General features: G+C 41.9%; 31 protein-coding genes and 1 tRNA gene. 15 read left to right on the forward strand and 17 right to left on the reverse strand.

The genetic code is table 11. The features are described 5' to 3' along the window. Nucleotides 1–63: 63 nt before the first annotated feature. The 3 genes from F9K23_15310 (at nt 64) to F9K23_15320 (ending at nt 2,235) form a co-directional block, all read left to right on the forward strand. Nucleotides 64–519, forward strand: a complete 456-nt coding sequence (locus tag F9K23_15310) for a DUF4920 domain-containing protein (protein ID KAB2914078.1) — start codon at nt 64–66, stop codon at nt 517–519. 122 nt (nt 520–641) lie between these two features. Continuing rightward, nucleotides 642–1,376: a hypothetical protein gene (locus F9K23_15315; protein KAB2914079.1), complete on the forward strand. Its 735-nt coding sequence runs from the start codon at nt 642–644 to the stop codon at nt 1,374–1,376. Further along, nucleotides 1,318–2,235, forward strand: a complete 918-nt coding sequence (locus tag F9K23_15320; GenBank protein KAB2914080.1) for a DUF3298 and DUF4163 domain-containing protein — start codon at nt 1,318–1,320, stop codon at nt 2,233–2,235. The genes F9K23_15315 and F9K23_15320 overlap by 59 nt, the downstream gene beginning before the upstream one ends. Before the next feature lie 82 nt (nt 2,236–2,317). On the opposite strand, the gene F9K23_15325 is transcribed toward F9K23_15320, so the two are convergent. After that, entirely contained in the window at nt 2,318–3,259 is a 942-nt protein-coding gene (locus F9K23_15325) for a T9SS type A sorting domain-containing protein (GenBank protein KAB2914081.1), read from the reverse strand. Between the two features lie 96 nt (nt 3,260–3,355). Between F9K23_15325 and F9K23_15330 the strand changes: the two genes are divergently transcribed. Both F9K23_15330 and F9K23_15335 read left to right on the forward strand, forming a co-directional pair. Beyond that, on the forward strand, nt 3,356–4,846 hold the full coding sequence (locus tag F9K23_15330) for a HAMP domain-containing histidine kinase (protein ID KAB2914082.1): 1,491 nt from the start codon (nt 3,356–3,358) through the stop codon (nt 4,844–4,846). Further along, nucleotides 4,839–5,537, forward strand: coding sequence for a response regulator transcription factor (locus F9K23_15335; protein ID KAB2914083.1), 699 nt, complete (start codon nt 4,839–4,841; stop codon nt 5,535–5,537). The genes F9K23_15330 and F9K23_15335 overlap by 8 nt, the downstream gene beginning before the upstream one ends. Before the next feature lie 26 nt (nt 5,538–5,563). On the opposite strand, the gene F9K23_15340 is transcribed toward F9K23_15335, so the two are convergent. Then, on the reverse strand, nt 5,564–6,832 hold the full coding sequence (locus tag F9K23_15340; protein KAB2914084.1) for a replication-associated recombination protein A: 1,269 nt from the start codon (nt 6,830–6,832) through the stop codon (nt 5,564–5,566). A 190-nt stretch (nt 6,833–7,022) separates the two neighbouring features. Here F9K23_15340 and F9K23_15345 point away from each other — a divergent pair, with 190 nt between their 5' ends. Together F9K23_15345 and F9K23_15350 are read left to right on the forward strand one after the other, a co-directional pair. After that, complete coding sequence (locus tag F9K23_15345; protein ID KAB2914085.1) at nt 7,023–7,490, forward strand: hypothetical protein; 468 nt, start codon at nt 7,023–7,025, stop codon at nt 7,488–7,490. 44 nt (nt 7,491–7,534) lie between these two features. Beyond that, nucleotides 7,535–8,305, forward strand: coding sequence for an AMP nucleosidase (locus tag F9K23_15350; protein ID KAB2914086.1), 771 nt, complete (start codon nt 7,535–7,537; stop codon nt 8,303–8,305). 7 nt (nt 8,306–8,312) lie between these two features. Here the strand turns inward: F9K23_15350 and F9K23_15355 are convergent, their stop codons facing one another. Together F9K23_15355 and F9K23_15360 are read right to left on the reverse strand one after the other, a co-directional pair. After that, nucleotides 8,313–8,726: a hypothetical protein gene (locus F9K23_15355; protein KAB2914087.1), complete on the reverse strand. Its 414-nt coding sequence runs from the start codon at nt 8,724–8,726 to the stop codon at nt 8,313–8,315. 53 nt (nt 8,727–8,779) lie between these two features. Continuing rightward, nucleotides 8,780–12,175 carry a hypothetical protein gene (locus tag F9K23_15360; protein KAB2914088.1) on the reverse strand — a complete coding sequence of 1,132 codons (3,396 nt, stop codon included), beginning with the start codon at nt 12,173–12,175 and terminating at the stop codon, nt 8,780–8,782. Between the two features lie 120 nt (nt 12,176–12,295). Between F9K23_15360 and F9K23_15365 the strand changes: the two genes are divergently transcribed. Next, a complete protein-coding gene (locus F9K23_15365; protein ID KAB2914089.1) occupies nt 12,296–12,937 on the forward strand; it encodes an MBL fold metallo-hydrolase in 642 nt (213 codons plus the stop codon). A 71-nt stretch (nt 12,938–13,008) separates the two neighbouring features. Here F9K23_15365 and porV read toward each other — a convergent pair whose 3' ends face one another. After that, on the reverse strand, nt 13,009–14,211 hold the full coding sequence (porV, locus tag F9K23_15370; protein ID KAB2914090.1) for a type IX secretion system outer membrane channel protein PorV: 1,203 nt from the start codon (nt 14,209–14,211) through the stop codon (nt 13,009–13,011). A gap of 47 nt (nt 14,212–14,258) precedes the next feature. Continuing rightward, a complete protein-coding gene (gene porU, locus F9K23_15375) occupies nt 14,259–18,203 on the reverse strand; it encodes a type IX secretion system sortase PorU (GenBank protein ID KAB2914091.1) in 3,945 nt (1,314 codons plus the stop codon). Between the two features lie 9 nt (nt 18,204–18,212). On the opposite strand from porU, the gene F9K23_15380 reads away from it, so the two are divergent. The 3 genes from F9K23_15380 (at nt 18,213) to F9K23_15390 (ending at nt 22,070) form a co-directional block, all read left to right on the forward strand. After that, a complete protein-coding gene (locus tag F9K23_15380) occupies nt 18,213–19,256 on the forward strand; it encodes a type IX secretion system membrane protein PorP/SprF (protein ID KAB2914092.1) in 1,044 nt (347 codons plus the stop codon). Nucleotides 19,257–19,370: 114 nt separating this feature from the next. Next, complete coding sequence (locus F9K23_15385) at nt 19,371–20,759, forward strand: SUMF1/EgtB/PvdO family nonheme iron enzyme (protein KAB2914110.1); 1,389 nt, start codon at nt 19,371–19,373, stop codon at nt 20,757–20,759. A gap of 108 nt (nt 20,760–20,867) precedes the next feature. Continuing rightward, nucleotides 20,868–22,070 (forward strand): DUF763 domain-containing protein, encoded by a 1,203-nt coding sequence (locus tag F9K23_15390; protein KAB2914093.1) that lies wholly within the window; start codon nt 20,868–20,870, stop codon nt 22,068–22,070. A 7-nt stretch (nt 22,071–22,077) separates the two neighbouring features. Here the strand turns inward: F9K23_15390 and F9K23_15395 are convergent, their stop codons facing one another. From F9K23_15395 to F9K23_15415, 5 genes are all read right to left on the reverse strand, one after another. Further along, nucleotides 22,078–22,926 (reverse strand): outer membrane beta-barrel protein, encoded by an 849-nt coding sequence (locus F9K23_15395; protein KAB2914094.1) that lies wholly within the window; start codon nt 22,924–22,926, stop codon nt 22,078–22,080. Between the two features lie 316 nt (nt 22,927–23,242). Next, nucleotides 23,243–24,121, reverse strand: coding sequence for a prohibitin family protein (locus F9K23_15400; GenBank protein ID KAB2914095.1), 879 nt, complete (start codon nt 24,119–24,121; stop codon nt 23,243–23,245). 108 nt (nt 24,122–24,229) lie between these two features. Then, the gene (locus tag F9K23_15405; GenBank protein KAB2914096.1) at nt 24,230–25,687 is read right to left on the reverse strand and encodes a DASS family sodium-coupled anion symporter; all 1,458 of its coding nucleotides are present in this window, start codon (nt 25,685–25,687) and stop codon (nt 24,230–24,232) included. A gap of 121 nt (nt 25,688–25,808) precedes the next feature. Further along, a complete protein-coding gene (gene sucC, locus F9K23_15410; GenBank protein KAB2914097.1) occupies nt 25,809–27,029 on the reverse strand; it encodes an ADP-forming succinate--CoA ligase subunit beta in 1,221 nt (406 codons plus the stop codon). Between the two features lie 84 nt (nt 27,030–27,113). After that, nucleotides 27,114–28,376 carry a glycosyltransferase gene (locus F9K23_15415; protein KAB2914098.1) on the reverse strand — a complete coding sequence of 421 codons (1,263 nt, stop codon included), beginning with the start codon at nt 28,374–28,376 and terminating at the stop codon, nt 27,114–27,116. 146 nt (nt 28,377–28,522) lie between these two features. Between F9K23_15415 and F9K23_15420 the strand changes: the two genes are divergently transcribed. Beyond that, nucleotides 28,523–29,407 (forward strand): hypothetical protein, encoded by an 885-nt coding sequence (locus F9K23_15420; GenBank protein KAB2914099.1) that lies wholly within the window; start codon nt 28,523–28,525, stop codon nt 29,405–29,407. A 17-nt stretch (nt 29,408–29,424) separates the two neighbouring features. Further along, nucleotides 29,425–30,405 carry a hypothetical protein gene (locus F9K23_15425; GenBank protein ID KAB2914100.1) on the forward strand — a complete coding sequence of 327 codons (981 nt, stop codon included), beginning with the start codon at nt 29,425–29,427 and terminating at the stop codon, nt 30,403–30,405. A gap of 265 nt (nt 30,406–30,670) precedes the next feature. Here the strand turns inward: F9K23_15425 and F9K23_15430 are convergent, their stop codons facing one another. From F9K23_15430 to F9K23_15455, 6 genes are all read right to left on the reverse strand, one after another. Next, complete coding sequence (locus F9K23_15430) at nt 30,671–33,748, reverse strand: PKD domain-containing protein (GenBank protein ID KAB2914101.1); 3,078 nt, start codon at nt 33,746–33,748, stop codon at nt 30,671–30,673. A 399-nt stretch (nt 33,749–34,147) separates the two neighbouring features. After that, nucleotides 34,148–34,942 carry a cation transporter gene (locus F9K23_15435; protein ID KAB2914102.1) on the reverse strand — a complete coding sequence of 265 codons (795 nt, stop codon included), beginning with the start codon at nt 34,940–34,942 and terminating at the stop codon, nt 34,148–34,150. A 1-nt stretch (nt 34,943) separates the two neighbouring features. Next, a complete protein-coding gene (locus F9K23_15440; protein ID KAB2914103.1) occupies nt 34,944–37,118 on the reverse strand; it encodes a TonB-dependent receptor in 2,175 nt (724 codons plus the stop codon). A gap of 569 nt (nt 37,119–37,687) precedes the next feature. Beyond that, nucleotides 37,688–37,777, reverse strand: a tRNA-Ser gene (locus F9K23_15445). 109 nt (nt 37,778–37,886) lie between these two features. Continuing rightward, nucleotides 37,887–38,609: a DNA repair protein RecO gene (gene recO / locus F9K23_15450; protein ID KAB2914104.1), complete on the reverse strand. Its 723-nt coding sequence runs from the start codon at nt 38,607–38,609 to the stop codon at nt 37,887–37,889. Between the two features lie 12 nt (nt 38,610–38,621). Beyond that, nucleotides 38,622–40,877: a hypothetical protein gene (locus tag F9K23_15455; GenBank protein ID KAB2914105.1), complete on the reverse strand. Its 2,256-nt coding sequence runs from the start codon at nt 40,875–40,877 to the stop codon at nt 38,622–38,624. 180 nt (nt 40,878–41,057) lie between these two features. Here F9K23_15455 and F9K23_15460 point away from each other — a divergent pair, with 180 nt between their 5' ends. Together F9K23_15460 and F9K23_15465 are read left to right on the forward strand one after the other, a co-directional pair. Continuing rightward, nucleotides 41,058–43,421 (forward strand): MMPL family transporter, encoded by a 2,364-nt coding sequence (locus F9K23_15460; protein ID KAB2914106.1) that lies wholly within the window; start codon nt 41,058–41,060, stop codon nt 43,419–43,421. 54 nt (nt 43,422–43,475) lie between these two features. After that, nucleotides 43,476–45,854, forward strand: a 2,379-nt coding sequence (locus F9K23_15465; protein KAB2914107.1) for an isoleucine--tRNA ligase, incomplete at its 3' end; no start/stop codon positions are given.

Here is a 45,854-nt window from a genome sequence, read left to right on the forward strand (position 1 = left end):
TTAACCAAAAATGGCGTGGAGGTACTATCTTGTACCTTTGCGCCATTTAATTTTTTAACCCATATGAAAAAGATATTGATATTGTTTGCTGCACTTGCTGCATTTACCGCTTGCGAAAAGAAACTACCCAGTACAGGTACTTTTGGCGACCAAAGCGTTACTGCCGATGCTGCTACCCCTATTGCTGAGTTTATGGCTACAGCAACAGAAGCTGAGAAAACAGGAAAAGTAACAGGTACTATTACTAAAGTGTGCCAAAGTAAAGGCTGCTGGTTTAACCTTGATTTGGGAAGCGATAAATATGTACGCATTATTACCAAAGACCACTCTTTTTCTATTCCTAAAGATGCCAGCGGTAAAACTGCCATTGCACAAGGTGTTTTAAGAACCAAAACAACCGATGTGGAGCGTTTGAAACACCTTGCGGAAGACGAAGGCAAAAGCAAAGAAGATATAGCTAAAATTACCGAGCCCAAAGTTGAATATGAGTTTGAGGCTACAGGGGTGATAATAAAGTAATAATATGGTTAGATGGGTTTTAACTCGAAATAAACCTGTCTTTACTAACCAAAAAGCAGGCTAAACAGCCTGCTTTTTTTGTTATTGGTTTTAGTAGTTGCACACATTATTTTTGAACCTTTATGCTTAGGAATATCCTTATACTGGCTAGTTGTATTTTATTGGCCTTTGGTTGTAAACAAGGCAATAAATCAACCGCAAAACAATTTAATGGGTATGCAGTTTGGGAAGAGGGTTTTACCACTTTTACCGATTGTAATACTGGAAAAGAATATTGGCTGAAGGATGCCACAGGCGAGTTGGCCAAACAATTAAATGGAGTTACCAAAGAGGCTTACCAGCCAGTTTTTGTTACCCTTGAAGGAGATTTATTACCCCCGTCTACGGTAGGGGTGGAGGCATCGTATGATAACGTGATGAACGTGAAAAAGGTAGTAGCTGTTCTTACCGAGGCCCCTAAAGAAGCTTGCAAAGTAAAAACCGGTAATGCTGTGTTTGATTGCAACGGCGAAAACTGGGAGTTGACCTTTGGACAAGACATAAAGTTTACCGCTAAAATGCCCAACGATACGTTGGTGTTCTTTTCATTAGCGCAGCCCGAAGCTCGCGACTCGGCAGGAATTGGCCGTATATTTTATACCCGTGCCGTCAACGAAAATTTCCAAGATATTCAAATAATAATTACTGAAAAACCTTGTAAGAACCCTACAGGCAAAATAAGCCGATTTAACGCCAAGGTGCTATTTGGCGGAGTAACATTTGAGGGTTGCGCAAAACTAAAAACATCCAAAATCCCTGATGAACAAAATTCAACTACTGGCTACAATGGTAGCACTGGCCGTGATGGCCGCCTGTGAGACTAAAGGACACGAGGGAGGGCTTACGCATGGTGATAATGCCGAAAAAATCCCTGATTCAACCATGCATGATTTGATGCCTTCGGATACACTATTTTACTTGGTGCAAGGGTTTGATAAAACCATTAACGGTTGTGTTAGCGATACGGCTGATTGTGCCAGTTTTAAATCAAGCTTTCCTGTAATTGAGGCTCGTTTACACGGACAAGTATCCGACTCGGTAAACAATTTTATCCGTCAGAAATTATACAGCCCGTTGATTGGTGACAGGCCTGCAAACGGCATCAACGACTTGTTGGCTCCATATTATGAAGCCTACGAACAGGCCAAGCGTGAGGGTGCAAACCGTGGCGAAACTTATACTCCGGCATGGTACTACAGTCGTTTCTTTACTGTAAATGAAAACACCCCGCGAATGTTTACGTTGGCTCACCACGAGCAAAGTTTTGCCGGTGGTGCACACCCTAATCAGTTTGTAAACTATTATCACTTTAACCCAAGCACAGGGGCACGTATGACTGCTGCCGATGTATTTAAACCCGGTTATCAGGCAGCCATTACTAAAATGGCCGAAAAGAAGTTTTTACGAAAAATGCAGCTACTCGCAGGGAGTAATCTTGAGGAGCAAGGCTTTTGGTTTAAAGACAATAAGTTCACCTTACCGTCTAACTTTTACATCACTGAAAATGGCATCAAATTCTTTTTCAACCCGTATGAAGTGGCAGCTTATGCTGTAGGTAAAATTGAAATGTCGTTTACCTATGCCGAGGTGGAAAGCTGGCTGCGTGATGAGTTTAATCCTAAAAAGATTGAAGAGAAGAAACAACACGAAGCCGCAGAGTCGGTAAAAGCGAAATAAAACTTCATTAAATATTTAAAGTATAAAGGCGCGAAACGTTTAACGTTTCGCGTCTTTGTGCTTTATAGGTAAGGAGTAGGCTTTACTCTGCCGAGTGTTGAAGCACGATTTTCTTCACCAGCGACTTATCGCCGTTTTTAATTTTCAGCAAGTAGAAACCCCCTGCTTGGTTGCTCAAATCCAATTGGCGGGTTTGCAGTCCTGTACCCTCGTTCACAAATTCCTCTTTATATATTTCTTTGCCTTGCAAGTCGGTAACCAACAGTTGCGTTTTACCTTTTTCAGCCAGTTCAAAATCCAACGCAAACTTGCCGTTACTTGGGTTGGGGTACACGTTCAGTTGGTTCACGGTCAGTTGTTTTTCATTCGCAGCCTTTTTAATCTCGGCGTTATTGTTCTTTTTCAACTCCTCTTTTGTAGGCTCTTCAAGGTTGATGAATGCAATAATTTTAACCATACGTACCTCAGCACCTTTAGGTAGGTTTTTCAACTCACTTTCAAGCATTTTACTGTCAATGCCCTCTGGCAGCAACTGCAATACATCGTGCAGGCTGTCAGTGTGCATACGCTTAATAATTACATTGTGTTGAATAGAAGTGTCATCACCGATAATTGTTACGTTATGTTCTTCAGATGTTTCGCCCTCAATTTTAATAGTAAAAGGCTCGTTGCCCATTTCACCCGGAAAAGCTCGTTTAATCATTATTTCCTTTCCTTGGGTGGTATCACCGTGCATAATCAAAATGTCTTTACCGTTTTCGGTGTCATCCAGTTTAAAGGTAAATTTTTCGGGCAATTTTCCTTCTTCCGATAGTTGTTTGATGTGTTGGTCGTGAAACTTGTGCAAATCCTCTTTGCTGTAAAAAACTGTATCAATACTAAAGGTTTTACCGTCCTCAACCTTCATAATTTTAATACGGTATTCTTCTTTTTTCTCAGCGGGTGTTTGTGCAACAACCGTGGTAGCGCAATGGCCCAACAGCAACATGGGCAGCAATGCCTTTACTAATGTGTTTGTTTTCATTTTATGTAACAGTTTAGTGTGTTTTACAAGTTCAAAACTACCAAGCCCGGCAGAGCCAAAGAGTTAACAAAACCTGTTAATGAAAAGTTAAAGTGCATGGCAAAGGCAAACCTGCATACTAATTTTGCCTTATTGAAACAACGTACTATAAATATTATTATCACTCTTAGCCTTTTGTGTGTGTTGGCGGTGCTGTTTTCACAAGGTATTTGGATAAGAAATTCATTAGCCATTGGTGAATCGAATTTTGACTATGCTGTTAACGAAGCGCTCAAACAAGTAGTGGCTAAGATGGAAAAGCAGAAGGTGTACCGAGTATTTAACCACCATACATCCAACGAGGGCTTTAAGGTGGATACGGCAAAAATGAACGTTATTAAAAGCGACTCTATTATTGAGATTAGAAGTATTAGCAGGGATACAGGCTATAATAAGCTTACCCACAAAACCCAAATCGTGTATTTAGATACCCTAAGCAAGGTAAGAAGTTGGGAACAGCGCATTGATAGTATTGTAGGGGATATTTTGGTAGATTTAAGCGTTGATTCACTGCATACGGCTGTGAGCTTGAAGCAACAAAACATTGATTCAACCATAAAAGAAGCATTGGAACAAAATGGTATCAATACAGGATTTGAGTGTGCCGTAAAAAATCATAGCGGAGAACTACTGCTTCATTCAGAAAATTTTGACAAGAATGCCCCTAATATTTATAAAACTGTTATGTCTCCCAACAGCCTTGCCCTGCACCGCAACGAACTGTTGGTACAAATACCGCAGGCTGATAAAAACCGTAAAATGTGGTCGTCGTCGTTGCGGGTGCTTATCCACTCAGCAGTTTTTGTGTTGTTTATTATGGTAACCTTTTGGCTAACCATTCGCACCATACTAAAGCAAAAGAAAATCAGCACGATAAAAAACGACTTTATCAATAACATGACCCACGAGTTCAAAACCCCCATTGCAACCATCGGGCTTGCCGCCGATGCGCTTAAAGAAACCGGAAGCGAACAAGTGGTGCATTTTGCTTCAATAATTAAGCAGGAAAGCCTGAACATGAATCAAAAGGTAGAAACCATATTGCAAATGGCGCTTTTGGAGCAACAGCAAGTGAAATTGGCATTGCGGGTACTAAACGTTCATACATTGTTAGAGCAGGCGCAGGCACATTTTGAACTGCAACTGAAAGCCAAGCAGGCTATTGTTAAAACAGACTTTGCGGCTACTATTCCCAATGTATTGGCCGATGCGTTGCACCTTACCAATGTATTTGCCAATGTAATAGATAATGCGCTGAAATACTCAGAAGGGCAACCTGTGCTGCACATAGTCACAAAAAACCAAGACGGGCAGGTTGTAATAAGCATAAGCGATGAAGGCATAGGCATGAGCAAAGAGGAGCAAAAACGTGTGTTTGATAAGTTTTATCGTGCCCAAAGCGGCAACATACACAACACCAAAGGGTTTGGGTTGGGGCTAAGTTATGCCTTGCAAATAGTGCAGTTGCATAAAGGCACTATCAGCCTTGAAAGCACAAAAAATAAAGGAACTGTAGTAACCATCAGCTTGCCTGTAATACATGAATAATAGCCCCCACATATTGTTGGTTGAAGACGATGTGAACTTCGGTTCGGTGCTGAAATCGTTTTTAGAGATGCACCAATACAACGTTACCCTGTGTGATAACGGCGAAAAGGGGTATTCTGCGTTTAGGGCAGGCAGTTTTGATATTTGCTTGGTAGATGTGATGATGCCCTACAAAGACGGTTTTACGTTGGTGCAGGAAATACGGAGGTTTGACAGCGTGGTTCCCGTAGTTTTTATTACAGCCAAAAGCATGAAACCGGATGTATTAAACGGATTTGAAGTGGGAGCGGATGATTACATTACCAAGCCGTTTGACAGTGAGATTTTATTACAGAAAATTAAAGCCTTATTACGCAGGAGTACTCGTAAAGCCTCAGAAGACATACAGGTTAGCGGAGAAATAGCCATAGGTGGTTTTGTGTTTAATACCCAAACCCGCGAGTTGCAGGGCTTTGGAAACATTGTTAATCTATCGCCGAAAGAAGCCGAACTATTAACCTTGCTTTGCAACGAGGGACAAACGTTGCTCGAAAGGCATAAGGCCCTTGTGAAGTTGTGGGGAGAAGACAGCTACTTTACTGCCCGCAGTATGGACGTGTACATCACCCGCTTGCGCGGTTACTTTAAACCCGATGCTTCTATCAGCATTATAAATGTCCAACGTAAGGGGTTCAGACTGGTCGTTAGTTAAGATTCCCAATCCCCAGTATCCAATCCCTAATACCCGTATTTCTCCTTCCACCTGTCTTTCAAAAACTTGCGGAGTTCGTTTTCGCGGGCATTGTTGCCGGGGTCGTATAGTTTAGTGCCGTTAATGGCTTCAGGCAAAAAGTCCATTTCAATAAAACTGTTGTCAAAGTCGTGGGCATATTTGTACTCTTTTCCATAGCCAATATTCTTCATCAGCTTGGTAACAGCATTGCGTAAATGAAGCGGTACGGGTAAATCGCCCGTTTTACGCACCAATTCAGCCGCTGCCCCAATAGCCACATACGAAGCATTGCTTTTAACCGAACTGGCCAAATACACCGCCGTTTGCGAGAGGATAATACGTCCCTCAGGCATACCAATCTGCGTAACTGCTTGGAAAGTGCTGCTTGCCAGCAGCAAGGCATTGGGGTTTGCATTGCCCACATCTTCGCTGGCAAAAATTACCATACGGCGGGCAATAAACTTAGGGTCTTCGCCACCTTCCAGCATACGTGCCAGCCAATACACAGCCCCGTTCGGGTCGCTGCCCCGCATCGATTTTATAAACGCCGAAATAATATCGTAGTGCTGCTCCCCGCTTTTATCGTACATCGCCATTTTGTTTTGCGCCGCCGCCATTACCGCTTGGTTATTCAACACTCGCTTGTTACCCGTTTGTTGGTTAATGGTAAGCTCCAGCAGATTCAACAGCTTGCGTCCGTCGCCACCGCTCAGATGAAACAAAGCATCCGTTTCCTGCACCTCAATCTCCAGTGTCTTTAGCACTTCATCGGTAGCAATGGCTCGGTTTAATATCTCGCCCAATTCTTTATCGCCCAACGATTTCAGAATATACACCTGACATCTTGATAGTAACGCCGAAATCACCTCAAACGATGGGTTTTCAGTGGTAGCCCCCATCAGTATTATTTTACCCCGTTCTACCGCCGCCAGCAAAGCATCCTGTTGGGCTTTGTTAAAGCGGTGTATCTCGTCAATAAATAAAATGCTTTTACCCACCGTATCGGCTTGGTCAAATACAGCGCGCACTTCCTTCACCCCCGATTGGATGGCACTAAGGGCAAAAAACGGCAACTCCATATAATTGGCAATCAGTTGTGCCAACGTGGTTTTACCCACCCCCGGAGGTCCCCAAAAAATCAGTGAGGGTACAGTTCCGTTTTCAATGGCTTTGCGCAATACAGCACCTTCGCCTACAAGGTGTTCCTGTCCGGTATATTCATCCAGCGTTTGCGGGCGCAACCGCTCTGCCAAAGGAGGTAATTGGGTATTCATAATTCAGTTGACATTTAACAGTAAACAAAGCGGGTTTGTTTAAAAATTAAACAATATTGCGCGTGAAATTTAGTGAAGTTATCTGAATGAATTTGGTTTTAGAACCTAATAATTCTATGTGTACACTTATGAGGGATGTCTGTTATTAGTTGATATTCGTTGTATTGTAATAAAGAATGAATACCTTATAATGCAATTAAAAAAGACAAGGATTAAATTGAAAAGTTTTTTAAGTATTGTAAATACGGCAGCTATTTTGTTTGTTTTATCATCTTCATGTAATAAAGAAGAAAAGAATTGTGGTTGCACAGATGTTGAGGCGTACAATTATAACAGTAAAGCTAATTGTGATGACAGCTCATGCACCTATAAAGGCAAAGCGACTTTTTGGATATATGATCAAACTTGGGGAATGACTTCTAGAGTTGTTGTGAAATTAGAAGGTGTTTCAGAATCACAAATGATAACAATGTCTTATATTCCCATAACAGCCCCATATTACTGCAATGCAAACGGATGTGCAAATTTTACTTTACCTGTTGGGAAGTATAAGTATGAAGCTAAACTATTAACAGGCAGTATAAGACCTGATACGACGTTTAATGGTACAATAAATGTTGAAAAGAATAGCTGTACATTAGTAAAGTTTGAAAGGTGATAGCGCATCTAATGTTGACTAAAGTATACTAAGATTATACAGGAATGAAAACCAAACAGGAAATAGTAGAGAATTGGTTGCCCAGATACACGGGCAGTGAACTGAAAGATTTTGGTGAATATATTTTGCTTACCAATTTCAGTGGGTATGTGGAGATGTTTGCCGCTCATTTCGGGGTGGAGATAATGGGGGAGGGCAAGCCCATGCAAACGGCCACTGCCGAAGATATTACCATGATAAATTTTGGGATGGGCAGCCCGAATGCGGCTACAGTGATGGACTTACTGAGTGCTATCGACCCGAAAGCGGTGTTGTTTTTGGGCAAGTGCGGCGGGTTGAAAAAGAAAAACCAGATTGGTGATTTGATATTGCCTATTGCGGCGATACGTGGCGAGGGTACATCTGACGATTATTTTCCGCCGGAAGTGCCTGCTTTGCCTGCATTTGCTTTGCAAAAGGCCATTAGCACTACTGTTAGAGATTTTAACCGTGATTACTGGACGGGAACGGTGTATACCACCAACCGTCGCGTGTGGGAACACGATGAGGAATTTAAAGAATACCTTACCAAGGTGCGTGCAATGGCTATTGATATGGAAACTGCCACGGTGTTTAGTGTAGGCTTTGCCAACGAGATACCTACGGGAGCTTTATTACTGGTGAGCGACCAACCTATGGTGCCCGAAGGTGTGAAAACGGCTGAAAGCGATAAAAAGGTTACGGCAAATTTTGCCAAGGAGCATGTGTTAATAGGGGTTGATTCGCTGCGGAAATTGAGGGATAACAATATAACGGTGAAACACCTGAAGTTTTAAACAGAGGCTATTCTTGCGGAAGCAAATCACGCTCTAAGAATTCCACTTTGGCTTCTTCTGTATTCAAAACATCAAAGCCGTATTGTTCATCAAGCAATGATTTAAACCTATTTTTCAATTCGGGGAACTCAGTAATAAACTCCTGAAAGGTGTTTGATACTGATTTTTGCATGAAATGGTTTACTGTTTTTACCGCGGCTACTGTAAGGGTTTGGTTAAACTTCTCCTCACGACCCAATGAACGGGCGTAGTTCTTAATTTGGGCACACAGGTTAATAATGGCCCTATTCATACCGTACTTGTTGATGTGTATCCACGCTAAGCGAATATGGGCTTCGTGGGTAAAAAGTGCAGCGGGTAATGTGCACTGTTCAAACTGAACTTCAAGTTCGTAATCGGGTAGTTTATGATGTGCTTCCATTTGTTATTTGATAGACAGTAACTTTTCAGAAATTGTTGCGTATCCTCATGCAATTAAAAATCATAACCAAGTGAAAATTGAGTAAGGCGGTCTTTTACAACTCCGTTCTCTATACCCCAAGCAAAATCAAGACGTAAATAATAACCAAACAAACGGGTGCGAAGTCCCAAACCGGTACTGGCCACCACTGGGCTCACGGCATCGGTAAGCGTTACTACATAGGCTCCGCCGTCAACCACACGGGTGTTATAAGGCTGTTCGTTAAACGGTGACGTTCCGTACCATGCCGTACCCAAATCAAAAAAGGGCACAATCATAAAATTACGTAAATAATCGGCACGTACCGGTTTTTGGGTAACATAGGCAGCTACAGGAATTCTTACTTCTGTATTTAGTAGCGCATAGTTACTGCCGTTGCGTATGTTTTGTATAAACCCGCGCAAGCTGTTGGCCTGCATTTGATACAGGTATTGGCTTCCTTTTCCGCGAGAAATAGTACTGTTATAAGAAGGCCCTAGCCAGTTTTCTACACCGCCTATGTAATACTGCATTTTGGTAGCACCTACCGAGGCATTGGCCGTAAACCGTGTAGCCCAGATAATCTTGTGATGAAGTTTAACGTATTTGCGATAGTCAAGCCCCAAGTTTATCATTTGGCGGTTATTGCCGCTAACCCCTTGGTACAACTCGCCAAACAGTTTAAAGCGTGAACCGTAGGGCAGGTTGATGTCGATATTTTTAGTGTTGTCAAACACTAACTCTGCTTTGGTAGCTATCCAGTTGTAATAAAAATCAGGTGTACTTAGCGAAGCGCTATCAGTACCTAACACAACGTTACGGTCTTGCCTGCCCAGCAAGTGCAAGCGCAGCGAGGCGGTTTCGTTAAAAGGCAGTTTAGCGGCCACACGACCTTCGTTAATTAATTGGCGGCTGATAGTAGGGCCGTCGTTCCTACGCGATTGACGGAAAAACGAAGCCTCCCAATTAATAGGGTGCTTGCGGTTTTGGTAGTCAATAAAATAATCACTTCCGGTTAGTGAGAACGGAAAACGTACCCCTGCACTTACACGGTGGTTGCCCAATAAATCACTAATGGCCGTTTTAACTTGGAACACAAGGTTCATATTGGCAAACGGACTTGGCCCTTGTCCGTTGGTATTCAGGTGGTAATAAGTGTGTAAAATGCTGTTGTCAATCTGCGATACATAGTAATCTGGGAACATGGCCGTGAAAAAGTTACCTGTTACGGCATTTTCTTGCAGCGCACTACCGCTTTTGGCCTTGCGGTTAAGTATATAATCAGCAGGGAAACGGGTTTGGAAAAAGTATTTTCCTGTATCAACCGGCAATTTATCAACCGAGTCTTTGGGCACTATGGTAAAATTGGCTTGCTCTACTACGATGTCTTCTTCTTTCTTCTCGGGAGGGACAACAATAGATGTTTCAGGAGGAATATCCCCGTAAAAGTAGTTCATCTCCGTTTCAAGCCTGTAACCCGTGGGTACAATGTTTATGTATTCCGCATCGGCTTCAACCTCTTCTGATATATTGGTTTCAAAAATCTGATAGCGGTCATTAAACATTAGCAGGTTGTATTCAGCATCGTCGGTACTGGCAAGGTCGCGCCCTAAAATATTGCGTTTGTAGTTGGTAAGCGGATAATACCGGTAAGAATTGGCAAACGTATTGGCAGCGTCAATCGATACGATGGTGCTATCCGTAGTTGAGTACGTTTTGCCGTTGATGATAACACTTTGCAACGAGCCAGTAGGGAGTAATATTTTACTGTGCAACGTATCAATACGGCCATTGGCGTATTTTATAAAAGCGCGCCCTTCTTTAAACACCACAGTATCTTTACAAGCATAGGCATTATAAATACCACTGATGTCAGACACAAACGAATAGAAACCAGGTAGGTAAAACACGGGTTGCATTTCGTTTATCTCAGGGGTATTGGTAATGCGTTTCAGTACGTTGTTTTTAGTAGTGTAGTTATACAAAAACACATCAAAACTGCCTTCGTAATCAGCGTCCTTCAAAAAGCTGGGACTAAACGATAAAGTATCGTACGGACGGTTAGAGCTGAATATCAACTGCGATTGGTCAGCATTAAAACGCGGCCATAAATCGTCAAAAATATCATCCGTCAGTTGGGTGAGTGCTTCACTGGTTAAATCGTACAGATACAAATCTGTTTGACCGTTTTTAATGGCCGAAATCAGCAGCGTATTATTATCCGCAAAGTCATAGCTCAACACTTGGTCTATCTTGTCAGAGATAACGTAGCGTTGGGTTATTTTTTCATTGGCATCAATCTTCACAAGGCGGGTTTTGCCACGTTCGTAATAAAGCACCCCTATGTTTTTTCCGCCGGGTTCCCATGCAAGCACAGGGTAGTTGTAGTTAATTACCTGGTACCCTTCGTGCTTACCGCCTGTAAAAATGGTCGATTCTTTCTTATCCCGCTTATCGTATATCTTCACCTGCCAATACCCGTTTTTGTTCATCACAAACGCCACCCTTTTACCGTTGGGGTGTGTTTTTAGTTGGGTATGGGGATAGCCTGAAACCTTATCGGGAATGTTCAGCAGTTTGCGGGGCACTTCGCGTTCGTTCTCACTATCCTTATATTTCTTTTCGTAATGTGCCAGCCAATCGTTTATCAATGCACTGCCGGATATGCCCAATACAAAATTAAAAGCACCCTCATAGCCTTTGCTAAGGCGGGTATAGTGCAATATTTCAGAAATGTATTTATCGCCGTATTTATCGCCTATGTAATTCCAAATACTATGGCCTGCTACAATAGCATCTTCCTCGCTCAGCCAGTTAAAATTTTTGTATTTACCTGATAAAATACCATCGCGAACGCGGCTATCAATATCCGTGTCCCAAGGGTTGGCTGCGTAAGCCGTTAAGCCTTTAAAAAACCACGACGGCAAAAACAATAAGCTTGACGATTGTACCCGCTCTTGTATAGTGTTGCCATAAATCATCTCACTAAGTATAATTTCGGCAATACCGCGTTTTATTTGTTGCTCAAAATTGGCGTGGGTTCCGTCGTACCAAGCAATCACTTTATTATCTACCACATAGGTGTAGCCGCCCACATTGTATAACTGTTCTTGTAGTCCGGTATTGCTTTGGCGCAGGTCTTCAATGGTGTTAAAAACAATAATTTCAACCTTACCGCCTACACGGTACGAGAACAGGTTTTCAATATCGCTGATGTTTTCCTCTGCCGTTTCGCGGGCAAATTCAGCAAGGTTTTTCCCACCTTGATAATAAAAGGCGTCAACGTTTTCGGTACTAAGTACCTGCCAATCGAAGTTTTTAAACGGAAGGCGGTTTTGACCGAAAGTGGTATTTACTCCTTGCGCCTTTGCAGACCCGAAGGCGATGAATAAAACAATAGATATATATATACTTCGCAAAGGAATGGACATGCTAATAGCAAACTTACTTATTTTATAAGTATAAACTGTTTATGGGGGCAAATTGTTGTAGTAAACGCAATTTTATAGACATACGGTTGTAGCAGAAACAACTATTTTTGAACCCTGTTTATGAAGGTAAAATACTTTACGTTTAATTTTTTTGGTGAGAACACCTACGTGTTGTACGATGAAACGGGTGAGTGTGTGATTGTTGACCCAGGATGTTATACCGCCGAAGAAGAAATGGCTCTTGCGGGGTTTATTGAAGAAATGCAGCTTACCCCTGTTAAATTACTTAATACACATTGCCATATCGACCATATTTTGGGAAATGATTTTGTGGCAAGAAAATACGGACTAGAGCTGTATTGCCATCCATACGAGATAGATTGGTTAACCCAAGCACCCCATTACGGTTTGGCAATGTACAATGTACGGGTAACTCCTTCGCCGCAGCCTGCCGGATTTTTAGAGGAAGGTGATATAGTAACGTTTGGAAATACAGAGCTGCAGGTATTGTTTGCCCCCGGTCACTCGGTGGGTAGTATTGTGTTTTATGATGCAGCGAGTAAAAAGGCAATTGTGGGCGATGTTATTTTTAACCGCAGTGTTGGCCGTACTGATTTACCGGGTGGTAATACCCAAACGCTAATGCAGTCTATCAAAACAAAAATATACACCCTGCCCGATGATACGGTGTTGTACCCCGGTCACATGGAGCCGACGACGGTAGGAGAGGAGAAGTTATACAATCCCTTTGTGAGAGGATAAACCAAGCACTATAAAAGAAAAAGCCCGAAAGAGATTCTCTTTCGGGCTTTTTTTATACGGTAACCGAAGCATTATTTGGTTTCGGTGTTGTTTTGAGATTTAAAGGCATCCAAGTTAAAGTGCAAGGTAAACCTAAGTGTGTTTTGTAAGGGGTGGCGTTGTTGTATTGGAGCAAGGTAAGCTGCATCTATACCAAACACCTTGTATTTAATACCCACACCAAAGGTTAAGTATTTACGGTTACCCTTATCAGGGTGTTCGTAAAAGAAACCCATACGGGCCGCCAACAATTTATCGTACCAATATTCTACACCGGCACCAATGTTAATTTCTTGAAGTTCTTCTTTAAAACCGTTTGGAGCATCGGTAAATGATTGCAACATACCTTGAATAACTGGCACATTCGGGTCTTTACCTTTTAGGATGATGGGCTTGCCATCAGGTCCTATTTTAGCAGTACCGTTGGGGTTACGGTCATATACAGGGTTGCTGGGTATCAACAATTTATTAAAGTCAAGCAAAAAGCCTACATCATTGTGTTCGTCAACAATGTACTTAGCATAACCGCCTATTTTAAGGTTTGTAGGAATGAATTGACGGTTGGCAGTGGTTGAATAAGTGATTTTGTTACCGATGTTAGAAATGTTGGCACCAAAAGCGTACTCAAGTTTTTTACCTTCAATTTTGGTACTGCGCCTGTAATAGGCCGATACGTCAGCCGCACCTGCAACACCTGAGTTTGAAGTAGCACCGCTTTGTTGCAAGCCACCTGTAAGGTTTGAGTAGATAAAACGACCCGTTACACCCATTGAGAAGTATTTTGAAAGCTGGGTGGCATAGGTTACATCTACTGCAAACTCATTGGGGTTGAATGAACCTAATGAGTTACCCTGTATATCAGTAAAGTTGATAGTACCCAATGAAAAATAGCGCAATGAAGCAGCCATAGTGCTTCGGCTGTTAATACGGCCATATCCTGTAAAATACAAGAAGTTTACGTCGTTTACCAATTGGCGCAGCCACGGGGTAACACCTGTTGATACACCACCTTTGTCTTGAATAAAAGCATACTTAGAGGGGTTCCAATGGGTTGAGTTTGCATCGGGGGTGAGGGCAACGCCCGCATCACCCAATGCACCCGAACGTGCATCAGTACTTATAAGCAAAAAGGGTACTGTGGTAGTTATAACAGTACGGTTTGTAAATTGGCCCTGAGCAAATGCCGGAGCAGCAAGCACAAGTAACAAAGCTCCGGAGATTAGTTTTTTAATCATTCCTACAAAAATTCTAATTGGCAAATATATTATTTAGCCCTACAATCTTATTTAATTAATACCATTTTCTCTGTTTGTTCAACGGTATCGTTTCCACAACGCACTTTCACCCTGAATAAGTATAATCCTTGTGAAATATTATTGCCATAATCATTGGCTATATCCCACTCAAGCCCGTCAACATTGGCGCTTGCATTTGGTATTACCGTATTCATGCTTTTTAATAATTGTCCGTTTAAAGTGTATATCTCTATATCAACGGTCAACTCTTTACCTTGTTTGTTGTGTTCAAAATAAAAGGTGGTTTTATCAGTAAAGGGGTTCGGGTAGTTCATCAAACGTTTGATAGCCAGTTTTTCAGAGTTTTCAACCACAAACTCGGTATATCCTTCTGCTGAGTTATTGTAAACGTCCCATACTTTTACTTTAATGCTGTGCAAACCTTCGCTCAGTCCGCTTAACGGATAGCGGATTTCGCCTGATTGGTAGCTGTCAAGTGTAGCTTGGTAGTAATCATTCAAAATCATCATAGAGCCACGGTCGCCATCCAATATAGCTGTTAAATCACGGCCTATACCGTTACCTGTGGTATTAATTCCGTTTAAGTCGGTAACCAAAGCCAATAAGGTAGGGCTTTCATTGGTTTCACCACCAAAGCGGAAGGTAGTGTCATTCATAAACAATCGTACTGTAGGTCCTTTAACATCAACCGGAGCACCCTGTTCAGTGCCAATTACCACAAGGCTGTCGTAATATCCGTGTGCATCAATATCTGAAGTGTTTGCGTAGTAGCTTATTTTAGAACTACCCTTGCTGTAAGAAATGTCTTGGGGAACGATGAAGCTAAACTCAAACGCGCCGTTTTTCACACTGGCTTTTCCTTTGTAAATAATGTTTTTATACATACCAAAGGGTAGCTTGTTACTGGTAGGGTCGTTGGCAAGAGTTGTCAATTTGCTTTCTTTGTCAAAAACGATGGGGTAAACGATGCCGTTAAAATCGGTTAATAGGTTGCCGTTGTGGTCCTGTACTTCACCTTTAATAGTAACTTTTGAAAGGGCTTTAGCAGTATCGCTAACGCTGCCGTTGGCAGGGGTGCCGTTAATTTCAGTCGTTACTACTTTTTGAGAAGGATAGGCCAAAGTAACAGCAGGGTCGCCCAGCAATGTAAAATTGCGGCTGTTTAGTGATAACTCTTTGTTTTTAGCGGTTCTAAACACGTCGCCTAAACGGGGAACGCGTCCATTGTGCAGTGAAAAAATGTTCTTTTCATACACAGCTCTATTAAGAATATGATTGGGGTATTGGTAAACCAATCGAACGGTGGTAAATAATGCAATACCGCCACCGTTGGGGTTTAGCAGCACTAATTCTCCTGCCGATGTTCTGCCCGGGTCGTCAAAACGGCTAAACTCGCAAGTAGCAGTAATAAACAAAGGCATGTTGTAGGGGTTGGTCCAAGCATTAATCATAGGTATATCTATAATTTGCTCGTGGGCCAAGCCTAACTCGCCACCGTGGCCGTTGTAATTAACAGTTAATGCCCCTTGGGTTACCCTTCTTGTAATTTGTTTGTTTACATCGGGGTAGCGGGTTCCGTTTCCTACAGATACTTGTTTAAAAGCATCTAAGTATATCTTATCAGTGTTATAGTTACGAAAATCTTTTTCTACAATGCCTGAAAAGGTTTGACCGTCTTTAAAGTGCTCGTTACCATCTTCATCATCGGCAATAAAACACACTTCATTTCTCCAGCTGCCAAAGCTTTTGTTGTTGGTGTAGCGTATTACTTTATCAACCATTTGTTGGGCTTGCTCGGCCGTTTGTACGGGGAACCTTCCTACTCCAATATCACTGGTTTCATCAGGCCCGCCATTTTCATCCCATTCACCCTCGCTGTCATCCATGTGGGTAAAGAAATCGTCTGAACAATATGAATACACAGGACTGTGTATGTTTCTGCTTTGGTAGGTGGGCACAAAATTGGTATTCTTTGCCAATCGGTCTTTATAATCGTACGATGCATCACCGAACATTAATAAGTAACGGATACTGTCTGTTTGGCCGGGACGGTCGTAAAACATTTTCAAAAAGTTACGGATAGCACTCACATCCTGCTTCCCCGATGAAAATTCATTATACACTTGTTGTGGAGTTACCACCACGGTATTCAGTCCGTCAAAATCTTTGTGGTGTTCAGCCAGTTTTTCAGCAGCCTTTAAAAAGTCAGGGTGGGCAACAATAACCATTTCAACATTGCGCAACCCGTGCAGGTTTTGGTTTTCAACAGCAGTTATGGCTTCGGGGCGTAAAAGGGTGGCATCGTCAAAGGCAACAAACGTGCGCAGTTTCTTAGTTTCTAAGGTAAAACGCCGTTGTTGTCCGTTTTTTCTGTGGGTTTGTCGTTGAGCATTTATGGGTGAGGTAACTTCCCAGATAGAAATGTTTTGACCGTTATCGTCAAAAACAAACTCGGTTAGGTTAGCACCGCCTATATTTTTATTGTCACGAATGATAACTTGCCCTCCACCGTTAAAACGCATTTGGCGGCGTGCAGCAATCTCAAAAAAGTTGAGCCATGCAGTGCAAGTAGGAGCAGGTTTATTAAGCGAGTAACGAAGATTAAGTGTATTACCGGTTACAAAAAATGAACCTTCGGTAGTGTCGGGAGTATCAATATAGTTGCCTTCGTAGCTAAAGGTAATACCATCAATAAGGTGATTCAATACCGGTTGACCGTTACAAGTGGTAAACACCGACATATTAACGGGAGTGCGTCCGATAACTTGTGAACGCATTTTTACAGGTTGGGCAATATCAAGGTCGGGTATTTCAAACGAGTAGTCGTACGAAAGTACCTTATCAAACTTTTCGCCAAACCATTCCCTGCCTGATTCTAAAAGGTTTTCTAAATCCTTTTCCTGAAAATAAAGCACATCACAGGTTGTAGAGGTATTAGTTGGTGTACCTGCATCTTCAGCTTGGTCGGCAATCCTTTTTCCGCCGGCAGCACCCACGGTTATATAGTAGTAGTTGCGGTCAGCATATTTGTGCGGGCGGTGTTTATACTTTAATGTAGTATAGTCAAACTCCCATACGTTTGGTCCTTCGGCATAAAACAGCAGGTAGTCGTTTCCGTCAAACTTTCCGTTTTGATTAAAATCTTTTACTTCAATTGGGTTCTCAACCAAATCATCGTTTTTAGTACCCAAATTAGACTGAGGGAGCATACCGCCGCCGTTACCATATAAACGAACAGCAGTAATGTCAGCACCGTTTGCATCCAACCCGGCATCGGCCAGTTGTGAAACTGTAACCCTGTGCACGCCTTCCTTAGCAACCGTTACCTTGGCCCATTTTCCGCTTGCCAGCACTGAGTTTTCCGCCCAGGTATAAGCAGCCGCAGTGGTAGCTTCTAATGAAGGTGTAGCGGTGAGCGTTATAGTAAATGATGTGATTTTCTTTACCTCGCCTGTACTATTATCTACCACCAACGGAATGAACAGCAAGCGACCTGCCGGTTTTCTGTTGAGTGTTAAATAATAAATAGTAGGGGTAAACTTATCAGGTGCATCAGCAGGGTTGATGGCCGCAAGTTCTTCGGGCAACAACGGCGCAGTTTCATAAGCCGTCAGTTCTGCCGATACTTTTGCAGGGTAATCCAACTCAAAGATATGAGAATACGATGGGGTAGGCGAGGCAACATTTTGCAAACTTGCGTTATCAAAGGTTATGTAAGGCTTACCTTCTTGCCCTTCAGCGGGTTTCACCACATGCCAGTTTATAGTTTGGCTAATGGTAAATACCTTCTGAGCTTGAGCAGAACTCAAGAAAAGGGCAATAAAAATTAACAAAAACTGTATTTTTAAAGTCTTCATGTTGTAACTTGCAAGTTGAACAATATTTTTTATAAATAAAGCGTTAAATGTGATGTTGCAATAACGTATAATTGCAAAGGTATAGTATGACGTTTTTACACACATAAGATACATACGATATATATGACCCAATATTTACTTAAAATGTTTAACAGCGTTAAAAATTTTGTTGCCGTGATAGCACTAATGCTTACTGCTATTGCTGCAAACGCACAGGATCCTGAATTTACGCAATTTTACGCAGCCCCCATATACACCAACCCTGCTTTGGCAGGTACTGCTGCTTGCGACGAAAGGCAAGCCGGCGGACGTATGGTGCTTAACTACCGTAACCAATGGCCCAGCTTACCCGGTACCTTCCGTACTTTTGCGGCTTCATTCGACCAACATGTGGACGGAATGAACGGTGGTGTTGGACTTATGGCTATGCGTGATGTGGCCGGTGACGGTTTGCTTACCACTACTTCGGTAAGCGGTGTGTATTCATACATGGCTTTGTTTGGCGGACGTAAAAGCAGCAAAAGGTTTGCTTTGCGTTTAGCTATTCAGGCAGGTTTGATGCAACGTGCCATTGATTTTAACAAATTGCGCTTTAGCGATCAGATTTTACCTAAAAAAGGATTTGTGTTGGATACAAAAGAGTCGTTTCCTAATAACTCAGTATCGTTCCCTAACTTTTCAGCAGGTGCTTTAATTTACTCTGGATCGTTTTATGCCGGTGTAGCAGTACACAATATAAATGAGCCTAACCAATCGTTTTTCAAAAACACCGACAGCGGTACTACATTGCCTCGCCGTTATACCGTGCATGCAGGTACAGTAATTCCGTTGAAGAAAACCAAGAAAAACCAAGAGCCCGAAATGACCATATCTCCCAATATTTTAATTATGACCCAGCAAAAGTTTTTCCAAACTAATATTGGGTTTTATTTAAATAAAGGACCTTTTGTGGCAGGTTTGTGGTTCCGTCAAACAGCACCAAACTCTGATGCTTTGATAGCTTTGGTAGGCTTCCGCTACCAACAATTTAAATTTGGTTATAGCTATGATATTACCGTATCGTCGGCGCGTTCTGCTGCGCCCGGCTCGCACGAAATTTCAGCCTCGGTTGAGTGGTGCGTGCGCAGTTCAAAACGATGGAAAAGATTAGTTTGTCCTGGATTTTAAAAAAAATATTTATACTTGCATAATTTTGCTTTAGTGAAAACCGTTTAAAATTAAAGCTGAACACTTAACACAATGATGAAAATAAATAAAATCAGCAGGTTTGCAGCATTAACAATGCTGGTTGCTGTTTTTTTCGCTTGTAAAAAGCCAAAAAGTGAAACCACCGGTTGGAATTATAATGATACCAAGTGGGGCGGAGTTCAAAAACTTGAATACGAAGGTCAAGAAAACGGTCCCGGTCTGGTACTTATCCAAGGTGGTAACTTCACAATGGGTTCAACCGAACAGGACGTATTGTACGATCACAACAACGTAGAAAGAAGGGTTACTGTTTCTAGTTTCTATATGGATGAAACTGAAGTAACAAACTTCCACTACTTAGAATATTTACATTGGTTGAACAGGGTATTTGTTGACTATCCTGAAGTTCACCAAAAAGCATTGCCTGATAGCAACTGCTGGCGCAGGAAATTGGCTTACAACGAGCCAATGATGCAATATTATTTCCGTCACCCTGCATACCGCGACTATCCAGTTGTGGGTGTTAGTTGGGTACAAGCTACCGGTTATGCTGCTTGGCGTACCGACCGCGTAAACGAGATGATATTGATACGTGAAGGTATTCACCAAGTGGGTGACCTTAACAACCAAACCAACGAAAACAACTTTAATACCGATGCTTACCTAAACAATCAATACGAAGGTTTGGTGAAAAACGATATTAAAGACATTGCTCCGGGTGGAACAACTCGCAAAGTACGTATGGAAGACGGTATCTTCTTACCTGATTACCGCTTGCCTACTGAAGCTGAGTGGGAATACGCAGCCGTTGGTAACTTGGGTAATACCTTGTATGAAAACGTTAACACCAAGAAAATTTATCCTTGGAACGGTTTAACAACCCGTAAAGGATCACCTGAGAAAAATCGTGGTGAGATTCAAGCCAACTTTAAACGTGATGCGGGTGATATGGCAGGTATCGCAGGTAAGTTGAACGATAACGGTATATTCACTACCCCTGTAAAAGCTTATTGGAAAAACGACCTAGGTTTATATAACATGGGCGGTAACGTAAGTGAGTGGGTAATGGATGTATATCGTCCACTAAGCTTTGAAGACATTGAAGACCTTAACCCATTCCGTGGTAACGAGTTTAAAGTAAAACAAACCGATGCTGACGGATACGTGGATGAGAAAGACAGCTTGGGTAGGATTATCTACAAAAACGTTGATCCTGATCCAAACCGTTTGAACTACCAACAAGCCGAAAACAAAGGCTACTTGGATGAGGAGGAATATGTTGAGCGTGACCAACGTTACGAATACAGCGTAACCAGCTTAGTAAACAACAAAGCTCGTGTGTACAAAGGTGGTTCATGGGATGACAGGGCATACTGGGTATCACCCGGAACCCGCCGCTTCCTTGACGAAAACCAAAACTTAGCTACACTTGGTTTCCGTTGTGCAATGACCCGCGTGGGTAACCCATCTGGTAACCGATAAACACAATACTTTATATATAGTAAAAGGCCGCGAAAGCGGCCTTTTTTGTTTTATACCCGATTCGATTGTTTTGTTTTTTAACATATATTTGTTTTAAAATTAAACATAATGAATGGAGTTCGTCATGCCGATTTACCGCTTCATTACGGTAAAGTGCCCGATTGGCTATACAAGCGTATGGGATTATTGGGCGGAGCCATTATTGAGGCAGTGGCACAAGAATATGGTAAGGGGGCAGTAGTATCTCGTTTGAGCGACCCTTTTTGGTTTCAGACGTTAGGTTGTGTGCTGGGTATGGATTGGCATTCTTCAGGCATTACTACTTCGGTAATGGGGGCTTTAAAGGGAGCAATCAACCCAAGACATAAAGAGTTGGGGATATACGTCTGTGGCGGCAAGGGGAAGCAATCAACCCAAACCCCCGCTGAATTGTTGGTGTTTTCTGATAAAACCGGCCTTGATGGTAAAGAGTTGGTTAGGAGCAGTAAACTAACTGCCAAAGTTGATAACACAGCCATCCAAGACGGGTATCAGATTTATCTGCATACATTTATTGTTACGGACGAGGGGGAGTGGGCGGTAGTGCAGCAAGGCATGAACGATGATAATGGAATGGCTCGCAGATATCATTGGCACTCGGCTCAAGTGAAGTCTTTTGTTGAGGAACCGCACACCTTTATTTATGGCCAAAATCAGGGGCAGATTTTAAATCTTACCGATGTGTTTGCCAATACCACAAAAACAGCAATGCTTGAAATAACCAAAGAGCGGCCTGTGGATGTATTAACAGAAGTGAGCAAAATTGTAATGCCCCGTCACCATGAGTTGCAGGCAAAGGATGTGGATTTGAAAAGGTTGGGTAGTGTTTTAACATTAGCTCATAATACTGACCTGAAAAACTTTGAAGAACTATTGATGCTGGAAGGAGTGGGACCTCGCACCATACAGTCATTGGCATTGGTGAGTGAAGTAATACACGGAACTCCATCACGGTTTAGCGATCCTGCCCGTTTTACATTTGCTCATGGCGGTAAGGATGGACATCCGTTTCCTGTTCCGCTAAAAGTTTATGACGAGACAATAGAGATATTGAAAAACTCTGTAGAAAAAGCCAAAATCGGGAATACTGATAAGCAGCAAGCATTGAAGAGCTTAACGAAGGTTGCTCAACAACTGGAAAAGGATTTTATACCCGATGAAGGCGCGTTTGAAACCGTAATTGAGCACGAGCGAAATAACTCGTATAAATATAGTGGACGAACGGTAATGGGATATGCTAAACCTCCTAAAGGACAGCTAACGCTATTATAAACGAATCTTAGAAACGTATGCCAAGCACCCCTGTGAACTCTAAGAAAGAGAAATCGTGGTTGGCAATATCAGGAGCGTCATTGGCTACCAAAACCGAAGGAAGGCTAATATAACCACCCCTTGTTTCCATTTGGAAAAAGAAGCGTTTAAAGCCATTAATTCTAAGGCCGGCTTTACCTGTCCAAGTGTAACCCGCCATGTGGAAACGGTTGTTTAGTCCTTTACCCATAACTCTTACATCGCTGCGCGGAACTATCCAAACTCCTCCGGTACCCATAGTTGCTTCCAATCTCCATTTATCTTGTTTTTGTTTCCAGATAGGCAAGGTGTATTCAGCATCAATGGTTACAATGTTTAATCCGTCAGTATGCTCAAATTTCAAGAATGAAGTATCAAGATATATCGGGGTTTGTAAGTAGGTGCCTGAAAACCTGTCAGAAGCAGCGTCAGTAATAACCCCCGAAACATTTGCCATTCGGTTGTTTTGCATTACATACTTCATGTGGTCGTAGCCCAATGATATTGACCAGCGTTTGGTGATGTAGTACCCCATGCGCACATTAAATTGCGGAATGGTAAAAAGCTTTGGGTTAAGGTATACCAGCGAAGGGTTTTCAGCATGGTCTTTACTTTTTACATCGTACACGGTAAAGTCGTATCCGGGGCCTTTTACATGTATATCACTCCGCGAAAAAATACCTCTATTATAACCCCAGTAAAAATAAAACCGACCGGTAAAAGGTTCGCGTGCGGTATCTTTAGGAGCTGCGCCAACACTAGTAAAACAAGATAAAAAGAAGAATAAAGAAAAGAATGTTGCTATAACTAAATTACGTGGTGCCAAAATTGTTTTCAATAGCTTGTTTACTTAACTAAAAGGCGCGCAAGTTCAATAAAAAAATCAAAACAAAAAGAAATACTTACAGCTATCACTAAACAATATATGAAAAGCTGCCAAATAATTACAGAAAGGGGGTAAAGCTAAGATAACAAGTACTATACAGATAGTATTTTGGGGCAATAAAACATTAAATAAAAGGTTAGCAAGGGGAGGCCTGCACTAGCAGTTATTCAAATCAGTGGTTTAGCATTGCTAGCAAAACAACTTTTAGTTAAAAAATAGCCCCGCCATGAAAATTCAAGAGCGGGACCAATTTATAATTACTTGTTCCTTAATCAGGCATGGTTAAGAACGGCGTCTTACCGTCGGTAATAATAGTTTTTGCATTAGGCGAGGTACAAAGGTCTTTAAATGCTTCAATTTGGTAGTACTTAATTGTAAGCGGCCCCAGTGATTTGTTTAATAAATCGTTCGCCTCTTTAGTTCCCTCTGCCTCTAAAATACTGGCTTGGCGTTTTCCTTCGGCAGCAATAATTACCACCTGTTTATCAGCTTCGGCAGCTATTACCGTAGCTTTTTTCTTTCCTTCTGCTTCAATAGTCCTGCGTTCTGCCTCTCTACGTTCTCGGTCAAGTATAAATTCCATGCGCAACGCCTCTTGCTCGGCTGATAATTTATCCTCAATTGCCTTTGATAGGCTGGGCGGTAGCGTTATACTTTTCATCAAAACCGCTTCAATATTAAAGCCCCTTTCACTCAAAACATCCATCATTTTTTCTTTAATCTCTTTCTCAATTTTAGCCCTTTCTGAACTGTGCATGTCTTTTGCAAAAAAACGTGCACACACATCTGCCGAAGCCGACCGGAAAACGGGGAGTATCAAGACTTCTTGAAAATCAAGACCAACAGTCTCAAGAATTTTAGGTACTTCTTCTTTTTTAACGCTGTACAGGATTGAGATTTCTGATTTGATAGTAAGACCTTCTTTACTTGGCAAACCGGCTTCAATTTGCAGGTTAATAGTCCTTACGGGAACTTTAATAATAGTAGAAGCAAAAGGGTTAAAAAACCGTAAACCGGGTGATAGTGTGTTTTTATTCAATCTTCCGAAAGTGCGTTTCACACCAACTTCGTCTTGAATAATTTTAGCGCAGCCACTAAATAATAGCGTGGCAGTAATTAAAATGATGCATAGAGTGTTTACTTTCATATAGTTGCTGTTTTATGGGTGACTTGATGAAGGAGACAGTTTCTATAACAAACAACAAAAAAATGCTGGTGTTTTGTGTAACACCAATTTTTTGGAAAGTAGCAAAATTTACGCCAAATAGCTGAATACCAACGGCAACCACCATCGGGTGATAAAGTATAAAAGTATAATGCCGAAAATGTTGAGCAGCGACCCTACTTTGAGCATTTCTTTTGAGTGGATATAGCCGCTTCCGTAAGCGATAGCATTGGGAGGCGTTGCAATAGGAAGCATAAAACCAAACGAAGTAGAAATGGCAATGGGTATGGCAAATAAAATAGGGGATAGCCCTAATGATGAACCAATGCCCATGGCAACCGGAATATAAATTGTGGCAAGAGCCACATTGCCCATAATTTCAGAAAGTAAAACGCCTGCCGCTGCAAGCAACGTAACCAGTAAATAAGCATCAATGCCTTGTATACTAGCCACCCAATGGCCAACGGTATTTATTATACCTACTGTTTCAACGGCACCGGCAAGGGCAAAGCCACCTCCAAACAACAATAGAATCTTCCAAGGCATTTTTTGTACATCGTCCCAATCAATCAGCGCGCCCTGTTTTTCTTTATTTTTTGATGGGATAACAAACAGTAGCAACCCTGTGATAAGTGCAATGGTGGTATCGTGTAATACCTCAGCACCCAGTTGCTTATTAATGAACTGACGACCCACCCAAAGCAGCACCGTAAAGGCAAATAAAAGACCTATAATAATTTGTTCATAACTGGTTTTACCCAGCTTTTGCATTTCAGTGTCAATAAGTTCTTGGGTATTACCCAATGATCCTAAGTTGTTTTTAAGCAGCCAACGGGTAGTTAGGAAATAACAAGCCCCAACCATTAAAATCACAATGGGGACACCCACATACATCCAATCAATAAAAGGCATATCAAACCCTTGCAGGTTTTTCATAAACCCGGTCATTACCATGTTAGGAGGGGTGCCTATAATTGTGCCAATTCCGCCTATGCTGGCCGCGTAAGCAATACCTATCATAATGGAACAGGAGAAGTTCCTGAATCCTTTTTGAGAGGTTGCTTCAGCGCCTAAAGTGCCTTCAACTAATTTTATTACTGATAATCCTATGGGCAGCATCATTACCGTTGTGGCAGTATTGCTAATCCACATACTGATAAAGGCGGTAGCAATCATAAAGCCTAATACAATGCCGTTGGCATTGGTGCCTGTAACCTTTAGTATGTTGAGGGCAATACGGCGGTGTAAATCCCATTTTTCCATAGCAATGGCTATGATAAAGCCTCCCATGAACAGAAAAATTACAGGGTCGCCATAATTGGCGGCAGTATTTTTTAACGTGCCGTTGCCGATGGCAGGTAATAGTATTAATGGTAACAACGATGTAGCCCCTATGGGTGCAGCTTCCAGTATCCACCACAAAATAAGCCATGCTGCAACGCCCAGTGTACGGATGGTAAGCGGTTCAGCCGCGTGGGGCGCACAAAACAGGCAAATAATAAATGCGAGGGGGCCGGATAGTAGTTTTAGGCGTTGCGACCAGTTCATTTAACTGCAAGTAAATGATTTGCTTTGACTTTTGGGTAAATGGGCAACGGCGAAAGTATTAAAAACAAAAAGAGCGACGTGTATAACACGCCGCTCTTTGTATAAGTTGTATCTGTAAAGATTACTTGGCTTCGCTCATCACTTGTTTCACAAGTGCAGCAGCTTCTTTAAGCTGGATAGCCGAGAATACTTTTAGACCTGAATCGTCGATAATCTTTTTAGCTTCTTCAGCGTTGGTTCCTTGCAAACGAACGATGATTGGCACAGGAATATCACCTATTTTTTTGTAGGCTTCAACCACACCCAAAGCAACACGGTCGCAACGTACAATACCACCAAAGATATTAATCAAAATGGCTTTTACGTTAGGGTCTTTCAAAATGATACGGAAACCGGCTTCAACGGTTTGTGCGTTTGCACCACCGCCTACGTCAAGGAAGTTAGCAGGTTCACCGCCTGAAAGTTTGATAATATCCATGGTAGCCATCGCCAAACCTGCACCGTTTACCATGCAACCAACGTTACCGTCAAGTTTCACATAGTTAAGGTTACTTTCTTTAGCTTCCACTTCCATTGGGTCTTCTTCGCTAACATCGCGCAATGCTTCAAAATCTTTGTGACGGTACAAAGCGTTCTCGTCAAGATTTACTTTAGCATCTACTGCAATAATTTTATCGTCAGAAGTTTTTAGCACAGGGTTAATTTCAAACATGGCAGAGTCAGTATTGTCATAAGCCGCATAAAGGGCTTTCACAAACTTCACCATTTGTTTGTAAGCTTCGCCGCTAACGCCCAAGTTAAAGGCAATTTTGCGAGCTTGAAACTCTTGCAAACCTACTTTAGGGTCTACAAATTCTTTGTTAATTTTTTCAGGGGTATCGTGTGCCACCTGTTCAATATCCATACCGCCTTCGGTAGTATATACAATCACGTTTTGGCCGCTGGCACGGTCAAGCAATACGCTCATGTAGTATTCTTTGGTTTCGCTTGGGCCGGGGTAGTAAACGTCTTGTGCAATCAACACTTTGTTTACCACTTTACCTTTAGGGCCTGTTTGGATGGTTACCAAAGTACCGCCCAATAGGTTGGTAGCAATCGTTTTTGCGTCTTCAAGAGTTTTGGCTACTGCCACTCCTTTTTGATCGTTTCCGATAACACGGCCTTTACCGCGACCACCTGCGTGTATTTGCGCCTTTAGCACCACAAAGGGGCTTCCGGTAGCTTCCTGCATTTTCTTTGCAGCTTCAACAGCCTGTTCGGGGGTATCGGCCACTATGCCTTCTTGCACAGCTACGCCGTATTTTTTAAGGATTTCCTTTGCCTGATACTCGTGAATATTCATTTCGTGGTATTTTGTTGCTTAAATGTCCGCGCGAAAATAGCAGAATATTATTCAATAGACAATACACTGCGCGGGTATATTCTCTTATCTGTTCAAAATCGCTTTTGCATAGTTCTCCCAGCTAAGTACTTTAGCCGTTTCTGCAATGTTTTGGCGAGGTATGGGGTTATCAATAAAACGCTCCATTTGGGCAGCCATACTGTCAATGTCGTTTGCTTCGGCAAGATAGCCGTTGTAACCGTCTTTAATTGTCTCAGGGAAGTGCCCTACTTTGGTGGCCAGCACCGGAACATTAAAGTTGTATGATAAACTTTCAACGCCCGATGGGGTAGCCGTAAGGTAATACAGCAATACCACATCGCTCACCTGCCAGTATTTATTCACCTCTTCGTTGGGTACAAAACGATTCACTACCGTTACTTTATCCTGTAGGTTCAGTTGTTCAACCAAATCAATGGGGCGGTAGTCTTGCTCGTTATCACTGTTTTTAAGGAACAACGATTTGGCAAATTTGAACAGGTTTTGCTTGATGCGGGTAGCCAGTTTTTTATTATCCAGCGTATTCCAAAACGATTCACCTACTATTAATAAGCTCACATCGTCGCGTTTATCGGCTACTTTTTTAAATGCCTGTATCGCATTGTGCAGCCCTTTGTATTTGCGAATGAACCCAAAAAACAGAAATACGTTTTTCTTAAGGTTCAGTTCTTTTTTCATCGCCTCCATGTCAAAATCGGGGCGGGGTTGGTAAAGGTCGTAAATGGGGTGATATAGTTTTATTACCGTGTGTGTGCCGTCTTTGGCGCGTTCACCCGTTTCATTCACCGTATATTTCAACTCAGGCAGCGTGGTTTTCAGTTCATCTACCGTTTTGTAGGCATGGGTAAGGTAGGTATGGGCTTTGCGTAAACCGTAGCGGGTAAACGCCTTATCAATAGTGCTGCTTTCTTTTTGTACTACAAGGTGGCAATCAAAAATTACCTCAATGCCTGTTTTCATCAAGCGGCGGGCAATCCAACCCATTGGTAATCCTTGCAGGGCAATCGCCCACTGAAAAATCACCATATCAGGTTTCAAATCCTTAATCAGCCTCACGGTTTTAGCCCACGAAGCAGGATTGTTGTAATTGGTAATATAAGTAACCTTAATATTAGTGCCCTCCAGATGGTCGCTTTTGCTGCTGCGGTCAATAAAATCACGGGGGATAATTGCAGGGTATTGCTGTGTCCACGATACAATGTGTACCTCAACGCCTAATTTATCCAATGCTTTTGCCAGCGAGGTATTGTAGTTGCTGATACCTCCCTTAAACTGCGGGCCCGGCCCAAATAAAACCGCTTTTGTCATTTGCGGCAAAGATAACAGATTGACCCATTGTGCCCTGTGATTGTGGGCAATTTGTTATATTGTTTATATACAAGCTGCTGCATTTGTGCAACGTTAATAGTATAAATACCGTTACACTAAGCAAATTATATATCTTTGTTTACGCAATGGCTACGTACCTCACCAGTAATCAACGGGTTTTTGTAATCAAATCACTTGTGTTTTTCAGTTTAGTACGCTGGTACAATCTGCTGCTTATTGCGGCTGCTCAGTACCTTACCGCTATTAAAATTCTCAATCCCGATTATACGATGTGGCAAATACTTTCAATGCCACAGTTGCACTGGATTGTGTTCAGCACGGCTTTAATTATTGCAGGCGGTTACCTTATCAATGCGTTTTATGACTATGAAAAAGACCTTGCTAATCACAGCGAGGAGGTAATATTAAATAAGATTATCAGCAAGCGGTTTGCAATTAATGCCTATATGTTTTGCAATTCTTTTGCACTGTTTATAGGGGTGCTGCTAAACTTAAAGCTGGCCTTGTTTTATGCCTTGTTGATATTTTTACTTTGGTTCTACTCACACAAACTAAAAAAACTGCCCCTGTTGGGTAACTTCTGTGCATCCTTTTTGGCCGTTAGTGCATTCTTATCAATATGTATTTTTTACTGGGATATAAATAAGCTGATAGTGATGTATGCCACCTATATAGGATTGATAGCCCTTATCCGCGAAATAATAAAAGACCTTGAAGCAATTAAAGGGGATATGTTGTTTGGCTACAAAACCTTTCCGGTGTTGTTTGGCATTAAAAAAACAAAGTTACTTTTAGCCCCCTTGATGCTGCTGTGCATACCCATCGGCTATTTCTTGTTTGCCTATTTGTATCCGTCTTATTCAGCCATTTACTTCTCATTATCCTTTACTGGTATTTTTGTTTGGATGTTCTATTTCATTTTTTCTACTGATGAGAAGAACTTTAGAAAAATGGATAACTTTTATAAGTTGCTGATAGTGATGGGGGTTCTAAATATCATGTTTGTTTAATCGGTTTAGTTTTTTTAATGAAGAAGGTATTACTTATCGTATTTGCGTGTATAGCAACGGGCTTGTTTGCCCAAAAAGAAGATGCTCCCGCTATTATCAAAGAGATTGATAAAACAGTAAAGGGTATTGATAAGGCCATGCAAGGGCAACGCCCTTCGGCATACCTTATAACCCCTTATCCCGGTTATTTTGAAAAGAACTTTATTTGGCTGCGCGATAATAAAATCAGCAAGATTACTCAGTTTATGAATACCAGCTACCGGGGCGTATGGTACACTGAGTTTTACTTTGATAACAACAGCATCGTATTAATTCGCACCGAAACAGCACTTAAAAACCCATCGTACCAGCATTACGAAGGTTCCCATGCTGTTACAGATACATCAGGACAGTTATTTTATTACAGTTATAACGAGTTGGTAAGCAAACCCGAGTTGCTGATATCTAACGGTGATACGGTATTTTGGTACAATGTGTTGCTAAAACAAGGATATGATTTGTGGGAGCAATACAAAAATCTGCAAGAGTATAACCCGTTTGCAAAGGTAAAGTATGATAATGTTGTTGCGTATAGCTATGAAGGAAAGGGTGGACAGAAGATTGTTGAAAACGGAAAGTTGAACCGTACCGTTAAAAGCAAAAAAGAGTTAACCAAAGAACAAACCGATAGTTTGATTCTAAATATCACTGATACACTAAGCTACGGAGGTGGCAACATGGCCTGTTTCGAACCGCATTTGGGTATTGTTTTTTACGATGGGAAAAAAATAGCCGCACACATCAGTATTTGTTTTGAGTGTAATTTATCATCAGCCAGTATTTATTTGCCTGCGGCTCATCACCATAGCAGGGTTAATATTGGTGATGACTATTATGTAAAAATCCCTTTGCACGGGTTTAGCACAATGGGCAGGCGGAAACTGGCAAAATTGTGTAATCAGTTGGGCTTTGATAAGTGCCCATCACCAACTGAAACTACCATTTGGGATTCTAAGTAAGCGGTAGTCCTGCTCAACATAATAAGTAGGTAAGAATTAAAAAATTTTAAGAATCTATTGTAATTCACAGGCGTGTTAGCCTGTCATTCCCATTTTAAATGGTAATCAGAACACATTGAGTAGGTAATATGCCTGTATACCTACAAACCTCCTTCGAAGTAAACACAGTCTCTAGGCGCCTAACTTAAGTTCACTTTTATTAAATAATAAAGCCCGCTTAGAAAATTCTAAACGGGCTTTCGTGGTCTATTAAAAACCGGAGCAATTACTTGCTCACGGTTAGTTTCACAGTTTGTACACCGGTAAGAGTGCTAATGTTTAAGTAATAAATACCGGTGGGTTGTGCGCTCAAATCAATTTCAGTAATACCTGAAACAGTTTGTGCAGGTTGAGTTGCTACAACGCGACCCAATACATCAGTTACAGTGATGCCTTGTATTGCAGTCACATCAGCATTGCTGTAATCAACAAAGAATTTACCGCTTGAAGGGTTGGGGTAAACACCCACAGCACCTTTGTTTGAGGTATTTTCAACACCCAAAACATTAATCCAAACAGTATCAACACCGTTGGCAACGCAACCGTCGCCTGTAGTTACAGTAAGGTGTACGATGTAACGGCCATCAATAGGGAACCTGTATTTGGGGTTTTGGTCGGCCGATGTTGAACCGTCTCCAAACTGCCAGTAGTAGGTATAACCTGTACCGGCTGTGTTGGTTGCAAAGCTGTATCCGCCGTTACCTGTGTTAGCCGAAGTAGAGTTGATAGAAACTGTAGGCACATTGTGTACAATTACCGAAGCAGTTTTTGTATCAGTACATCCGTTAGGGTGCACTGCCGTTAATGTAGCTGTATATGAACCGTCAGCTGAATAAACTATCGAAGGTTTAACATCTGTTGATGAATCACCGTTGCCAAACAACCATTTATAGGTTAGAGGTTCGTTGTCATCAGTACGAGAGTTGTTATCAAACAAAGTTGGTAGTCCTTCGCAAACAGTTGCTGCGATAAAGTCGGCAGCCGGCCTTAGTTTAATGGTTACAGTAGACTTGTGTTCACTGCTACATCCATTTGAGCTTGAAGATTTTAGAACAATCTCATAAGTGTTAGGGCTGGCATATTGGTGGGTAGGGTCACTACCGTTTGAATTATTGCCATCACCAAATTCCCACTCATAGGTATTCAAGTGTCCTGCAGGTACAGTAGTCGTGTTGGTAAAGTTAATAGGTTGGTTGGTACATGTTGAGGTTGACATGCTGAAGTTAGAAACCGGGGTTTCACGTAAAGTAACTGATTTAGTCACGCTATCCGCACAACCTAAGTTAGTGTTCGAAATAAGGGTTACGTTAAAAGTTTGGTAGCTGTTGTAAGTATGGCTTGGGTCAATTTCGGTAGCACTTTTACCGTCACCAAACTTCCATAAGTAGCTGGCAGAACCAAACGACGGTGCAGTTGAAGCGTTTGTGAAGTCAACATCACTGTTATCGCACTGAACAGGAGTGAAGTTAAAATCAGGTATTGCACGTGGGGCTTGGGTTACGTGTTTAGCAATGGTTGAAGTACAACCATTAACGGTAACTTTTAATGTTACTAGGTAAATACCGGGGGTGCTGTATAGTTTGTTAATTGATGCACCTGTGGCAGAGCTGGCTGGGCTTGTTCCAAAATCCCATTCGTGTACAGCTGCACCTGAAGGTAGCGTTGAGTTATCAGTCATTGTAACTGCAGTGCCTTCGCAAGCATTTACAAAACCAAAGTTTGCAACAGGTATTTGGAAGACGTTAACAGTTTTTGTAACACTGTCTTTATATCCATATAGTGATGTAACAACCAGTTTTACAGTATAGCTGCCGGGGCCTGCAAATGTTTTTGAAGGTTGGCCGGCTACTGAGTTTGTACCGTCACCAAAATCCCAGAAGTAAGTTACTGCACCGCTGGCAATTGTAGTAGTGTTGTCAAAAGCTACCAAATCTTTGTCGCACACGCTAGGGGCAGTAAAGCCAACTTTAGGTCTTGGAGCTATGTAGATATACCTTGTAAGAGTTGAATCACAACCGGTAGAGATGTTACGAACCTTAAACGATATAATTACAGTGCTATCAGCTAGCAAAGTATCAGGAGTAAAAGAGGTCTTTCCGTTAGTTGAACCCGATGGATTAGAGTATGTATAATACGAGCTTGCTATTGTTCTTCCTGTATTAGTTTTAACTGTAAATCCGGTAATGTTCCAGGTAGAGTTGTAAGAACTATTGGTGAAACCTGTTGGAGGGGTGATTTCATAACTTAACTGGTCGCCCGAAGCAACAATATCAGGGTCGCCGCTAGTGCCTGAAGTAAGTGGCTTTGTGGTTGTAAACGGAGTTCCCTTACTAATTGCAGCGTTTGATGGCGAAGGATTAACCGTAACTGTTGAAAAGGCAGTATCGTTAGCCGGAACAATGTCACCTTGGATATTGATTGCCTTTACAGTAAGATTGGTTCCCGCAACGCGTGAAACAAACAAACCGGGGATAGTAATTGTAGTGTCTTTACCACCTGCAAGGTTGTTAAGTTTCAACATGTGTTTAATCCTGTCAGGACCGATATCAATTGCCATATCCATTTGAGGTGCAGGGAATGCACTATTATTTCTCAAGTGAACGGTAACATCGGCAGGGTGGTGAGTACAAACAGGGTTGGGAGCTACTGAAACGCTCAATACTGAAATTTCAGGGTTACAAGCGTTGTTTTTACAATAGCTGATATCGTCCATCCAAAATTCTGTACCGCCGTTTGCAGGGAATATATCAAGGTATGATACGTTGTTTGTATTAGTAAAAGTTCCTTGCGAAACGTTATCAATAAATATTTCCCATTGGTCAGTATCAAGGTTTATATCTATGGCCAATTCAAACCAACGGTTTTGCGGGTAGTTTCCGGTAGCATAGCCCTGTGCCTGAAAAGTACCGCCACCATAAAAATAGAACTCAAGAGCCCATACTGAACCGGTAAAGGCTCCGCCCTGAAAATTAAAGTAGGCTTCCTTTCCGGTTGGGATAAAAAATTTAGAAGTAAATTTAAAACGACCGCTGCTATTTACGCCGCCAAAAGGTAATACTACATCGTTAGGGCCCCCGCCAAACGGTGAGTTGAAATAAATAGATTTTGTGCCGCTGGCAGCATTGGTGGTAACCACCTGAACATCTTCAGAACCGCCCTCAATACCGCTCCATGTTGTCCAAACTGGGGAGGCAGGGCCTAGATACGTGTTTGCGGTGTAGGATTCGAAATTTTCATTGAATACTTGGGAATATGCACTCATGCATCCCAATACAAATAATAAGAGAGTAGATATTTTTTTCATGACTTAAATTGGTTTCTAGCTTGGTAACTTCATTCATCACTACTCCTTGCCCCAACAAAACTCTATACTTCACACACAAATCTCTTTTAGTATCTAATAGATTGCCAATGAACGAATTAGAATCGAAGTTAATGAAAAACCGACTAAAGTCAATATAATATCGACGGGTTTCGTATAATATTTTATAATAACCTCACATACAGTAGGGTGTAAATAAATCATAAACTTTATAACAGAAGGGTAAGTTTTGATGCAGAACTGATAAAACAAAAAAAGCCCTGCAATGCTGCAGGGCTTTTAACGGAGCGGGCAGAATGCTCCAAAGTTCGAACTTTTCTATAAGTGATTTATTGCAACTCAACGGTTTTTTAAGCAAATCGATATAACAAAAATATTTTCTTATCGTGAAATCGCAAGTATCCTGAATGCTCCTTTTGATACTAACAAAAATACAATAGTGCCAATTGCTAAATCGGGAATCATTGATTGTGTAAAATACACCAACAGCCCGGCTATCATTACGCCAATATTTGCCATTACATCGTTGGAAGTAAAGATATAGCTGGCCTGCATGTGAGCTTCATTGCTTTTGCTCTTCCGCAGCAGGTAAAGCGATGCTGCATTTCCCGCCAAAGCAAATGAGGAAACTAAAATCATTGTTTGGTAATCGGGGGTTCCTTCCACTCCCAAAAATCGCCGTACTACTTCAACCAAACCAAATATGGCCAAACACAACTGGAATATTCCGCTTAGCCTTGCAATTCTTTTCTTTTTCACTGTCGTACTGGTTACTACAGTCAAACTCATCCCGTAAACAATTGCGTCGGCGAGCATATCCAAAGAATCGGCTATTAAACCCATCGAACGGGAAAGTAAGCCCGCTACTATTTCAATTAAGAAAAAGCCACTGTTGATAGCAAACACAATCCACAAGAGTTTTTTATTGCTGGTTTGTTCGCCATCTTCTAACAAGTCAAACACTTCTTCGGATTGAATAAGAGACGAGTTTAGGTTTATTTGGGCAATATTTCCAGTGATTGTTGCTGTTTCTCCTTCGTGGTAAACGGTAAGTATTCTGTTTGGTAGGTCAAATTCCAGTTTTTTTATAGAAGCATCCATTTCCAACTTCATCCTTACCAATTGCTCTTCTGCCGGGCAATCCATTCTAAGGATTTTATAGGTGTCCTTTTTCATACTACAACCGTATTTTTAATCCGCCATTAATAATAAACCCTTCCAACGGGGCATATATTTCCCTGAAAATAGGCCGGGTAACAGTGCCTGTATAGATAGTATCAAACCTTGTCTGCCGGGCATCCAAAAAGTTCTCAAAGTTGATGTACAGCGAGAACTTTTCCCACAGCCTTTCTACCATAAAACCGCACATTACATACTGCCTTCCTATTGTGCCGTCACTTAGTTTTTGTTTGCTGAAATAATAGGCTTCAAGCCCTACTTTCCACTTCTCATCGGCTTCATACATCAATACAGAATTGATACGGTGTTTGGCTGTCAAAGGATTATCGGAAACCGTCCCGTTGCTGTGAATTTTTGCATCGGTATATGTATACCCCAAAAACAGCTTAAAATCTTTGTAGCCAATTTTAATATTGGTTTCTGTCCCTTTGGTGTCTACAAAACCATTAATATTTACGAACTGGTAGGTGCCGTTTGCCTGCGGTGTAAGTATAAGCGGGTGGTTCAGATAGGTATAAAAAAACAAATGGTTAAGGGTGAATAACACTTGGCCATCAGCAAAGGCTGTTTTGTAGTTAAAATCCCAATTAGTGCCGTAACTTGTTTCCAGCCTGTTGGCTGTAGGGCTTATGCCCAACACTCCCCGGTATTGTATGCGCTCGCTTTCTTCGGTAAAAATTGTGGGAGTTTTATACCCCAATCCCCCACCTACACGCGAGGACAATTTCTTATTGATTTTATACAAAGCTGAAATGCGGGGAAGAAGGGCAAACCCGTAATCAATTACATAATCCGTCCTAAACCCTGTTTCTATGTTTAGCCTTTGTGTGGCTTTCCAGATGTTCTGTACAAACACCCCTAAAGTAGTTTGGTTATAATCCCTTACTGCAAGTGTATCCAACTGTTTTTCGGTAAACTTGTCTGTCCATAGGTTTATGCCTACTATCCATTCCATTTTTTCCGCATTGTGTTCATAATTCACTTCGCTGAAAGTGGCGTATTGTGTGCCGTTAAAAGTATATCCTGGTGTGCTTAAAATACGGTTAAAATAGCTAATACTGTTCTTAACAATGATATGGCTGCTATCCCCCAGCTTATGTTCAGCAGAAAACTGTGTGCTGAACCTTTGTGTTGTATTCTTTTCAAAATAGCTATGGGTACTATCCCCTTTGCCATTTATATAGTGAATATCGCCACCTATACGGTCTTCAAGGGTAGTATTCACACCTAATACAATCGTTGTTTTTTCAGAAGGGTATAAAAATAGCTTTGGATTAAAGGTGTACCGTTCAAATTTGGGAATTGCTGAAAGGTCGATATTGGCCGGGTCGTATGCCCAGTTGCGGTTATGCGCGGCAAAAATGGTAGTTCCGATTTTGTTAGCTCGTTGGGAATAAAAGCCGTTCAGGTCTAATCCTTTACCGCTTGTACCGTTGAGATGGAACTTTATTTCCCTTTCTTTTTGAGGAGTTTTTGAAATCAGGTTTACCAATCCTGCAATTGCCCCCCCGCCATACAACGTTGATGCTGAGCCTTTAATTACTTCTACTTGTTTTAAATCCAATGGGGGTATCTGTAAAAGGCCTAAACCACTGGATGCACCGAAATAGAGAGGAAAACCATCTTTAAGGATTTGGGTATACCGCCCGTCCAACCCCTGTATGCGTATGGCTGCGTTAGCAGAAGTGGCAGATGTTTGCTGGGTTTGTATGCCTGTGCTTTCACTCAGTACCATTCTTATATCGCCGGGCTTCATGTTGGCTTTCTCCTCTAATTCCTCGCCTGCTATAAATTCTACTCTTGTGGGTATGTCTTCTATACTTCGTGAGCTTCGGGTAGAACTGATAACTACTTCTTCCGTTTCCTCTATATCTTCTGTTAAAAGGATTTCTATAGCAATAGCTTGTTGCAACGGGAAGCTGAAGGTATCAAACCTTTCCTGGTAGCCTATATACTTGAAAAGGATTATTTGCTGTCCATCGGGTATGTTCTTGATTTCGATCAAACCGTTTACACCGGAAATGGCACCATTAGTTGTGCCTTTTACGATAGCGATAGCTCCTAATAGGGGCTCTTTGCTTTCGCTGTCTTTCAATATGGCTTTAAATGTGTTTTGCCCCCAAGCCATAGTGGAGCTTATAATTGCCAGTAATGGCAAAATGATTTTTCGCATTTTTTTTAATGTTTTAAGTTAATAAAAAAGAATGAACAGGCCAACGTGCCAGTAATAGCCGTTGTGCCACAGAATAGCTCATTAACTTATTTTTGGAGGCTGCCAGATTTTGGCAAAAAAGTTATCCTGACAGCAGAATTTGTACATACTGCGGGTTTGGGTAGAAATTATTATTTCTACTTTGGGAACGTCGTTAAAAACAGGATATGCAAAGGCTGTATAGGTGCAACACAAGCAGGTGCAGAAAGGTGCGCAGTCATTGTCTTCGTGCTGTTCGGAATTACTGCCTGCAGTTAATTCGGTTGAGGCGGATGTTTCATAGCATTGGTCAAAATTAGTACACGATAGCCCTGAAAGAACTATGTAAACACTTAATATGATGCTGAACCATTTCAATAGCACAAATGTATGAAAATTAGGTTTGGCCGTTAAGTTCAATTTAAACTTCCCAAAGTTCGAACTCGTAAGAAATTGAAATTCAATAATCAAAGAACATAATCGTTTTTTACCTCAAATTCTTCGAACTAAAAAACCCCTTGAAACACAAGAGTTTCAAGGGGTTTCGGATTTGGCGGAGAGGGCGGGATTCGAACCCGCGATACAGTTTCCCGTATGCCAGTTTAGCAAACTGGTGCTTTCGGCCTCTCAGCCACCTCTCCGTTTTTAAGGAGTGCAAAAATACAATCCCTATATCAAATTGCAAATAATATTTCACTCTTATAGCTAAAAATAGATGATAGCAGAGCCTTTTTGTTTGATTTTCAGTGATTATGCCAAAACCTCTGCCAGCACTTTATGCGCTTTTACCTCGCCAAAACCATCAATATGCAGCCTGTAATAGTGCAACAATGCATCTAATAACTGGCGACGGTAGCTAGCAGAAATACCGATTGAATCAATCGTTTCAGGCTTTGCAAGGCACAAATCGTACAGGTATTTGGCATTTGTGGTGTCAAAATACAGGGGATGTCCAGTTTCATGTGTAAAAATACCCTGTGCAGGCAGAAACAATGTATCAGGCTCCCAACTATCAATATCAGGAAAAAAGCCAAGGTGTCTTGATAGTTGCACCAACCAATACACCGGATAGGCCGCAGGTAATTTTGGTACTGCATCTGCCCAGCAGATATGGTGGTATAGGAAACTAAACAGGGCTTCGTTTTTTTCTTTTTCTATAATAACCTTATTCAATACCTCTTGCATAAACAGCACAGCCGATGTTTTGGCAATATCTGTATACAAGCTGTGCAAAACGGGTTGGCAGCGCAATTCTTTTATGCGCTGCAAATTTGCATTGGCACGTTGGTACAAATCGGTTTCGGCAAGGCTTAGGGGTTGCAGGTGTGCCGCGTTAATGGCAGCCTTTTTACTACGGATATTATTAATGATAAAAGATTCAAGCCCGAACTCTTCGGTATAGAAACGGGCTATTACACTGTTTTCAGCATACTTCAGCGTTTTTAGCAGTATCGTTCGGGTTTTAACTAACAAAGTCCCTTGGGTTTATTTGCCCCCGTTTATTACCAAAATTTTAGCCACGTTGGTATCACTGGCATCATCCGTACCGCTAAATACCAAATACACACCCGTTGAGGCTTTGCGACCGTCAAAACTACGACCGTTCCATGTTGCCATACCTCCGTTTGCTACCGTTTCATAAATAAGATTTCCTGCTATATCGGTAATTTTCACAGTGGCATCCTGTGCCAAACCGCGAATAGAAATGGGGCCGTCAAAATCTTCACGCACAGGGTTTGGAAACACCAGTACATCCTCGTGCACTTCTTTTGCAACTGTTGCATCGCCTTTGTATGAAATGATACCTCTATCGGTAGCAAAAAACACCTCACCAGTTTTTTCATTTACCGTAATCTCAAGCACATTGTTTGAGAACAACGGACTATTATCAACGTTAAAGTTATGAATGATAGATTGTCCGTCGGCGGCAATCAGCCAAGCACCGTTATTAGTACCTACCCATTTACGGTTACCACCGTCAACATAAATGCAGTTAATAACCTCAGCCCCTAACAAATAACCTGCACTTGTGCCCTCGCCCGTAACAATACGGCGGGCATCGGATGGTTTATCAGAAAATATATTCGAAGGGTTAGAGAACACCACCAAGCCTTTAAGCGTTCCTACCCAAATTTCACCGTCACGGTCTTTGGCAATACAGTTTACTTGGTTATCAGGCAAAGCACCGCTGCCTTCGTTGGTGTTTAGCAGTTTTGGACCTAAATCGTCGTTTCTGTTCAGCGGAGTTTTATTATCGTCATACACAACCATCCCGAATCCATTGTTACGCGGAGCTACAATCCATTTGCGGTTACGGTCGTCCACCACAATCTGGCTTACAAAACTTACGCTTCCTAAGGGCATTGCCGCCCATTGTCCGTCAGTTGTACGTACTACAAGTGCAGAGTCGGTACCGTAGTTGCTCATCCACAAATGACCTTCATTATCAATGGCTAAGCCCGCCAGAAAGTTGATGATATTAAATTTCAAACGGCTGTTGGTGGGGTTATATACCTCTTGCACAACACCGTCCCGCAGACGCACAAGACCTTGCCAGTAAGCACCCAACCAAACATCTTTAGTCTTGGGGTCGGTAGTTACTGCAAAAAAATCGCGCAAACTGTCTGTTTGCGGGTTGGGGTAGTCTAAGCTGTTTATCCATTGGTCGTTTACATACCTGTAGTACCCATTCCAACTGAATGAGAATGTGTAGTTACCACCAATTAACCCACCTGCTACAATTACTTCATCACCAATACTGGCCATTTTACCAATGGGTAGATTATAAGGGCCGTTGGGTTGGGTAAAAGTAAGATTGCCATCAGGATGTAGCTGTATAGTACCCGCATTATCGGTTGTGTACCAAATACTGCCGTCGTTCGCAACCAGTGCATGTTTCATTATATTGATAAATTTTGCGCTGATGGAAAGATTACTTTCAATAGTTAGTAGCGAATCCTTACGGCTCAGGTATAATTTGCCGCCTGAAGAATGTATGTTGTAATACATAGCGGGTCCGGTAAGCCCAGTCCATACACTACCATCGTAGTATTTAACGTGGGTTTTACCTACGCTGAATAATTTATTGTCAAACAAGTGTAGAAACTTAGTGTATCCGGTATCAAACTTTGTCCATGATGAAGGATCGTTCAGGTTTAAGCCCACCATCGGAGCATTGTATATGCCGTTATCGGTAGCCGCGTACATTTTATTATTCCATACCGCCACGTCCAAAACATCACCAATATTTAAGTCTTTGTATGAGGCACGTATTTCAGGGTCTTCAACCTCTTTCAAATCAAGCTCAACAATACCAAACGTACAGGCAAGGTAGGCCACATCATTACCAAACATAATATTGGTAACATTTTTAGAGCCACTTACCTGAGCACGTTGTATATCGGTAACGTTTATAATTTTTCCGTTGTGCACCAAATCAAGGTTGGCATCTTGGTAGGCAATAAGCAAAACATCGTTGGCGGCATTATACTTTATGGCGCTCACGGCAATGTCTGAAAAGCCCTGTACTTTTGACAAACGTTCAGAGCTTCCGGTTTCCTTATCATACCTGTAAAAACCATAAGAAGCCCAAGTATATACATACCGTGGAGTTTCAGCAATACCCAGTGTGTTTTTAAATGGAAGGTGGATGCGCCATTGTCCTGTGCCAATTTGCTGAGCATTAGTTAAAATGCTGAACAAGCTGATAAATACTATAAGTGCTGCGTGGCGTTTAAACATAACTACAATATTAAGACAGAAAACGGATTGGGTTTGTTGAATTTTATTTGGTTAGTTACACATAACTAAACGAAAAAGGGAGATTTTTAGCATAAATGGCATAAATCGCTGTGTGTTTGCACCGTATGTTGATTTAGTATAGATGCGATAAAATGTTACCTTTGCACCTTTCGTAAAAAAATGTGGGAAAAATCCGCCAGTTTTATACTTCGTAAGCGTGTTTTACTAATGTTCATCACCATTTTGATGACCATTGTGATGGGGTATTTTGCCACCAAAATACAGCTTACCTACGACTTGCCTAAAATTGTGCCTCCAACCGACCCTGAATATCAGGCGTATGTTGAGTTTAAAAGCACGTTTGGTGATGACGGAAATGTTATTTTATTAGGGCTTAAATCCGAAAAAATTTATCAGAAAGATTTTTTTAATGCTTACTACCGTTTAAGTAAAGAGTTAGAAAAAACCGATGGAGTACAAAACGTAATTTCTTTCCCTACGTTACAAATCCTTACACGGGTAGATTCAATCCGTGAGATGCGTTTGATTCCTCTGTCAACCGATACTGCTGCTACACAGCAAGAAGTGGATAGTTTATGGGAGGTGATACGCTCACAATTGTTTTACAGGGATTTGGCGGTGAAAACCGACGGAAGCTTTGTAATTACAGGGGTAACCCTTAAAAAAGAGCGGTTGAATGATAAGGGCAGGATTGATGTAATAAACGCCATCGATAATTTAGCGCAGAAGTTTGAGAAGGAGCAGGGCGTTGAGTTTCAAATATCAGGGTTGCCGTATATCCGTACCATATTTTCAGCTAAAATTAATAAAGAATTAAAGCTATTCACCCTACTCTCATTAGTAGTGTGTGCGGCCATTATGTTGCTTTTCTTCCGAAGCTTTAGTTCACTACTGTATTCATTAATTATTGTTGCCATCACCTTGTTGTGGTCGTTGGGATATATCGGAATACTACAGTATAAAATCACGGCGGTTATTGGTGTAATTCCTCCGCTTATTGTTATCATCGGTATCACCAACTGCATTTACCTGCTCAATAAGTATCACGCCGAATACAGAAGCCATAGCAACAAAACCAAAGCGTTGGTACGTGTAGTATCGCGCATAGGTAAGGCCGCGTTTTTAACCAACTTCACCACGGCAGTGGGGTTTGGCGTATTCTACTTTTCGGGTAGTCCCATTATGAAAGAGTTTGGCTTGGTAGCCTTTCTAAGCATTATGTCTGTATTTGTAATCTCAATGGTTACAGTACCTATTATGTTTAGCTTTCTACCATCGCCCACCTATAAGCAAACCCGCCATCTTGAAAACAAATACCTCGGTAGCTTTATTGATGCCATTTACTGGCAAGTGCAAAACCGCCGCAAGGTAATCTATGGTATCACCATTGTAATTATGGCACTGTCAGTTTGGGGAATGTTTAAGCTGGATGCGTTGGGACATGTGATAGACGATATTCCGGCGAAAGATAAAATTAGTACCGACCTTAAGTTTTTTGAAAAAGAGATAAACGGGGTAATGCCCTTAGAAATAGTAATAGATACTAAAAAGCCGAACGGGGTAAAAGACACGCGCACTTTGCAAAAGATGGAGCGATTGTCTCGCCAGTTGGCCAAAATGCCTGAGTTTTCGAGGCCGGTATCCATTGCTGAGCTGATGAAGTATGCCAACCAAGCATACAACGGCGGCGACAGTTTGGACTACCGCATACCGAGCGCGTTGGAATTGGGCAGTATCACCAGTTATATACCCAATCGTAAAGGCTCACAAAACCTGTTAAAGGGCTTTGTGGACAGCACCTACCAAAAAGCACGCATCAGCATACAAATGGCCGATGTGGGCAGCGATATTTTACCCGGAGTGCGTGCGCGAGTACAAGCAGAAATTGACTCTATCTTCCCTAAAGAAGAATATACGGTTAACCTTACCGGTACCAGCATGTTGTTTATGAAAAACAACCAGTTTTTGGTAGATAGCTTGTTTCAAAGTGTTACCATGGCTCTGGTAGTAATTACCCTATTGCTGGTAAGTTTGTTTGGTACTTGGCGAATGATAATTATATCGCTGATACCTAATATAATCCCGCTGATTGTAACATCAGGGGTGATGGGTTTCTTTGATATTTATCTCAAACCCTCAACGGTAATTGTATTCAGTATTGCATTTGGTATCTCTGTGGATTTTACTATCCACTTTGTGGCCAAGTATAGAATTGAGTTAAAGAAACACCATTTCCGCATCCGCGAGTCGGTAAAAGCAACCCTGCACGAAACAGGCACCAGTATGATATATACGGCCATTATCCTGTTCTGCGGGTTCAGCATTTTCGATTTCTCAACCTTCGGCGGAACGATGTGGCTGGGTATCTTAACCACGCTGGCGCTTGTAGTATCATTGCTAACCAACATCTTTATTTTGCCCAGTATGCTGCTTTCAATAGAAAAACGCCGCATGCAGCGCGAAATGAAGGTGAAGCCTATTTTACCGCTTGCCGAAGAAGCCGAGGAAGAAGAAAACGATTAGGCGGTTGGCATCGTTCGGTATCCTGATAACCAATAACAGATAACAAATAACCAAGTGAAGTATAAAGAATATAAAAAGCTCGATTTCCCTGCCTTTGAGAAGGAAGTCGCAGCATTTTGGAAAGAAGAAGACATATTTGGTAAAAGTGTGAGCCACCGCGATGGTAAACCTACTTTTACATTTTACGAAGGACCACCGTCAGCCAACGGAAAGCCCGGTATTCACCACGTTATCAGCCGTACTATTAAAGATACCTTTTGCCGTTATAAAACCCTTAAAGGATTTAAAGTAAATCGCAAAGGCGGTTGGGATACGCACGGTTTGCCCATTGAGTTGCAAGTAGAGAAGGCATTGGGCATTACCAAAGAAGACATAGGAAAAAAGATTAGCGTAGAAGACTATAACAAAGCTTGCCGTGAGGCGGTAATGCAGTTTAAGGCCGATTGGGATAGTCTTACCGAGCAAATAGGCTATTGGGTAGATTTGGACAATCCCTACATCACCTACGATAACAGCTACATAGAAACTTGCTGGAATTTGTTGCAGCGTTTGTACAACAAAGGCTTGCTATACAAAGGCTACACAATACAACCGTATTCGCCCGCAGCAGGTACAGGATTGAGCAGCCACGAGCTAAACCAACCCGGTACCTACAAGGATGTAAAAGACACCACCATAGTAGCCCAGTTTAAAGCCATAAAAGACGACGCGTCTGCATTTTTGTTTGGAGGTGCTACCAGCGACGTATTCTTTTTGGCTTGGACGACTACTCCTTGGACATTGCCCAGCAACACTGCATTGACAGTGGGAGGGAAGATAGAGTATGTCGTAGTTGATACCCTTAACCAATACACAGGCGAACCGGTTAGAGTAATATTGGCAGACGCATTAATGGGTAAATACTTTAACCCTGAAAATGAAAACGCTGACTTTGCCGAATACAAAACAGGCGATAAAAAACTGCCGTTTAGGAAAGTACTAACCGTTGCAGGTAGCAAATTGGCAGGACTTCGTTACGAACAATTGTTGCCTTATGCGTTACCTCAAGAAGAAGGCGATAGCTTTAAAGTAATCGTTGGCGATTTTGTAACTACTGAAGACGGTACTGGTATCGTACACACTGCACCCACTTTTGGTGCTGATGATATGCGTGTGGCCAAACAAAACGGCATAGCACCCCTATTGGTGAAAGACGAAGGCGGCAACTTAGTTCCGTTGGTAGATTTACGCGGTCGTTTCCGTCCTGAAATGGGAGAGTTTGCAGGGGAGTTTGTAAAAGAACAATACCTGAGCGATGCTGAAAAAGAAGCAGAACGAGTAAAACAAGGGCGCGATAAATACCTAAGTGTTGATGAGCGCATCTCGATAAAACTAAAGCAAGAAAACCGTGCATTTAAAGTAGAGAAATACGAGCATACCTACCCACATTGCTGGCGTACGGACAAGCCCGTATTATACTACCCGCTGTCAAGCTGGTTTATCAAAACCACAGCGGTAAAAGACCGTTTGATAGCGTTAAACAAAACCATCAACTGGAAACCCGAAAGCACCGGTACCGGACGTTTTGGCGATTGGTTGAACAACCTTGTAGATTGGAACCTTAGCCGCAGCCGTTATTGGGGAACTCCATTACCGATATGGCGGACTGAAGACGGTACCGAAGAAATCTGTGTAGGTTCATTAACAGAGTTGGTTGCTGAGATTGACAAAGCGGTTGTAGCGGGTGTAATGGACCACAATCCTTACAAAAAACATTCAGGTGCTGATATAAACGAGTTCGGAACGGCTGACGGTATCGACCTTCACCGTCCTTATGTAGACCATGTGGTGTTGGTTTCGCCAAGCGGCAAGCCTATGAAGCGTGAGGCCGATTTGATAGACGTTTGGTTTGATTCAGGAGCAATGCCCTATGCACAATGGCATTGGCCGTTTGAAAACCAAGAACAGTTTGAAAGCAATTTTCCCGCTGATTTTATCGCAGAGGGTGTTGACCAAACCCGCGGTTGGTTCTTTACCCTGCACGCATTAGGGGTAATGCTGTTTGATAATGTAGCCTACAAAAACGTTGTAGCCAACGGATTGGTGCTGGATAAAAACGGCAACAAAATGTCGAAACGTTTGGGCAACTCAGTTGACCCATTTGAAGTAGTTGGTCAGTACGGTGCCGATGCAGTGCGATGGTACATGCTTAGCAACTCTAACCCTTGGGATAACCTGAAATTTGACGTTGAAGGGGTAAAAGAAACCCAACGCAAATTTTTTGCCACCCTGTACAATGTGTACGGCTTCTTTGCGCTGTACGCAAATGTTGACGGTTTTACGTTTGCCGAGGAGGAAATACCTCTTGAGCAACGACCTGAAATTGACCGTTGGGTATTATCGTTGCTAAACTCACTGATACAAGAAGTGGAGAAAGCAGCTGATGAATACGAC

The organism is Bacteroidota bacterium (genome assembly GCA_008933805.1).
GTDB lineage: Bacteria > Bacteroidota > Bacteroidia > UBA8524 > UBA8524 > SB11.

Bases quoted from the DNA above. Each gene is read 5' to 3' on its own strand.
- F9K23_15385 (KAB2914110.1), top strand. From the start codon at position 19,371: ATGCTGGTTGCTGTTTTTTTCGCTTGTAAAAAGCCAAAAAGTGAAACC.
- F9K23_15390 (KAB2914093.1), top strand. From the start codon at position 20,868: ATGAATGGAGTTCGTCATGCCGATTTACCGCTTCATTACGGTAAAGTG.
- F9K23_15425 (KAB2914100.1), top strand. From the start codon at position 29,425: ATGAAGAAGGTATTACTTATCGTATTTGCGTGTATAGCAACGGGCTTG.
- F9K23_15350 (KAB2914086.1), top strand. From the start codon at position 7,535: ATGAAAACCAAACAGGAAATAGTAGAGAATTGGTTGCCCAGATACACG.
- sucC (KAB2914097.1), bottom strand. From the start codon at position 27,029: ATGAATATTCACGAGTATCAGGCAAAGGAAATCCTTAAAAAATACGGC.
- F9K23_15440 (KAB2914103.1), bottom strand. From the start codon at position 37,118: ATGCGAAAAATCATTTTGCCATTACTGGCAATTATAAGCTCCACTATG.
- F9K23_15360 (KAB2914088.1), bottom strand. From the start codon at position 12,175: ATGTCCATTCCTTTGCGAAGTATATATATATCTATTGTTTTATTCATC.
- F9K23_15405 (KAB2914096.1), bottom strand. From the start codon at position 25,687: ATGAACTGGTCGCAACGCCTAAAACTACTATCCGGCCCCCTCGCATTT.
- F9K23_15315 (KAB2914079.1), top strand. From the start codon at position 642: ATGCTTAGGAATATCCTTATACTGGCTAGTTGTATTTTATTGGCCTTT.
- F9K23_15330 (KAB2914082.1), top strand. From the start codon at position 3,356: ATGGCAAAGGCAAACCTGCATACTAATTTTGCCTTATTGAAACAACGT.
- F9K23_15310 (KAB2914078.1), top strand. From the start codon at position 64: ATGAAAAAGATATTGATATTGTTTGCTGCACTTGCTGCATTTACCGCT.
- F9K23_15355 (KAB2914087.1), bottom strand. From the start codon at position 8,726: ATGGAAGCACATCATAAACTACCCGATTACGAACTTGAAGTTCAGTTT.
- F9K23_15340 (KAB2914084.1), bottom strand. From the start codon at position 6,832: ATGAATACCCAATTACCTCCTTTGGCAGAGCGGTTGCGCCCGCAAACG.
- F9K23_15455 (KAB2914105.1), bottom strand. From the start codon at position 40,877: ATGTTTAAACGCCACGCAGCACTTATAGTATTTATCAGCTTGTTCAGC.
- F9K23_15320 (KAB2914080.1), top strand. From the start codon at position 1,318: ATGAACAAAATTCAACTACTGGCTACAATGGTAGCACTGGCCGTGATG.
- F9K23_15365 (KAB2914089.1), top strand. From the start codon at position 12,296: ATGAAGGTAAAATACTTTACGTTTAATTTTTTTGGTGAGAACACCTAC.
- F9K23_15430 (KAB2914101.1), bottom strand. From the start codon at position 33,748: ATGAAAAAAATATCTACTCTCTTATTATTTGTATTGGGATGCATGAGT.
- F9K23_15380 (KAB2914092.1), top strand. From the start codon at position 18,213: ATGACCCAATATTTACTTAAAATGTTTAACAGCGTTAAAAATTTTGTT.
- F9K23_15460 (KAB2914106.1), top strand. From the start codon at position 41,058: ATGTGGGAAAAATCCGCCAGTTTTATACTTCGTAAGCGTGTTTTACTA.
- F9K23_15420 (KAB2914099.1), top strand. From the start codon at position 28,523: ATGGCTACGTACCTCACCAGTAATCAACGGGTTTTTGTAATCAAATCA.
- porU (KAB2914091.1), bottom strand. From the start codon at position 18,203: ATGTATCTTATGTGTGTAAAAACGTCATACTATACCTTTGCAATTATA.
- F9K23_15345 (KAB2914085.1), top strand. From the start codon at position 7,023: ATGCAATTAAAAAAGACAAGGATTAAATTGAAAAGTTTTTTAAGTATT.
- porV (KAB2914090.1), bottom strand. From the start codon at position 14,211: ATGATTAAAAAACTAATCTCCGGAGCTTTGTTACTTGTGCTTGCTGCT.
- F9K23_15335 (KAB2914083.1), top strand. From the start codon at position 4,839: ATGAATAATAGCCCCCACATATTGTTGGTTGAAGACGATGTGAACTTC.
- F9K23_15325 (KAB2914081.1), bottom strand. From the start codon at position 3,259: ATGAAAACAAACACATTAGTAAAGGCATTGCTGCCCATGTTGCTGTTG.
- F9K23_15400 (KAB2914095.1), bottom strand. From the start codon at position 24,121: ATGAAAGTAAACACTCTATGCATCATTTTAATTACTGCCACGCTATTA.
- F9K23_15415 (KAB2914098.1), bottom strand. From the start codon at position 28,376: ATGACAAAAGCGGTTTTATTTGGGCCGGGCCCGCAGTTTAAGGGAGGT.
- F9K23_15435 (KAB2914102.1), bottom strand. From the start codon at position 34,942: ATGAAAAAGGACACCTATAAAATCCTTAGAATGGATTGCCCGGCAGAA.